A 57,671-nucleotide genomic window follows, 5' to 3' on the forward strand; every position below is an offset into this window, starting at 1 on the left:
ACCCAGTCCCACATCTGAAACACGTTATCGTGCGCGATGCCGAACTTGACGACCTCGGCCGGATTCGCCGATACGCCGACGAAATGCTTGGCGAGCGCGCTCTCCGGGCAGCCCTTCGCGACGAACCAGTCGCGCAGCGAGCGGGCGTTCGTCATCGTCTCGAGTGTCGTGAACGTCTTCGAGACGACGATGACGAGGGTTTCTTCTGCGTCGATGCGGTCCATGACGCGCGCGAGATCGGCCCCGTCGACATTCGAGACGAAGTACGTGGAAATCTCGGGATGCGACAGGTGATCGAGCGCATGAACGACCATCTTCGGCCCGAGGTCCGAGCCGCCGATACCGATGTTCACGACATGGCGGATACGCTTGCCCGTGTAACCCGTCCATGCACCGTTGCGCACGCGCTCGGCGAATGCGGCCATCTTCTCGCGCTCGGCCGCGACCTCGGCATGGTAGGGCGCGTCCGCGCGCGTGGCGCGAAGCGCCGTATGCAGGGCGGCCCGGCCCTCGGTCGGATTGACGACCTCGCCCGCGAACATCGCGTCGCGACGTTTTTCGACGCCGGCTTCGCGCGCGAGCGCGACGAGCAGGCTCAGCGTCTCCTCGGTGATACGGTTCTTCGAAAAATCGGCGGCGAGTCCGCCGCCTTCGAACGTGAAGCGCTCGGCGCGAGAGGGCTTGCCGCTATCGGCGGCGAACCAGTCTCGCAGTCGCGCGTCGCGAATTTGTTCGTAATGCGCTTTGAGCGCGGACCAGGAAGAAAGCGAGTTCGGCGTCATGGTATCGGTCAGAAATGGGCGGGTACGTGATGCCAGGCTGCGGTCAGTCAGTATAGCGGCGTTGAATGCCGTTCCGCAGCATCGTCCGCCAGCCGCCGTCAAATTGGCCCGGCGACGGGGTCGCTACCCGCGCGCCGGATAAATCAGGCGATTGAGCGACGCGCGCACCGCTGGCGCGAGCTCGCTGGCCGTGAGGCCCGCCGGTCCGGCGCCGCCCGCGACGAGCGTATCGGCCGCGAGCCCGTGCAAGTAGACGCCCGCCAGCGCAGCCTCGTAAGCCGGCAGGTGTTGCGCCAGCAACGCGCCGATGATGCCGCCGAGCGCGTCGCCCGTCCCCCCCGTGGCGAGCGCGGCGTTGCCCGTCGGATTGACGGCGGTACGGCCATCGGGCGCCGCCACGACGGTGCCGGCGCCCTTCAGCACGACGACGGCGCCGAAGCGGCTCGTCAGCGTGCGTGCCGCGGCGAGCCGATCGCGCTGGATAGCCGCCGCGTCGACACCGATGAGACGGGCGGCCTCGAGCGGATGCGGAGTCAGCACGCAGACGTCGCCGGCCGCGCCCCGCGCGGCGAGTGCGGCGGCAAGCTTTTCGTCGTCGGCGAGGAGATTGAGCGCGTCGGCGTCCAAGAGCTTCGGCACATCCAGTTCTACCGCCTTCAAAAGAATCTCGGCCGCGAGAGCGCGTCGACCCATCCCGCAGCCGAGCGCCAGCGCGTCCATTTCGTCGAGCGCGAACGCGTGCCCGGAATCGAGCGGATGCAGCATCAACTCGGGATGGGGCGAGTCGTAAGGCGGCGAGCCCGCGCCGACGAACGCAACGTGCACTTTACCGGCGCCCGCATGGAGCGCCGCGCGCGCGGCCAGAATCGGCGCGCCGCACATGCCGGTATCGCCGCCGACGACAGCGAGGCTTCCGAACGTGCCCTTATGCGCGGCGAACGCACGCGGCGGGAAGGCGGCGCAGAACAGGGCGGGCGCGTTGAGCAACGTGGCGGCTGTGCCGGCCGTACCGGCGGGCGCGGGATGCATCGCGGCGGCGGTGCCGTCGGGCGCCTCGACGCCGAGCGGCGCGACGGCGATCTCGCCCGCGAGGTCGCGGCCGTGCGTCATGTAAAGGCCCGGCTTCGCGCCGAGAAACGTGATCGTGTGCGTTGCCCGGACGGCCGGGCCATGGCCCACTAGGTTGCCCGAGTCGCTGTTGAGGCCGCTCGGCACGTCGAGTGCGAGCACGGGTTTGCCGGCGCCTGCCGCTTGCGCGATCCGTTGAGCCAACTCGGCAAAGATGCCTTCGAGGGGCCGGGCCAGCCCGATACCGAACAGGCCGTCGACGAGCCAGCCGTAGCCGTCGAACGAGGCGGGGGCGCCAGGCGAAATCGGCACGCCGGCCGCGCGGGCGCATGCAAGCGCCCAGCGGGCATCGTCGGGCTTGACCTCGACTGGCATGCAGACCTCGACGTCGACGCCGGCCTCACGCAACTCGGTCGCGCAGACGAGCGCGTCGCCGCCGTTGTTGCCGGGCCCCGCCGCGAGCCAGACCGTCCGGCCGGCCGCGAGCGAGCCGTCATGTTCGGCCAGTTCGAGCAGGCAGCGCGCCGCGGCCGCGCCGGCCCGCGCCATCAGCGTGTTGGCCGGCAAGCGCGCGCCTTCGCGCGCTTCGATCGCACGCAGCTCCGCAACGGTGTAAAGCGGCAAGGGCCGCTCGTGTGGATTGACGAAGAGGGGAGAGGCGGGGCGAGAGGCGGCTTCGGTCATAGTCGGGCCAACGGGCGTTGAGGACCGGCGCGGCATTGCGCCGGGCGACGCGATTTCGACGCCATGACACGCATCACGCATGCAAGGCGCCGGGCGCCGGGGTTGGATCCGCCCGCGCCGCCTCAGTCGACGAAACGATCGGCGCGCAGCGCCGCCAACGTATCGGGCGGCACGCCGGGCTCGGTGCCGCTCACGAGATCCGCGATCACTTTAGCAGACCCACAGGCAAGCCCCCAGCCGGCCGGCCCGTGCCCGAAATTGAGGAAGAGCCGCGGGTGCAGCGCCTGGCCCACGACGGGCAGGCCGTCCGGCGAAAGCAGCTTGATGCCATCCCATGCATGAGCCGCGGAAATTCGGGCCGCGCCGGGAATCCAGTCGTGCGTGGCCTGTGCGAGAGCTGCCGTGGCCGCCTTCGCGAGCGGCTCGGCCGGCGGCTTCGTGACTTCGCGCTCCGGCTGCACGAGGGCCGCGCCCGCCACGCGCACGCGCTGATTCGCGCGCGTCATCGTGATCCGTTTCGTCGTATCGACGACGGTGAGATGCGGGGCCCGCTCCTCGTAGGCGATCGGCGCCGTCAGCGCGAACAAGCGGGCAGGATGCAGCGGCAGGCGCAGCCCGGAGCGCTCGATGAGCGCGAGACTGCCGGCGCCCGCCGCCACGACGATCGCATCGGCCGACACGACGTCGACGTCGCGCGAGCTCGAGCGCTCGCCCTCGGCGGGAGCCAGCTCGACGGCGGCACGCGCGTTGTCGAAGCGCAGCGTTGCAACCGCGCGGCCGAACTTGAAGTGAACGCCGCTTTCGTCTTCGAGGGACTGCTTTAGCAGCTTCGTGAACAGCGGACAGTTGGCCATCCGCTCCTGCTCGAAGAGCACGCCGCCCGCGAAAGCCGGGTCCGTCGGCACCGAATGCTCGACTTCGCCGCATTCGTCGGCCGAAAGGACGTGATGCCTGACTTCGAACTCGCGCAGCAGGTCGAGCGCGCTTTGCGCCTCTTCCCAGTCGCGCGCATGGCGCACGACGTGCAGGACGCCGCTCGTTTGCTCGAAGTCGAGCCCAAGACGCGTCTCGATGGCCTCCATCGTTTCGCGGGCGACGTCGACGAGCGGCTTGAGCCGCCGGTATTGCGCGCAAAACGCGTCGTGCACGGCGAGCCCTGCGAGACGTTGCATGAAGCGTCGCGTGGCCGAGTCGAACCCCGGTTTGTAAACGATCCCGCCGCGCGGCGCGCGCGCCGTCTTCATGAAGGTCGGCCCGAACCAGACGTCGAGCGGCGTCGGCAGGACCGCGCCGCCGTGTCCGTACGTAGCGCCTTGCGCGACGGTTGCATGACGCTCGATGACGCACACGCGGTGGCCCGCCGCGTGCAACTGATATGCGGTGGCGACCCCGACGATTCCGCCGCCTATGACGATGACATCCATGAATGGTTCTTTCGATGCACTGCAACCTGCCGCACGCCGCGTTCGGTCGCGTCGTGTCCGACGGCCGGCGCCGCGCCCCGTGCAACGATCGCGTTGGCCATGCGGCGCCGGTGAAGCAAACCGCGCATCATAGCGCCAAAACGGGCGACGCGCCTCGCCTGTGCAGGCGAAAGCAGGGTGCCCGCGCGAGAGCGGGCATGCCTCTTCGACGCTTTCTCGCGGCGGCGTGCGCGCCACGAGCTGCCGCGCATGACGGCTTGGCTTATTGGGGGCCGAGTTCCGGGTATAATCTCGGTCTTCCTTCGCATCACGTCGTCTGCATGCGCAAGAGGGATCGGTTCTGAGCCCGATCGTCCGCCCGGCGCTAAGCGCGACTCAACGACGCCCACGTCTTTTCATGGCCCACTTCTCGTGTTTCCCCGGTGCTACGGCGCTATCCGAATTCCGTCAAACCCGCCTGCTCGAGACGCTTGCCCGCATCGATCCGAACATCGTCGGCGTGCTCGGCCAATATCTGCACTTCGTCAACGCGTTGACGCCGCTCACGGCCGACGACAGCGCGCGCATCGAGGCGCTCGTCCACTACGGCACGCCGTTCGCGGCCGGTGAGGGGCGCGGCGCCACGGAGACCTTTCTCGTCGTGCCGCGCTTCGGCACCGTCTCACCTTGGGCGAGCAAGGCAACGGACATCGCGCATCATTGCGGCCTCACGCACTTGCGCCGCATCGAGCGCGGAATCGAATACACGGTAATGCTGAAGCCGGGGTTCTTGGGCGTTGGCGGCAGCAAGGGCTTGACCGACGAAGCGCGCGCGGCTGTCGCGGCCGCGCTGCACGACCGCATGACCGAAAGCGTCGTGAGCGCGCGCGACGAGGCGCTGCATCTTTTCGACGAGCTGCCGGCAAAGCCGCTGTCTACCGTCGACATCCTCGCGCATGGGCGCGCCGCGCTCGAGCGCGCGAATACGGAGCTCGGCCTCGCGCTGGCCGAAGACGAGATCGACTATCTCGTCGATGCCTTCACGAAGCTCGGCCGCGACCCGAGCGACGTCGAGCTCATGATGTTCGCGCAGGCGAACAGCGAGCACTGCCGCCACAAGATCTTCAACGCTCAATGGACGATCGACGGCGAGCCGCAGGACACGTCGCTGTTCCAGATGATCAAGAACACGGAGAAGCTGAGCCCGCAGGGAACGATCGTCGCCTATTCGGACAACTCCGCGATCATGGAAGGGGGGGCGGCCGAGCGCTGGTTCCCGCGGCAGGCGTCCAACGGCGATGCTCAAGGCATCCCCAGCGCTGAACGCGCTGGGGATGCGCTTGACGAGCGCTACGGGCGCCACGTCGAGCTCACGCATACGCTCATGAAGGTGGAGACGCACAATCACCCGACGGCGATTTCGCCGTTTGCGGGCGCCGCCACGGGCGCCGGCGGCGAGATTCGCGACGAAGGCGCGACGGGCCGCGGCGCGCGCCCGAAAGCGGGCCTCACGGGCTTCACCGTGTCGAATCTCGAGCTGCCCGGCGCCGTCGAGCCGTGGGAAAACGCGCGCGACGCCGCGGTGCCGCCGGATTCGCGCAACCCGGCCGAGCAGCACACCGCCTACGGGCGGCCCGACCGGATCGCATCGCCGTTGCAAATCATGATCGACGGCCCGCTCGGCGGCGCCGCATTCAACAACGAATTCGGACGGCCGAACCTCGGCGGCTACTTCCGCGTCTACGAGCAAAACGTCGGCGGCCAGGTGCGCGGCTATCACAAGCCGATCATGATCGCGGGCGGCATCGGCAACATCTCGGCGGCGCATACGCACAAGCACGACCTGCCGGCCGGCACACTGCTGATTCAGATCGGCGGGCCCGGCATGCGGATCGGCATGGGCGGCGGCGCGGCGAGCTCGATGGCGACGGGCGCGAACACGGCCGAGCTCGATTTCGACTCGGTGCAGCGCGGCAATCCCGAGATCGAGCGGCGCGCGCAGGAAGTCATCAACGCCTGCTGGCAGCTTGGCGAAAGCAATCCGATCCTGAGCATTCACGACGTCGGCGCCGGCGGACTCTCGAACGCGTTTCCCGAGCTGGTCGATGGCGCGGGCAAAGGCGCGCGCTTCGAACTGCGCCAGGTCCCGCTCGAGGAAAGCGGCCTGTCGCCGCGCGAGATCTGGTCCAACGAAGCGCAGGAGCGCTATGTTCTCGCGATCGCGCCGGCCGATCTTCCAGCGTTCGAGGCGATCTGCGCGCGCGAGCGTTGTCCGCTCGCGGTCGTCGGCGTGGCGACCGAGGAGCGGCAGTTGCAGCTCATCGATGCGCAGGCCGAAGGGGCCGCCGGACGCCCCGTCGACATGCCGATGGAAGTCCTGCTCGGCAAGCCGCCGCGCATGCATCGCAACGTCGAGCGCGTGGTGGCCGAGCGCGCGCCCGTCGATGTCACGGGCTTGTCGCTCGCCGAGCTTGCCGTCTCGGTGCTCAAGCATCCGACCGTCGCGAGCAAGTCGTTCCTGATCACGATCGGCGATCGAAGCGTCGGCGGCACGAGCGTGCGCGATCAGATGGTCGGGCCGTGGCAGGTTCCGGTGGCCGACTGCGCGATTACGGCCGTCGATTACGCCGGCTTTCGCGGCGAGGCGATGACGATGGCCGAGCGCACCCCGCTCGCCGTCATTGACGCGCCGGCGTCGGGCCGCATGGCCGTCGGCGAAGCGATCACGAACATCGCGGCGGCGCCGATCGCCTCGCTCGACAAGCTCAAGGTCTCGGCGAACTGGATGGCCGCCTGCGGGAGCCCCGGCGAGGACGCCGCGCTCTTCGATACGGTGAAGGCGATCGGCATGGAGCTTTGTCCGGCGCTCGGGATCGGCATTCCGGTCGGCAAGGACTCGCTGTCGATGAAGACGAAATGGGACGAGAAGGGCGTCGCGAAGGAAGTGACGTCGCCCGTCTCGCTGATCATCTCGGCATTTGCGCCCGTCGACGACGTGCGCCGCCATTTGACGCCGCAGCTTCGCCGATCGGGCGAAGCCGGCGATACCGTGTTGATCGCGATCGATCTCGGCCGCGGCAAGCAGCGGCTCGGCGGCAGTATCCTCGCACAAGTGACGCAGCAGGTCGGCGATAGCGTGCCCGACGTCGACGATCCCGAGGATCTGAAACGCTTCTTCGCCGCGATCCAGGCGCTCAATGCGGCCGGCCTGATACTCGCCTATCACGACCGCTCGGACGGCGGCTTGTGGGCAACCGTCTGCGAGATGGCGTTCGCCGGACACGTGGGCGTATCGCTGAACGTCGACATGCTCACCCTCGATGCGGCCCATGAGTTCGATTATGGCGATGCGAAGGACTGGGCGAAGCAGACGAGCGGGCGGCGCGACGATCGCACGTTGCACGCGCTCTTCGCCGAAGAGCTCGGCGCAGTGATCCAGGTGCAGGCAGCCGAGCGCGACAAGGCGCTCGGCCTGCTGCGCGAGCATGGGCTCTCGGCTTGCTCGCACGTGATCGGCAAGCTCAACGAGCGCGACGTGATCGAAGTCTATCGTGACGCGAAGAAGATCTACGACGCGCCTCGCGCCGAATTGCAGCGCGCCTGGACGGAAGTGAGCTGGCGCATCGCGCGATTGCGCGACAACCCGGCTTGCGCCGATTCGGAATACGACGCTTTGCTCGATGCGGCGGACCCAGGCATTTCGCCGCAGTTGACGTTCGATCCGCAGGAAGACGTGGCGGCGCCGTACCTCAATAAAGGCGCGCGTCCGCGCGTGGCGATCCTGCGCGAGCAGGGCGTGAACTCGCATCTCGAGACGGCCTATGCCTTCGATCGCGCGGGCTTCGATGCCTATGACGTGCACATGAGCGACTTGCTGTCGGGACGTGCGACGCTGGCCGACTTCGCCGGCGCCGTGGCCTGTGGCGGGTTCTCCTATGGCGACGTGCTCGGGGCGGGCGAAGGCTGGGCGAAGACGATTCGCTTCAACCCGATGCTCGCGGACATGTTCGCGGCGTTCTTCGGCCGGCACGACACGTTCGCGCTCGGCATCTGCAACGGTTGCCAGATGATGAGCAGCCTCGCGTCGATGATTCCCGGCGCCGATGCGTGGCCGAAGTTTACGCGGAACAAGTCGGAGCAGTTCGAGGCGCGGTTCTCACTCGTGCGCATCGAGCCCTCGCCGTCGATCTTCTTCGCCGGCATGGAGGGCTCGCAAATTCCCGTTGCCGTAGCCCATGGAGAAGGGTTCGCGGACTTCTCTCAGCAAGGTGATGCTGCGCGCGCGAACGTGGCGATGCGCTTCGTCGATCACCGCGGCGAGGCTACCGAGCGCTATCCGTTCAACCCGAACGGTTCGCCTGCCGGTATCACGTCCGTGACGACGCCCGACGGCCGCTTCACGGTGCTGATGCCGCATACGGAGCGCGTGCATCGCACGGTGCAGATGAGCTGGCATCCCGAGAGCTGGGGCGAAGCGAGCCCATGGATGCGCGTGTTCCGCAACGCACGGCGCTGGCTCGCGTAAGACTGGCGAGACGGCGGATGGCAGCGACATCCGCCGTTCATGCGCGGCGGTGCTCCTCGAGCCGCCGTCGAGCGACGCGCTGACCCAAGAATAAGAAAATCCTTACACGCCATTCGATAAAGAGTCGGAAGGCGGGGTCGTTTACATAGTTGAAACATAACGAGCCCGGCAGGCGCGTCCCATTGGCGCGCCAACATGCCGCGGCCCATAACGACCCACGCAATAGTGCGACGAAAGAGACCTGCAATCCGCAGCCATGGCATCACGCGCGCAGCGAAGCTGACGCTCGAGACCGCCGCGCTGATGCTGACGCTTTGGGCAGCCGCACCGGGTGCGTATGCCGGGGAATCGCCGTCCATGTTCGCGTTGAGCGGCTTCGGCACGCTCGGCGTGGCGCACTCGAGTCTCGACACCGCCGATTTCACGGGTGCCGCATTTCAGCCGGCAGGCGCCGGATACACGCGCCGCTTCAACGTTGCCGGCGACACGAAGTTCGGGCTCCAGCTCACGGGCCGGTTCACGGACAAGCTGACGGCGCTCGTGCAAGTCGTATCGCGCTACAACTACGACAACAGCTACACGCCGACGATCGAGTGGGCGAACGTGAACTACGCGTTCACGCCGGACCTCAACGTGCGCGTGGGACGGATCGAACTGCCCACGTTCCTCAGCTCCGACTACCGCGAAGTGGGTTACGCCAATCCGTGGGTTCGCGTGCCGGGGGAACTCTATAACCTCGAGCCGATCACGAACAGCGACGGCGTCGATGCGTCTTACAAGCTGCACTTCGCGCACGTCATCGACACACTGCATCTGATTTATGGCCGCACGTCATTCCACATCACTCCGGGCGGGACGAAGTTCAAGGGGACGGACATCGGCGGAGTCGTGGACACGCTCGAGTATCGAAGCCTGACTCTGCATTTCGGCTACCTTCACGCGTACACCTCGTCGCCGTTCGCGCAAAGATCGGCCGCGGCGGCCTACAGCGTCGGCATCGGTTACGACGTCCCGCGCTGGTTCGTGCAAGGCGAGCTCGCGCGCGTGACGGCCGATGGGATGACCCCGGGCTACCTCGCCGGCTACCTGAGCGGCGGCATGCGCTTCGGCCAATTCACGCCGTACGCGACATACGCCGTCGAGCATGCACTCAACTATCAGACCATCATTCCGAACGCGAACCTCGGGCAAAAGGATCTGTCGGTCGGCCTACGTTGGGATTTCGCGAAAAATCTCGACATGAAGGTGCAGTACGAACACATCTGGACACCGTCCCAATCGGCGGGGCTCTTCATCAACGAGCAGCCGAACTTCCGCAACGGCTGCGCGGCGAATGTGTTCAGCGCCACCCTGGACTTCGTTTTCTAGGGGCGCGCATGCACGGGATCAAGCGAAAGCTGACTGCCGTTCTGATCGGCGCGATTCTCGCGCTTTGCGCAACGGTGTGCGATGCGCAGATTGTCGTCATCGTCTCGGCGAAAAGTCGGCTTACGTCGCTCACGGTGAGCGATGTCGCCGATATCTACCTCGGAAGGATGAGCCAGCTGCCCGATGGCGTTGACGTAGTGCCGATCGACTACAACGACGACAACGCGCAGCGCGCCGAATTCTACAAGCTCGTCGCGGGCAAGTCGCTCGCGCAATTGCGCGCTTACTGGCCAAAGCTGATCTTCACGGGACGAGGCGTGCCGCCTCGCACGGCAGCGGACGCTCGGGCCGTCAAGAAGATCGTTGCCGCGTCGCCGAACGCGATCGGATATATCGACAGAAGCGAATTGGATTCAAGTGTGAAAGCAGTGCTGACCCTGCACTGACCGCTACGAATGGCGCAGGAGATGAAAACCTGGAAGACCGCTCGAGGTGCAAGCGAGGCCCGCATTGCGGGGCTTGCGCGCGACATGGCGCGGCGCGCGACGCGCCATGTGCCCCCGCGCTTTCTCGAAGCCTACGTTTTCTTTCCCTGCGTCACGCTGCTTTTTCTGTTGGTCTTCTGGTGCTCGGTTGCTTACACGATCCGCATCGAGTATGAGACAGCGGTGAGCGCCGCGGCGGAGTCGAGCCGCCAGCTGGCGGACACTTATGAAGCGCAGGCGGTGCGCAATCTCGCGGAAATCGACCGTACGTTGAAGATGGTGGCGTACGCCTATGCAATGAAAGGGGACCACGCGCTCGAAGAGATGGAGGACAGGCAAATGCTGCCTCCGGCAATCGTGTTTCATGTGGCGATTGCAACGAGCCGCGGCGAGGTCATCGCGAGCTCACGGAAGCTGCCGGAGCCGCGCGTCGCCAACGAGCCTTTCTTCAAGGCCATGTCCGGCAGCGAAGGCGATTCGCTTTACATCGGTCAAGTCGAGCGCAATGCTGGATCGGGCGCCCCCGAGATCGTCTTCAGCCGGCGACTTGCGGACGCGAGCGGCCGCTTCGCGGGCATCGTCATGTTGACCGTCGACCCGTCGTACTTCGCGAGCGCTTACGACACTGCTCAAATGGGCCGGCATGGCTTTCTAGGCCTACTCGGCACGGACGGCATCATGCGCGTGCAGAGGGCGGGCGACGACGTTTCGTGGGGCGCGGCGGTCGCGGTGCCGCATGCCCGCGGCGTATCGGGCAAGCTCGGCGTCATGCCCTGGGATGCCGGCGTCGCACGTTTCACCAACGTGCGCGCGTTGCACGGCTTTCCGCTCGTCGCCATCGTCGGGCTTTCCCGGGAAGAGGCGCTGTCGCGTTTCCGCCGCGATCGTCAGCTCTACGTGTGGTCGAGCGCGGCCGGCAGCATGCTGTTGCTGGTTCTGACGGCGATCCTGAGTGCGAAGAGCTGGGCGCTCGCGCGCAACCGCGCGCGGACCGAGGAACGGATTCGCCATATGGCGACGCACGATGCGCTGACCGGATTACCGAACCGCTCGCTGCTGCGCGACCGCCTGGACCAGGAACTCGAGCATGCGCAACGGCACGGCTACGCCGTCACCGTCGTCTTCATCGACCTCGACAACTTCAAGCTGATCAACGACAGCCTCGGGCACCGTGCCGGCGACGAGTTGCTGAAGGCGGTATCGAGCCGCATGCGGTCGTGTCTGCGCCAGGCGGATACCGTGGTTCGCCTCGGCGGCGACGAGTTCGTGCTCGTGCTCGGCAACGAATCGTCGGATGGTCCGGGTGCCTATCTCGCGATCGAGCGCGTGCGCGAAGCGATTTCCGAGCCGGTCGAATTGGTCGGGCAGACGTACCAGGTCACCTGCAGCATGGGAATGGCGAGCTATCCGATCGACGGCAATGACGCCGAAACGTTGCTGAGCCACGCGGACGCCGCGATGTATCGCGCGAAGGAACTGGGCCGCAACAATAGCCAATGGTATCGCCCGGAGATGAACGCCAGGCTGCGCGATCGTCTGCGTCGGCAAAAGCAGCTGAGCGAAGCGCTGGCCCGTGACCAGTTCCGCGTCGTGTATCAGCCTCAGGTCGACGCACGCACGCGCAAGATCTTCGGTGTCGAAGCATTGCTGCGCTGGGATCATCCCGCCGACGGCCCCGTATCGCCGATGACGTTCATCCCGTTGGCGGAGGAGACCGGGCTGATCGTGCCGATAGGCGAGTGGGTATTGCGTTCGGCGTGCCGGCAGGGCGTGCGGTGGCGGCGCGCCGGCTTGCCTCCCGTCAGCATCTCGGTCAACGTATCGGCCAGACAGTTTCTGCACGACGGGTGGGCACAGACGGTGGCTAGCGCACTCGACGACAGCGGATTCGATGCGCGTTACCTCGAACTCGAGCTGACCGAGAGCCTCATCATGCAGGATCTGGAGCGCTGTGTCGAAACGATGAAGCGGCTGCAGGAAATGGGCGTTCGATTCTCGATCGACGATTTCGGCACCGGATATTCGAGTCTCAGCGCGCTCAAGCATTTGCCGATCGCGCGGCTGAAAATCGACAAATCGTTCGTCCGGGAGCTGCCGCAACGAGAGGATGACAGGGCGATCGTCATGGCCGTGATTTCGATGAGCCGGCGCCTGAACTTGAACGTGATCGCGGAAGGGGTCGAGACGCAGGCGCAGGTCGACTTCCTTTGCGAGAACGGCTGCGACGAGATTCAGGGCTACTACTTCAGTCGGCCCGTGACGCCCGCCGAAATTGGGGCGATGCTGGCGGCGCAGCGCGGCGTCGCGAGCGCACGGGAAGACGCTTGACGGCAGCGGCCGCGTGGCGCGGCCTTCGCGATCGGCAAAAACGACGATGCCGCCCGAAGGCGGCAAAGCTTTACTCGGCCAACGTCAGCCTGGCGCCTACTGAATCTTTGCTTGCGCGCGCAGATTCTGCTCGAACGCCTGCAGCTTTTCCTGCTGCATCTGTTGAACGATCTGCTGCTTGACCTGATCGAGCGGAGGAGGCGTGATGGGCCGCGAGTCGTCGAGACGAATGATGTGCCAGCCGAACTGCGTGTGCACCGGCTCTTGCGTCATCTGCCCCTTCTGCAGCTTCTCGGCCGCCTGGGCGAACTCGGGCACGTAGGCACTCGGGTTCGACCAGTCGAGGTCGCCGCCATTCTTGGCCGAGCCCGGGTCCTTCGAGAACTGCTTGGCGAGATCCTCGAACTTCGCGCCACCCTTGATCTTCGCGATGATGTCCTTCGCCTGCTGCTCGTTGTCGACGAGGATATGGTGCAAATGCAGCTCGTTGCCGCCCACTTGCTTCACGAGCTCGTCGTAGCGCGCCTTGACTTCGGCGTCGCTCGGCGTGTTCTTCTTCACGAAATCCTCGATGAGCGCGCGCAGCACGACGGTTTGCTGAGCCACGGCCACCTGCGCCTTCACGTCGGCGCGCGTCGGAATGCCTTCGCGAGCCGCTTCCTGCATGAGGATTTCACGATTGATGAGCTCGTCTCGCACGGCTTGCTGCAGTTGGGGGCTGTCTTGCTGGCCTTGCTTCACGAGCTGACCGATGAGCGCGTCGGCGCGCGATTTCGGAATAGGCGTGCCGTTGACGACGGCAACGTTCTGCGCGAAGGCCGGAGCAGCCGCGAACGCGGCAAGCAATACCCAAAGTCGGGTTTTGTTGTGGATCATCGGACGTTTCCTAGCGTTCCAAATGGGAAAGATTCGATAAGAGACAGCCCCCGGTGCTTTTGTTTCCTTCCTGATACGGGGGCGCTTAGGACATTTCATCTATGATTTCGATGAAGGCGCATCGGGCATCTCGGCAAACTCTTCGGGCGTGTACGCCATGATCGCGAGCGCATGGATGCCGCGCTGCATCACGTCGGCCAGCGCATCATACACCAGGCGGTGCCGCGCGATGCGCGCCTTGCCGCCGAACGCAGCCGCCACCACCGTGACGGTGTAATGCCCGCCCGCCGCCGCGCCCGCATGGCCCGCGTGCTGCGCGCTGTCGTCTCGGACAGCGAGCCGCATCGGTTCAAGCGCCGCGCCGATGCGCGCCTCGATGAATGCGATGCGCTCGGCGGGCGTTGCCGTCATGAATTGCTCGGCGGACACTGCAGTCATCTCACTCCTCCTTCATGTACTTCGCGAGCCAAAGGCTCTGGGCGACGATGAAGAGCACCATCGCGCCCGTCGTACCGAAGAGCTTGAAGTTGACCCACTGCGACTCGGTGAAGTTGCCGACGACGTAAAGGTTCACGATGCCGAGCGCAACGAAAAAGAGCGCCCAGGCGACATTGAGCTTATCCCAGACCGCGTGCGGCAGCGTGAGCTGCTTGCCCATCATCGTTTCGATCAGATTCTTGCGAAAGCCGTAGCGCGTGACGAAAAGCCCGGCGGCAAAGAGCCAGTACAGCGCGGTCGGTTTCCATTGGATGAATTTCTGATCGTGCAGGACGAGTGTCGCTCCGCCGAAGACGACGATGACGCCAAGGCTGACCCAGAGCATCGTGTCGACTTTGCGGTGCCGAAAGGCCACCCACGCGACTTGCACGAGCGTCGCGGCGATCGCGACGGCCGTGGCCGTGAAGATGCCCCAGAGCTTGAACGCCACAAAAAAGAGGATGATCGGGAAGAGATCGAAGAGAAATTTCATCAGAAAGTACGAAAAGCTTCGCTGTTCGGGCCGGAGCGGATTCGACGCAGATCGTCGGCAAAAAGCCGCGGAGCGGCGCACGATTTCGTGCGCCCGCCCGCGGGCTTGGGCCGCGCTATTACAGCGAAGCGTACGATCCGCGCTACTTGGGCTCGAATTGTAGCGCAGCCGAGTTGATGCAGTAGCGAAGGCCCGTGGGAGCGGGGCCGTCCTCGAATACATGGCCGAGGTGCGCGCCGCATTGCTTGCAGCGGACTTCGATCCGAAGCATCCCATGCGAGCGGTCGGTCCGCTCTTCGATCACCTCGCCGTTGATCGGCTTGAAGTAGCTGGGCCAGCCGCAACCGGCGTCGAATTTCGTCGACGACTCGAAGAGCGGCGTGCCGCAGCAGACGCAGTCGTAGACGCCGCGCTCCCAGTGATCCCAGTAGCGGCCCGTGAACGGGCGCTCGGTCGCGGCGTGTCGCGTGACTTCGTATTCGACGTCGCTGAGTTCGCTGCGCCAGTCGTCGTCGGACTTACGGACGACATAGCCGTCACGGGGCGCTTCGCTCGTTTCGGGGAGGTCGCGGGGATCGGTGTGTTCAGTCATGGTCGATATGTCTCCGTTTTGGCATGTTCGCCGCACGGTGCATATACGCACGCGAGCGGCGCATGGATGCGGTCCTTGGACCCTACGATGAGCAGCTGACCGAAAGCGTGCCAGCCCAGTCGGGCGGCAGCGCCGCATAGGCCTCGAATTCGGGCTGCTCGTCGAACGGGCGGCGCAGCACGGTCAAGAGGCGCTCCACCTCCGAGAAGTCCTTTTCCTTCGCGCGTCGGATCGCCGTTTCGGCCAGGTGATTGCGCAAGACGTATTTCGGGTTCACGCGGTTCATCGCCTCGCGCCTCGCCGCGTCGTCGCGCGGATCGGCCGCGAGCCGCGCGCGGTAATCGGCCGCCCATCGATCGAATGCGTCGCGGTCGATGAACAGGTCGCGTACCGGCCCGTCGCTGCTCGCGTCGTGCTTGGACATCGTCGCAAGACGACGGAACGTCGCCGTGAAGTCCGCACGATTCTTGTGCATGAGCTCGAGCAGGCGGTCGGCGAGCACGTTGTCGCCGGGCTGCGCTTCGGACAAGCCCAGCTTGTCGCGCAATCGGCGCTCCAGCGCGGGCCCGAAGCGCGCCTTGAACGTTTCGAGGGCCTGTTGCGCATCGGCAACCGACCGTTCGGCCCGCACTGATTCGTCATGGTGCGCGCCGATCAGCGGCAGCAGGCTTTGCGCGAGACAGAAGCTGTTCCAGTACGCGATCTGCGGCTGCATGCGGTACGCGTAGCGCCCCTGCGTGTCCGAGTGATTGCAAATGTGGTTCGCATCGAACGCATCGACGAAGCCGAACGGACCATAGTCGATCGTCAAGCCGAGGATCGACATGTTGTCCGTGTTCATGACGCCGTGACAAAAGCCGACCGCCTGCCATTGCGCGACCAGCTCAGCGGTGCGAATGACTACCGCATCGAGCAAGGCGAGGTAGGGATCGTTCGCGTCACGACACTCCGGGTAAAAGCGCTCGATCACGTGGTCGGCGAGCTTACGCAATTCGTCGATGCGATCCGCGGCGTAAAAATGCTCGAAGTGTCCGAATCGGACAAAGCTCGGCGAAACGCGCGTGACGACGGCGGCCGTTTCGATCTCCTCACGCCGCACCGGCTGGTCCGATCCGATCACGCAAAGTGCTCGCGTCGTCGGGATACCCAGGTGGTGCATCGCTTCCGAGCAGAGGAACTCGCGGATCGACGAACGCAGCACGGCGCGGCCGTCGCCCATGCGCGAGTAGGGCGTGCGCCCGCTGCCCTTCAATTGCAGCTCATTGCGCACGCCGCCGTGTTCGAGCTCGCCGAGCGTGAGCGCGCGGCCGTCGCCGAGCTGGCCGGCCCAAACGCCGAATTGGTGACCGGAATAGACAGACGCGTAGGGTAGGGCCTGCGCGGGCCATTCGCGCGTCGGATTGCCGCAGAAGAACGCGGCGAAATCGGGCTGCTCGGCCACCATCGACGCATCAAGGCCGAGCGTCGTCGCGGCATCGGCCGAGACACCCACGACATAGGGTTCGGGCAGCGGCGCGGCGGGCAAACGCGTGTAAAAAGCGGTGCCCAGGCCGGCGAACGAGCCAGGGCGTGCCGCCGCCAACGACTCGGCCAATCTCGCCAACACCCCGGTGGGCTCGGCAACGGTTGCGGAAACAGACATGAGTGAGACCTCTCGACTTCCTCGTATTGTAAGCGGCCGCTTCGCGACGCGTATCCGAGCCGGACAGCCCGTGCCACATCGAATCCCACGAAAGACAGCCGCGGCCGGAGCGGATCTCGTCGCGGTAAACGCTCAATAAACGCTCGCTTGGCAAGATGCGCGATGGTAGGCGTACGCGCCGCTCGCGCGTGCCGCCACTCGGCCAACGCGACCGAGTCGACTTCCAGGACCGTCGTCGATGAAAGAAAAGACCGGAAACCGGCACGAATATCCACGCAAAACGGGGCGGGGAAAAAATGATGCGCACGCACCTGTACATGTACAGGCTGATGCGCATGGCCGAGGGGCGTTCACGCTACGGCCGATCGTTGCCGCCGCGTTCGCCGCGGCGAGCGCGCTCGGCTGCTTGCACGCGGCGGCCGCGCCCGCGGGCGGCCAGATCACTGCCGGTGCCGGCACCATCAATGCCGCGCCCAACGCAGCGGGCGGAACGAGCACGGTCATTCAGCAAGGCAGCAACCGTCTCGCCATCAATTGGACGAGCTTCGATATCGGCAGTCAGGACTCCGTAACATTCGCACAGCCGGGGAGCAGTGCGATCGCGCTCAATCGCGTGACGGGCCAAAGCACCACGCAGATCCTCGGCACGCTCAACGCAAACGGACAGGTCTTCATCCTGAACCCGAACGGCGTGCTCTTTGGCAAATCGGCGCAAGTCAACGTCGGCGGGCTGCTTGCAACGACGCTGAACTTGTCCGACAGCGATTTCCTCGCGGGAAAATTCCGTTTTACCGATAGCGGCGGCACCGGGAGCATCGTCAACGAAGGACAGATCACGGCGAACGGCGGCTATATCGCGTTCATCGCGCCTCATGTATCGAACCGGGGTTCGCTCATCGCCGATAAAGGCACTGTCGAACTCGCGGCCGGTTCGGCAGCCACCGTGACGCTCGCCGGCGATCAACTCGTCTCGCTGACGATCGACCAAGGCACGCTCGACGCCCTCGCCGAAAACGGCGACTTGATCCGCGCGGACGGCGGCGTCGTCATCCTCACGAGCAAGGGGAAAGACGCCGTCTTGTCGGGCGTCGTCAACAACTCCGGCGAAATCGTTGCGCGCACGGCGGTCAACGTGGGCGGCACGATCAAGCTGATCGCAGACGGCGGAACGGCGCTCGTGGGCGGAACGCTCGACGCATCCGCGCCGAACGGCGGCAACGGCGGCACGATCGAAACATCGGGCGAGGCTTTCCAGCTGCAACCGGGCGCGACGATCACCACGCATGCCACGAACGGCCAGAGCGGCACGTGGCTCATCGATCCGTCGGATATCGTCGTCGCCGCCTCGGGCGGCGATATGACCGGGGCTCAGCTCTCGACGCAACTCGGGAACACGAACGTTGAACTGAAAACGAGCTCGGGCACCGGCGGCGTTGGCGACATCACGATAAACGACGGCGTGGTGTGGAATTCAGGCAACACGCTCACGTTGACGGCCGACCACGATATCAAAGTCAATGCGTCGCTGGACGGCGGCACGACAGGCTCGATCGTGGCCAGCGCGACGCACGACATCGCTTGGGTGGCGCCACTCGTCGCACGATCGCTCATCGCTGACGCCGGGGGAACGCTCGCCACGAACGAGCCCATTTCGCTAACCGGCACGGGATCGCTGACGGCAAGCGGCGCTATCACGCTCGGCGCGTCGATCACTGCGCTCCAATCGCTGAGCGTAACGTCGGGCAGCAGCATCGCGATCGACGGGCCGATTATTCTCGACGCCGGCAGCGGCACGCTCACGCTCTCGGCGACCGGCACCATTTCCCCCTCGTCGATGGCTTTTGTTACCACTCACACGTTCGACCTCCAGAACGGGGCGTGGGTACAAGTGGACGGTCCGTTCCTCCCGGGATTCAGCGCGTCGAACTTCATCGTCGGCAATGGCGCATCGTTCCTGCGAGCACTGAGCGGCAGCGGGACGACCGCCGACCCCTATATGATCGGCGACGTTTACGGCCTGCAAGGGATCGGCACTTCTGTGTCGTTGCTGGCCGATTCGTACAAGCTCGCGAACTCGATCGATGCGAGCGGCACCTCGAATTGGAACGGCGGCCTCGGCTTCGCGCCGATCGGCAACGGTGTCGAAAACGCATTCCTGGGCACGTTCGACGGCAACGGCAAGACGATCAGCGGCTTGACGATCAACAATCCCAACAACGAGGACATCGGCCTCTTCGGCTTCGTTCGGGACGGCTCGATATCGAATGTCTCGCTAACCCACTTCAACGTCACCGGCTCGCGTTTCGTCGGCGCGCTCGTCGGCATCAATCAAGGCGGAACGATCTCGAACGTCTCCGTCGACAACGGCACGGTAACGGCCACATCGAACACGCTGCTCGCCGATCTCAGCGGCAATACGAACGTGGGCGGGCTGATTGGAGAGAACCTCAGCGACGGCTCTTCGTTTCCCGCCGCGATCACGAACGCGACCGTGGGCTCGGGCGTGACGATCGCGGCATCCGGCCTGGGCGGCACGATCGAAGGGCAGGCGGGAGGGCTCGTCGGCTGGAATAGCGGCGGGGTGATTTCGAATTCGAGCTCGGCCGCGTCGGTCACGGGAGACAACATCATCGGCGGCCTCGTCGGCCTGAACGACGGATCGATCACGACGAGCAGCGGGAGCGGCGCGGTGACGGCCAACCAAAATGCCGCGGGCGGGCTGGTAGGCAAAAATACAGGAACCATCACCGGATCGTCCGCCACAGGAACGGTCAACAGCAGTCAGTACGCAGGTGGCCTCACTGCCCTCAACAGCACCGGCGGTCAAATCGTCTCATCATGGGCAACCGGCGCCGTATCGGACTTTCGGACCGCCGGCGGTCTCGTGGCCCAGAACGACGGATCGATCGTGCAATCGTTCTCGAGCTCGGCGGTCACCGCTTTCGCCGGCGACGTCGGCGGCCTCGTGGGCCTGAATAGCGGCACGATCGCCGACAGCTACGCGCTCGGCCTCAGCGCCGCGAGCAGCGGGGCCGCCGGCGGCCTCGTGGGCGACAATGAAGCGTCGATCGCGACGAGTTACGCGACGGGCTTCGTATCCGGACTCGAAGCGTCGGGCGGTCTGGTGGCGGTTGCACGTTCCGGGTCTTCGGTCACCAACAGCTATTGGAACATCGATACGACGGGGCTCAGCACGAGCGTCGGCGGCACGGGGCTCACGAACACCCAGATGTTGTCGAGCCAAACGTCGAGCTTTTCGGGGTTCGATTTCAGCAACGTCTGGCGCTTCATTCCCGGCACGTCCTATCCCTATCTCGTCTCGATCTTCTCGAGCACGCCTACGGTACTGTCCGGCACCTACACGAAAACATCGGGCGCCGTGCAGTCCGCCAAGACGCTCGACTTCGCCGCGCACGACCAATTGATCGCGAGCCTGACGACCGGGGCGAACGGTTTCTACTATTTGATGCTGCCTTCGACTGCATTCAACGGCAAGACGGCGATCGTCGCGTTTTCGCCGACGAACGTGCCGAGCCCCGGCACAGCGCTCGGCGCGGCCGAGACCTCAGGCGCCAGCGTCTCGATGAATCTGCAGGACGACGTCGTCGCGTTGGCGGGATCGAGCGTGACGCTCGGCGATATCGCATCGGCGCTCGGCAACCCGTTCTCGGGCGGCGCGGTTTCGCCGGTCGCTTCGCTCGTACCGGCCGTTTTGACGAATCTGCAATCGAATGCATTGGCGACCGCATACGGCATATCGCTCGTGTCCGCGCCCGGTGCGGAGCTCGATCTGACCGGTGACACGTCGATCTCGGCCGCCGTAATGACGCTCGGTTCAGTGAGCGGCAGCGGCGCCTCGCTCACGTTGCAGACCTCGGGCGGCGACATTGCGCAAGGCGGCGCGTTCACGCTCGGTGCATTGCGCATTCCGATCGCAAACAATGTGTGGCTCGACGGAGCGAACCAAATCGGCACGGTGGCGGCGATGGTCAGCGGCTCGTTCAGCCTGAATAACGCAAGTCAGCTCACTGTGGGGCAAGTGGGATCAACGAGGGGCATCACCGCCGGAAGCACTGTCACGCTGACGAACCCGGGCCATACAACGACGCTAGCCCAACCGATCGGCTCCTCGGCGAGCGGAGACGCGGTCATTCTCGTGAGCGCCGGCTTTGCGAACGTTTTTGGTCCGAGTGTCGTCACGACGAACGGCCGGTGGCTCATCTATACGACGAGTCCCGATGCCGATTCGTTCGGGGGGCTGCAAAGCGGCAACAGCGCGTTGTGGGCCCAAAGCTACAGTCCGGGCTCGATGGTCTCGACGAGTGGCAATCGATATCTCTTCTCGACCGACCAGGTCATCCTCGTCAACGCGAATCCAAACCAGAAGATGGTCGGCCAGACCGCGCAGGAAAGCGCGACGTTGTCGCTGAAATACGCCGGTTCGAGCTACGGCAATGCATTCACCGATGCAAGCGTGCCGTCGGGCGTAACAGTCAGCGTCTACAGCGACGGCGACGCGGTGACTGCGACACGAGCAGGCGGCGACGACGGCGTGGGCCTCTATCGGATCCGCTATACGGCTTCGAACGTGCCGGCCGGCTATGCGGTGGCCGACGGAACGGTCGCGGACCTGACCGTCGTCGACGCGCAGGCGAGCGCGCCGCCGTCTTTGGCTGCGCCTTCGTCGACGCTGGCCGTGATCAACCAGGTTCAGGCCGTGATGAACAACGACGCCGACAACGGCTCGGATGGAAACGGCAACGGGCGCCGAAAGGAGATTGGAGCCGTGCTGGCGGCGTTCGACGCAGCGCACGGCACACCTGTCTCGAGCAACGGACGGTCGTCGACGTTGCCGGCGTGGCCGGTCGCGAATGCGTGTGTGCCATGAGCGCGGGGCTCGGAAAAGACGATGCGGCCGGCATATCGAACATGCACTGCCACCCGCATCGCGGCGATAACGGCGCCGCATTCCCGATTCCTTCGACAAGCGCAATGAACCTGCGTCGCCGCTCTCCATTGACCCTTCTCGCCGGCATGAGCGCGGCGCTCGCTTGCACGATGCCGGATGCTTGGGCGCAAGTGGCGTCGCCGATACCCGATGCGGGCAGCACACTGCGCAATCAGCTGCAGACATTGCCGCCCGTCTCGCCGCCCGCGTCGAATGCCGAGATTCACATCGAGCGACCTGCCGCGCCGGCGCCTTCCGCATCGGCGTTGCGGTTCGCCGTCAAAGGCTTCCAGATCGACGGCAATACGAAGTTCAGCCGTGCCGAATTGATGCCGCTCCTGAAGCCCGCGCTAGGCGACGCCCGAACGTTGGGCGACCTCGACGAAGCCGCGGCACGCGTCACGAATTTCTACCGCGCGCATGGCTATCTCGTCGCGCGCGCATACGTCCCCGCGCAGGACATCCGCGACGGTATCGTCGACATCGCGATCGTGGAAGGCCGCTATGGCAAGGTGGAAGTCCGAAATGCCTCGCACGTGCGCGACGCCGTGCTTCAGCGCTATGTGAGCGCAAAGCATCTCGGCGACGTCATCGACGAGCGCCGCCTCGATCGCGCGGCGCTGCTGATGCAGGACGTGACCGGCGCAACGGCCGTCACCGGAAACCTGCAGGCGGGCGAGACGCCCGGCACCTCGGACCTCACGATCGACGTGCCTCCGACTCGCGCACTGACCGCGAGCTTGCAAGCCGACAATTACGGCATCAGGCCAACGGGACGCTACCGTGTCGGCGGCGCGCTGCAGTGGTTGAGCCCGCTGGGTTTCGGCGATCGCCTCGATGCGCGCGCGCTGACTTCGATCACGGGCCAAACGTTCGGCCAACTCGGCTATAGCGCGCCAATCGGGAGCGACGGCCTGCGCACCAGCCTGTCCGTGACGGAATCGACCTACCGGCTCGGCGCCGACTTCTCTTCGCTCGATGCCTATGGCCACGCTACCGTGCTGTCGTGGACGGCGAGCTACCCCCTGATCCGCTCGCGCACGTTGAACCTCAACGCCGAAGGCGGGTTTGATCGCAAGAACCTGACCGATCACGCGAACGGAACCGCCGAAGACAAGTTCGACAACGTATTCGGCGCGGGCATCGACGGCAACGTGCTCGCGGGCAAGACGCTCGTCACCTATGCGGTGCGCGCCGAATCGGGCAACGTTCACCTCGAGTCGGCCGATGCGCTGGCGATCGATCAGACTTCGGCTCAGACCGACGGCCGCTATCGCAAGTACACCTATTCGATTGCGCTTTACGAGGCCGTCACGCCACGGCTTCAGTTCTATCTGTCGCTGAACGGCCAGCAAGCCTCGAAAAACCTGATCTCGTCCGAGAAGCTATCGCTCGGCGGCCCTTTTGGCGTACGTGCCTATCCTACGGGAGAGGCGCCGGGCGACGACGGTTATCTCGCGACGGCCGAGTTGCGCTATGCCGTCGCACAATCGCTGCTTCCGGGGCAGCTCGGCGTCTTCGGCTTTGTCGACACGGGTTTCGTGCGAAACAACGCCTATCCGTTTTCGACGGAGTCCAACCATCAAAGACTGTCGGGAGCCGGCATCGGCGTCACGCTCTCCAAAGCGCCTGACTACGAAATCCGCCTCGTCTACGCGCACAAGCTCGGCAATGCCACGGCCGTCGCCGATACCGATCATGCCGGGCGCGTATGGCTGCAATTGACGAAAGCGTTTTGAGGGGAGATCGATGATTCCAATCACGCGCTTGCCCCGCTCGTTCGCAGTCCTTATCGTTGTCTCCGCCCTTGCCCTGATGTCCGTTCATGTGCGCGCGGCGGCGCCGGCCGGCACGGTGGCCTACACCGCCGGTGTCGTATCGATCGAGCCGGCGTCGGGCGCGAAGCGCTTCGCCGTCGCCGGCTCATCGGTCGAGTCGGGCGACACCATCGAGACATCGAAGGAGGGTGAAGCCGTGCTGCTGATGGCCGATCACCAGCGGGTCTATCTCAAGGCCGATACGCGATACCGGATCGACGACTACCGCTTCGCCGAGAACGATGCAAAAAGTAACGCCAGCGTCTCATCGTTGCTGAAGGGCGGTCTGCGCGTGATCTCGGGCTTGATCGGCAAACAGGGCGTTCCGGACGCATACCGGCTCAAAACGCAAACCGCGACGATCGGCATTCGCGGCACCGAGTGGTCGGTGCTCGAATGCGGGCTCGTGAGCCGGCTGCCGAGCGGCGAGGGCGCCGGCCCCATGAGCGTTCCGGCAAGCGAGCCGCAAGCGCTCGCGCTCGAGTGCCCGCGCGGCGAGGCGGGGGAGCACATCCGCGTCTATCACGGAACGATCGACGTCCGCACGGAAGTCGATCACCACGAACTATCCGAAGGCTTCGGCACGATCATCCGATCGCCGCGCTCGACGTTCGGCCTCATGCCGGGCGCCAACGTCGAGCCCGTCGTGCCATCGCCCGCTGCCTGCAAGTGAGATCACCATCATGACGGACAAGACGCTTTCGCTGAATACGACGACGCGCACGGACGCTGCGACGCCGCTCGCCCCGAACATCGTCGCGGGCCTTCTTTCGGGCCTCGTGACGCTCTGCTACTCGATCGGCTACGGGTCGATGATCTTCAGCGGCAACCTCTCGCCCTTCGTCAACGTCGGCATGCCGATCACGCTCGTGAGCTGCGGCATCATCGCGCTCGTCGTCGCGCTGAAGAGCTCGCTGCCGTTTTCGATCGGCGGCCCGGACAGCAATGCAGTCGCATTGCTCGTCGGCCTCGCCGCAGGCGTCGCGGCGGATGCGACCGCGACCGGCCTTTCGCAAAACGGCGTGCTCGTTACCGTGCTCGCGGCGCTCGCCGTCAGTACGCTCGTGACGGGGGCGGCGCTCTATCTCGTCGGCGTATCGCGACGCAGCTCGGTGATCCAGTTTCTGCCGTACCCCGTGGTCGGCGGCTTTCTCGGCGGCACCGGCTATCTGCTGTTGTCGGGCGCGATGCGCATGCTGACCGGACACAGCCTCGGCTTGCCGGCCGTCGCGGCATTGGCTGAGTTGCCGTGGCTCGCGTGGGTGCCGGCGGTCGTTGTCTGCGCCACGCTGCTCGCCGCGCAAGGACGCGTGAAGCCGTATGCGCTTGCGCCGCTCGGTCTCGGCGCGGGCATCGTCGTCTTCTTCGCCGGCATGTCGGCGATCGGTCAGGCGCCCGAGCAATTGCGCGAGGCAGGACTGCTCTTTGCGCGCGAGCCGCTTTCGGCGCTGCAATTGCCGCTGATGTTGCCGCGCCAGCAGATCGACTGGGCGGCGATCGTCGCGCATCTTCCGGAGTGCGTCGCCGTGGCCGCGGTCTCCGCGCTGACGATCCTGCTCAATTCGAGCGGTGCGAGCCTGGCGACGGGACACGATGCCGACTTCAATCAGGAGATGCGGGCAGCCGGTGTCGCGAATCTGCTCGCCGGCTTGACGGGCGGCATCGTCGGCTATCAGTCGATGAGCCGCACGATGCTCAACTCGCGCGCGGGTGCTACCGCTCGGTTGAGCGGCGTCGTCGCGGGCCTTGGCTGCTTTGCCGTCATCGCGCTTTTCCCAGGTCTGATCGCCTGGTTTCCGAAGCCCGTGCTCGTCGGGCTGCAACTCTATCTCGCGTGGGGCTTGCTGCGCGAATGGCTGATCGCTTCGTATCGGAAGCTGGGTTTGGCCGATTACCTGCTGGTCTTGCTGATCGTCGCCGTCATCATCGTCGAAGGCGTGGTGGCCGGCATCGTGCTCGGCATCGCCGCGGCCTGCGCGCTGTTCGTTTTCAACTACGCGCGGATCAGCGCCATTTCGCGCGAGTTCGACGGACGCACCTATCACTCGAACGTAGAGCGCTCGATCGGCGACACAGAGCGGCTCCTCGCTCATGCCGATGCCGTGGTCGGAACTTGCCTGCAAGGATTCCTTTTCTTCGGCACGGCGAACCTGATGTTGCGCCGCGTGAGCGAGCGGCTCGCCGCGAGAAGCGGAGCGTCGCCGCGCTTCATCGTGCTCGATTTCAGGAAGGTGAGCGGCCTCGACGTATCGACGTCTGCAACGTTCCTGAGATTGAAGCAACGCGCAAGGGCATGCGGCGATACCCTTGTCTTCACCGGATTGCCCCCGCGCGCGCACGACATGCTGGCCCGCGCAGGCGTGCTAACCGAAAACATCCATGTATTCGGCGACCTCGACGGCGGCCTCGAGTGGGTCGAAGACCTGTTGCTCATGCGGGCGGGCACTGCGCGCGAGCATTCGACCTTCCGCAGCCTCGCCGCGATCATGCCGCACTTGAGCGGCAAGGCGCTCGCCAGGCTCTCGGCCTATATGGAGCCGTGCCAGCTCAAGCAGGGGCAGTTGCTGTTCGCGCAAGGCGACGCAGCCGATGCGGTCTACATCATCGAGCGAGGGCGCGTCACCGTTTCGCTGCCGCTCGAAGACGGTAACTCGATGAGGCTGCGCTCGTACGGGTCGGGCACGATCGTCGGCGAGATGGCGCTCTATACGCAGCAGCCGCGCAGCGCCGACGTGCGAGCCGACGAGCCGACCGCCGCATGGCGCCTGACGTACGCGGCGCTGAATCAGCTCGAAATCGAAGACGCCGATACGGCGCGACAGTTTCATCGTTTCGTCGTCATGGTGCTGGCGTCCCGGTTGACGGTGGCGAACGAAGCCGCGCGTGCGGCTTATTGACAGTCCCTTTGGAGGGCACGCGTAATCAAATGAAACGCCCTTTGCCGCGCTGGATCGCCGGACTCTCCATTCTCGCCGTGCTGCTCGGCCACGTCGCGGGGTTCTACCGGCTGCTCGCCGTCGACGTGCTCGACAACCTCATCTACGACGCACGGTTGCGAATGACGATGCCCGGCACGCGCGACGATCGCATCGTGATCATCGACATCGACGAGCGCAGTCTTTCCGCAATCGGCCGCTGGCCGTGGGGCAGGGACCGGATGGCCGAGCTCGTCGACAAGCTTTTCGCCGCGCGGGCGAAAGTCGTGGCTTTCGACATCGTCATGGCCGAGCCCGATCGCAGCTCGGGACTTGCCACGCTCGAGCAACTGGCCGCCGGCGATATGCGCGGCGACGCGCGATATTTGGCAGTCCTCAATGGTTTGCGGGCTCAGCTCGATTTCGACAACCGCTTCGCCGCCGCGCTGCGAGAGCGGCCCGTGGCGCTCGGGTACTACATGAGCGGCCGCGATGAAGCGCACGGCGCACTGCCGCCTCCCGTTCTGTCCGCCGCCGTATTCGCCGGTCATCGAACTGGGCTGAGGCAGGCGTACGGCTATGGGGGCAACTTGGCCGTATTCCAACAGGCGGCGCTTGGCGCGGGATTCTTCAATCCGGTCGTCGACTTCGACGGCAATGTGCGACGCGTGCCGTTGCTGATCCGGCATAAAGATAAGGTGTACGAATCGTTGTCGCTGGCGGTCGTACGCCTTGCGCTCGGCAATCCCGCGATCGCACCGGACTTCGGCGAACGGGGCGAGCGCGGCGACGATCCGCTCGAGTCGCTTCAGCTGGCGTTACCGCACGGCACCGTGAAGGTTCCCGTCGACGAGAGTGGCGCCGCGCTCGTGCCTTACCGTGGCCGCGATCATAGCTTCCCGTACGTGTCTGCGGTCGACGTGCTGGCGGGACGCGTGCCCGCCGCGCGGCTCGCGAATCGAATCGTGCTGATCGGCACCACTGCGCCGGGCCTGCTCGATATGCGCTCGACTCCGGTCGGCAGCGTCTATCCCGGTGTCGAAATTCACGCGAATCTGGTGAGCGGCATCCTGGATGGCACCCTCAAGCACGTGCCCGCCTATGCGGACGCTATCCAACTATTGGCGATGCTCGTCATTGGCCTATCGATGACCTTCGCCGTGCCTTGGCGTGCGCCTTTGCGCGCGACCGCCATCACCGTCGCGTTGCTCGGAGCCGCGATCGCAGGCGACTTTGCGCTATGGACCTACGGCAACGCTGTACTGCCGCTCGCCGCGAGCGTATTGCTGATCGCGGCCCTCTTCGTGCTGAATATGTCGCTCGGGTTCTTCGTCGAGTCGCGCCACCGGCGACAGTTCGCCAATCTGTTCGGTCAGTATGTGCCGCCCGAGCTCGTCGAGCAGATGAGTCGTGAGCCGCATCGATACAGTATGGACGGCCGCCGTGCCGAGCTCACGGTGTTGTTCAGCGACGTGCGCGGCTTTACGGCGATCGCGGAAACGCTCGAACCCGAAGCGCTCGCGCGCTGGATGAACGAGTACCTCGGCGCGATGACAACCGTAATCCGTACACATCGCGGCACGCTCGACAAATACATCGGCGACGCGATCATGGCATTCTGGGGGGCGCCGCTCCCGGAGCCGCTGCATGCGCGGCAGGCCGTGCTGGCCGCGTTGCGAATGCGCGAAGCGTTGAGGCCGCTCAACACGGCGCTCATGGAGCGCGGCGAGCCGACGATTGATATCGGTGTGGGTATCAACACGGGACCGATGACGGTCGGCGACATGGGCTCGCACGTGCGCCGCGCCTATACGGTAATGGGCGATGCGGTCAACCTCGGCGCGCGGCTCGAGGGAATCTCGAAGCATTACGGCGTCGATATCGTCGTCGGAGAAGCCACGCGCGCGCAGACGACCCCGAACATCGTCTATCGGGAACTCGACCATGTGCGAGTAAAAGGCAAGCGCGAGGCCGTGGCGATCTACGAGCCCGTCGATGAAGCTTACAAGCTCTCTCACTCGGAGGTCGCGGAGCTCGCGCGCTGGCACGAGGCGCTGCAACTGTATCGCCGCGGCGAGTGGGACGCAGCCGAAGCTTCGTTGCGCGCGCTGCGGGATGCCGTCCCGCAGCGGCGCCTTTACACGCTCTATCTCGAGCGGATCGCCGCCATGCGTGCGTCGCGAGACGATGCCGACGCATGGGACGGCGTCCACGAGTTCGACGCCAAGTGAGCCGACCGGGAACCCGCGCATGATGAAACTGACCGTTCTGGGCTGCAGCGGCGGCATAGGCGGGGAAGGGCACCGTACGACGGCGTTGCTCGTCGATGAGGACATCCTGATCGACGCGGGGACGGGCGTCGCCGATCTCGACATGGAAGCGCTTGCCCGCATCGATCATGTCTTCCTGACGCACGCGCACATCGACCACATCGCCTGCCTGCCGCTGATGCTCGACACGGTCGGGCCGCGGCGCGCGAAGCCGCTCGTCGTGCATTGCACGGCGGCAACGGAGGTCATTCTGCGTGCGCACCTGTTCAACGGCGTGCTTTGGCCGGATTTCACGCGGATCCCTTCCCCCGCGAAACCGTTTCTGCGTTTTGCGCTGCTCGAAGAGGGGGAGTCCTGCGCAGTGGGCGAGCGAATCTTCGCCCCGCTGCCAGCGGCTCACGGCGTGCCCGCGGTGGGGTACGAGGTGGCCACGCCTCGAGGCAGCCTGGCGTTCGGCGGCGACTCGTCCGTCTGCCCGGCGTTCTGGGATGCGGTCGCGCGGATTGCCGACTTGCGTTACCTGATCGTGGAGACGGCGTTTCCTGACGCGCAACGCAAGCTTGCCGTCGAATCGAAGCATCTATGCCCGGCCTTGCTCGCCGCGCAGTTGCCGGAACAGCGGGGCTCCTATCGATTGTTGATTTCGCACGTAAAACCTGGCTACGAAAAGGAAACGATGGACGAACTTCGGCGTGCTGCGGGCCGCCATGCGCCGTCGATGCTGACGCGGGGCGACGTCTATTGGCTCTAGCCGGATAAAAAATGTAAAGCAAGCGGCACGGGCGACGGCCGAAAAATATGACTTTTGTCTCGACACGAGCGACACATTCAGAAAGAATTGCGCGTGCCGTTAATGCCGTTAACCGTTAGTTAACGCAGCAAATCAGAAGCTGCGTCCCGCGAGCCAGGGCCGTCCATGTCCGCTTCGATGATCGAAATCTGCCTCCTGGGCGGTTGCCGCCTTTATGTCGACGGCCGCGAGGTCGACCTCCGTTACGACAAGGTGCGCCTGTTGCTGGCCTGGCTTGCGATGGAACCCGGGGTGCCCCAGCGGCGCGAGCGGCTCGCGAGCAGGCTTTGGCCCGATGCCGATGGAGACGCCGCGCGCCGCAGCCTTCGGCACGCCATCCATGTGCTGCGCGCGGCGCTGGGGCCCGCTCACGATCGGCTCGACGGCGATCGACAGACGCTGCTGCTCGCGGCCGATGGATGGCGCTGCGATGCGCTCGCGCTGGCCGCCGCGCAGACGCGGTTCGCGCGCGAGCTCAACGCGGCCGAGGACATCGTCGCGCTCGAGCAAGCGGCTTCTTTGTACGGAGGGGAATTCCTCGCGGGCGTCGATGCCGCCGAGGACTCCGAGCTCGAAGCGTGGCTGCGCGATCAGCGCGACGCCGCCGCGAGCCGGGCCGCACAGCTTTGGCGCAGGCTTGCCGCGCTGCGGCAGGCAAGCGGCATGATGCGCGAGGCGATCAGCGCGACGCAGCGACTGATCGAGCTGGCCCCGCTCGACGAGCCCGCAAACCGGACTTACATGGAGGCGCTCGCCGAAATCGACGGCATCGATGCCGCCCTCGCGCATTACGCCTCGTTTTGTCGGCGCCTGATGGAAGAATCGGATGCCGAGCCCGACGCCAAGACGCAGAGCCTCGCCGCGCGATTGCGGGCAAAAGCGGCGCCCGAGGCCGTTCTCGCCGAGCGACGGCCGATCGCGCTGCTGTGCGCGCAGTTGGTCGATTACGACCCGGACGGCGCATCGACGTGCCGCGACGGTCCCACGTTCTCGAGCTTGCTCGAGCTCGTCCGGCAGCGCATTGGCGACGGCACCGCGCGGCTCGTCGTGCCGCACGAGGGGCTCGCGCTCGTTCATTTCGGCGTCCCGCTCGCGCTCGAAGAGTCGGCGCTCGCCGCCGCGCGACTGGCCGTCGAGCTGTCGGGCCACGCGGGACTCAGCGCATGCCTCGTTCAGGCCATCCATTGCGCGGTGCCGACCATGAGCGTTTCCGCAACCGGCCAGGAACCGCCGGGCGGTTTCGTCAACGCGGCTCTGCGTCTTTGCGCGCTCGGCCATGGCGGCGAAATTCTCGCGAGCGCCGAGGCGGCGAGCTGGCTGCGCCGCGATCTCGACCGTCGCGGCGGCGAAAGCTTCCGCTTGATCCCGCACCCGCAACATGCCGGTCTCGTCGTCGTCCGACCGCGCGCGCGTCGCGCTCGGCCGCGCGGCGACGATCTCGAGCTTCCGCTCGTCGGTCGTCGCGCCGAGTTGGCGCAGTTGCTGCGCTACCTTCGCGCCGCGCGGCGGACCGCGACGAGTGTCGCCGTCGTCGGTGAGGTCGGGCTCGGCAAGACGCGCCTTGCCTACGAAGTCGTGCGCCACGCGCGGCGACGCAGCTTGGCGGTCTGGCTTCGCTGCAGCCGCGAAACGGTCTACGAACCGCTCGCGCCGCTGCGCAGCTGGATCGGTGCGCTGATCGGCGCGGCGCCCGGCGTGCGCGACGCACGGGCCTTGCAGCGGCTCGCCCGGCTCGAACGGCGCTGGCGCACGGAGGGGCTGCTGGCCGAGCTCTTCGCGCCGGCGATGGAGGGCGAAGGCGAGGGCATCGCGGCGACGCCGGCTTCGCTGCGCGGCACGTTCGCGCGCCTCATGGCAATGGCTGCCGCGGCTGCCGGCGCGCGCGGTCTCACGCTCGTCATCGACGACGTTCAATGGGCCGATGAGACGACGCGCGAGCTGCTCGACCAGTGGCTCGCGAACACGAGCGTCGCCGCTTTCACGCTGCTGCTCGCGCGCGAGCCGGGCAATGTGCCGGTCGGCGTTCCGGTTCTCCAACCGCCCCGGCTCGACGATGCCGCCTCGCGCGATCTGCTCGGGCTTGCCTCGCCGCATCGGCCGATGACGCGTGCCGAAGCCGAGGCCGGCTTGCGGCTCGCCGAGGGGCTGCCGCTCTTTCTCGTCGAGCTCAAGCGCCACTGTGGCGCGATCGGCGTCCCCCAAGGGGATTTCCCTCGGGGCAGCGACGTCCAACGGCCCGCGCCCGGGCGTGGCTCCCAGGTTGCCGAGGCAGCGCGGCAGGGCGTCGAGTTGCCGCGCAATCTGCACGACCTGCTCGCGGCGCGTCTCGATCGATTGTCGCCGAAGCTCAGACGCCTCGCCGGCTCCGCCGCCGTACTCGGCAACGAAGGCGATATCGTTCAGTTGTCGCGGGTCGTCGACGAGCCGCCCGCTCAACTGCTGCCGCAATTCGCGCGCTTCGTCGAAGCGGGCCTTCTCTATCCGCTCGAGCACGGCACGTATCAGTTTCGCCACCAGGCGTTGCATCGCGCCGCGCTCGAGCGTTTGCCGCTCGACGAGCTCCGGACCCTGCACGGCCGCGCCGCCGAGCGGCTCGCCGACTGTCTGCCGGCCGCGCGCGTCGCCTGGCATTGGGAGTCGGCCGGGGAACCCGCGAAAGCGATGCTCGCTCACGTGGCCGCGGGCCGGCAAGCCTTTCTCCAGGGCGCCCAGCGCGACGCCATCAGCCATTTCGACAGCGCGCTGATGCACGGCGCACTGCAGCGGAACGAGGGCGCCACCATGCTCTCGGCCTGGATGGGCAAGGGCCTGGCGCTCGTCGAACTCGAAGGTTACGGCTCGCACGCCGCGTCCGACTGTTTCCGCGAAGCGCAGGAGCTCGCCGAGGCGAGCGGCGATCTCGAGATGCGGCTGCAGGTCGAGTGGGGGCTCTGGTTGCCCTCGTCTTCGCGCGTCGGCCATCGCGGTGCGTTGAATCGCCACAGTCGCGTGCTGATCGAGCTCGCGACGCGCCACGGCGATGCGGCATGGCTCGCGGCCGGTCATCAGGCCATGGGCAACAACCTTTATTTCATCGGCCGCTTTGCGGAGGCCGAGCCGCATCTGCGGCTTGCCGCGGAGTTCGGCGAAAGTCCTGGCATGCGCCGGCGTATTCTCGAACGGGTCGGCCAAGCCTCGGATATCTACGCGCTCGGTTTCCTGCTCTGGATCGCCTGCAAACAGGGCGATCCGGCAACGATCGACGCCGCGCTGACGCGCGCATTGGCGGCCGCCGACCAATTGCGGAATCCCGCGGCATCGGCCTATTTGTACGGTTTCACGGCCATCGCCATGCAGATCTGCGACCGCCCCGGCGAGGCGCTGACGTGGACGGCGCGCGTGCGCGCCGTCGCGGAGGCGCGCGGTTACGATCTCTGGATCGCCGTCGCGGTGATGATCGAGAACTGGGCCCGAGTCCGCCTCGGCATGACCGTCGAGCTTTATGGGCTCGAGGCCACGCTCGATGCCGTCGATGTCGCGATGCCGAGCGTCGCCGTGATCTTCTTGATCCCCTACATCGATGCGCTGCGCCACCTCGAACGCTACGCCGACGCGCTCGCCGCGTTCGATCGTGCGATGTCGATCGTGCGCCGCTACCGCGACCGTCAGGGGCTCGATACGCTGTGGCGGTTGCGCGCGGCGTGCCTCGACGGACTCGGGACAGAGAAGGCAAGAGCCGATGCCGAAAAATGTCGAGCTCGCGCGCAACGCATACGAGCCTGCCAGCTCGGGCTGGCACGCAAGGAGGCCGTCGCCGCCTAGTGGCCGGCGCGTCGGGCTGTCGCGTGGCGCTTGCCTGGGCGCCCTCTGGCCTGAGTTTCGTTTTTGAACGCTTCGTCGAACCGGGTCGGCACGGCTTGCCGAGCGCACGACGCTGCGGTTAATGTCCTGAAAGCGAGACTCGCGCAAAACGGGGCATCCCGGAGGAGACAGCCGCCATGACGAAGCCAGTGCTGGGCCGGATGATGGATGTGCCGCTCAACGTGTCGATGCTGCTCAGGCATGCCGCGCGCTATGCGGCCGACACCGAGATCGTTTCGCGCCGCGTCGAAGGCGATATTCATCGCTACACCTATCGCGATTGCGAAAAGCGCGCGAAACAGCTTGCTCAGGCGTTGACGAAGCTCGGTGTCGGACAGGGCGAGCGCGTCGGCACGTTGGCATGGAACGGCTACCGGCACCTCGAGGCGTACTACGGGACTACGGGCATCGGAATCGTCTGTCATACGATCAATCCGCGGCTTTTTCTCGAGCAGATCGTCTACATCGTCAATCATGCCGACGATCGCTATGTCTTTTTCGACACGAGTTTCACGGCGCTCGTCGAGAAGCTCGCGCCGCTGTGCCCGAGCGTGAAGGGATGGATCGCGCTTGGGGATGCGCAGTCGCGACCGCCGACGATCGCGGCGCCGGTCCTCTACTATGAAACGCTGCTCGAGGCCGAGAACGGCGATCTCGACTGGCCGCAGCTCGACGAGCAGATCGCATCGAACCTCTGCTATACGTCGGGCACGACGGGACATCCGAGGGGCGCGCTCTACTCACAGCGCTCGACTGTCCTCCATGCCTACGGGGCCGCGTTGCCGGATTCGATGGGGATTTCCGCGCGTGACGCCGTGCTGCCCGTCGTCCCGATGTTCCACGTCAACGCGTGGGGCATCCCGCATGCGGCGCCGCTCGCCGGCGCCAAGCTCGTATTGCCGGGCAAGGACCTCGACGGTCGGTCGCTCTACGAGCTGATGGAAGCCGAGGGCGTCACGCTCTCGGCCGGCGTGCCGACCGTCTGGATGGGACTGCTCGCCTATGTGCGCGAGGCAGGCGTTCGCTTCACGTCGCTCGAGCGAACCGTCATCGGCGGCTCATCATGCCCGCCTGCGATGCTGCGCGCGTTCGAGGACGACTACGGCGTCCGTGTGATCCATGCCTGGGGCATGACGGAGATGTCGCCGCTCGGCTCGCTCGCGCGCCTCAACTGGGAGCAGGAGCGGCGCGAGCCCGAAGCGCGTCGCCATCTGCTCGAAAAACAGGGCAGACCGATTTGCGGCGTCGATATGAAGATCGTCGGCGCCGACGGCAACGAAATGCCCCGCGACGGCGTCGCCTTTGGCGAGCTTCACGTGCGTGGGCCATGGGTCATCGGCAAATATTTCGGCAGCGAAGAATCGGCGCTCGTTCACGGCTGGTTCCCGACGGGCGACGTCGCAACGATCGATAGCGACGGCTTCCTGCAAATCACCGATCGCAGCAAGGACGTCATCAAGTCCGGCGGTGAGTGGATCAGCTCGAGCGACGTCGAGAACGTCGCCGTCGCCCATCCCGACGTCGCCGAGGCCGCCTGTATCGCGTGTCCCCATCCGAAATGGGGCGAGCGGCCGCTGCTCGTCGTCGTCAGGCGCCCGACGGGCCAGGGCCTGACACGCGAGGCGCTGCTCGCTTTTTACGAAGGCAAGGTGGCGAAATGGTGGATGCCCGACGATGTCGTTTTCGTCGATGAGCTGCCGCACACGGCCACGGGCAAATTGATGAAAATAAAGCTGCGCGAGATGTTTCGCGATCACGTCTTGCCGACGGCCGGCGGCGACCGCCGCAGCTGAGCGCGCGCGATGCCGTTTCAACCTGTTCGAGGCTCACCATGAAAGGATCGACCGACGTACTCGTCATCGTCGACGTACAGAACGACTTTATGCCGGGCGGTGCGCTCGCCGTCGCGCGCGGGGACGAGGTGGTGCCGGTCGTCAACGCGCTCGCCGGCCGTTTCGAACACGTCGTGCTTACGCAGGACTGGCACCCGCTCGATCACGTGTCGTTCGCGGCGAACCATCCGGGGCGCCAGCCGTTCGAAACGGTACGGCTGCCCTACGGCGAGCAGGTGCTCTGGCCCACGCACTGCGTGCAGGGCACGCCGGGCGCGGAGCTGCATGCGGATTTGAACTCGACCCACGCGCGGCTCGTCATCCGCAAAGGCTACCGCCGCGACATCGACAGCTACTCGGGATTCGTCGAAGCGGATCGAAAGACGCCGACCGGCTTGGCCGGCTATCTGCGCGAGTCGGGCGCCAAGCGAGTATGGTGCTGCGGTCTCGCGACCGACTATTGCGTCGCGTGGACCGCACTCGACGCGCGCGCAGCCGGCTTCGACGCCGTCGTCATCGAGGATGCCTGCCGGGCCATCGACCTCGACGGTTCACTCGCGCGGGCCTGGCGCGATATGGAGGCTGCAGGGGTGGAGCGGACACGCGCCGACGAAGTGCGCTGAGGCCTGACGCGAGCTTGAAGGGCATACGCTGCCGCATCTTCTGAGTTCTCGTCCGAGACTTCGTCCGAGAAATTCGGCGGCAGCGAACTTTGCTCGACGGAACGTGTAGCGTCGACAGGTTGACTACGAATCATCCTGTTGCCGTTACCCACCGATGCCGAACATTCACCGCCGCACGCTCGTCGCCGTATCGGGCGCAGCGATTCTGACCGCAGCCGCGGTTCTCTATCACTTCTATTTCGCGAAGGACGACCCGCCCAACTATCTGACGGCGCAAGTCGAGCGCGCGGACATCGAGGACGCCGTGCTTGCCACGGGCATGTTGCGGGCTCTCAAGGAGGTCGACGTCGGCGCGCAGGTCTCGGGCCAACTGAAGACACTCGAGGTCGCACTCGGCGACAAGGTGACGAAAGGGCAGACGCTCGCCCAAATCGATCCAACGTTGCCGCAATACGCGCTGCAGCAGGCGCGAGTCAATGAAGACGATCTGCGAGCCGAGCGGCAAGCCGCGTTGGCACGGTTGCGCGAAGCGGAACTGGCAGATGAGCGCGAGCAACAGTTGTTGCTCGCCGAAGCGACCTCGCGCGAAGCAGCGGCCACGGCCGCCGCGGCCCTTGCCGTCAGGCGCGCCGAGCTCGTCTCGCTCGACGCGAAGCTCAAGAAAGCACGCATCGAAGTCGAAAAGGCAATGGCGAGCGTAGCCTATACCCGCATCGTCGCGCCGATGGATGGTGAAGTCGTCGCGCTGGTGACCCACGAGGGGCAGACCGTCATCGCCGAACAGCAGGCGCCGGTGATCCTCAAGCTCGCGGACCTCGACACGATGACGGTCAAGGCGCAGATTTCGGAAGCAGATGTCGTGCGCGTCGCGCCCGGCCAGCCAGCCTATTTCACGATTCTCGGCGATCCCGACACGCGATACGAAGGCAAGCTGCGCGCCGTCGAGCCGGCCCCCCACGACTTCGCGGACGTGCAAAGCGGCGGGTTGGGCGGCAAGGACAAGAGCTCGCGGCCGAACACGGCCGTCTTCTACAACGCGCTGTTCGAAGTGCCGAATCCCGACCATCGGCTGCGCATCGCGATGACGGCACAGGTGAGCGTCGTCCTCGGCAAGGCGTCGCGTGCACTCGCCATTCCGGCCTCCGCGCTCGGCGCCAAGGCGAGCGATGGCAGTCACAGCGTGCGCGTCCTGGCAAACGACGGCCGCGTCGAGACGCGCAACGTGCGCATTGGCATCAACAACAGCGTGAAAGCCGAAGTATTCGCTGGCTTGAGCGAAGGGGAGCGCGTCATCGTCGGTACGTCCGGGAAATCGAGCGATGCGCCCCTGGACGCGGGAGCCTGACGATGCGCGAGCCGCTCATCGAGCTTACCGGCGTCACGCGGCGCTTTCGTGCCGGCGATGAAGAAACCACGGTGCTGCGCGATGTCGATCTTACGATCGAATCGGGCGAATTCGTCGCGATCGTCGGTGCCTCCGGCTCCGGCAAGTCGACGCTGATGAACATCCTCGGCTGCCTCGACCGACCGAGCGCGGGCTCCTACAAGGTCGGCGGCGTGGACACGGGCACGCTCTCGCACGACGACCTGGCCCGGCTGCGCCGCGAACGTTTCGGATTCATCTTCCAGCGCTACCACCTGCTGCCGCGCGCCAACGCAATCGCCAATGTGGAAATGCCGGCGATCTACGTCGGCATGGCTCGCGAGGCTCGGCGCGAGCGCGCCCGGGCATTGCTCGCGCGGCTCGGGCTTGCGGAGCGCGGCTCGCACCGCCCGGCCGAACTTTCGGGCGGCCAGCAGCAGCGCGTCGGCATTGCACGCGCCCTGATGAATGGCGGCGACGTGATTCTTGCCGACGAACCGACGGGCGCCCTCGATAGCGCGAGCGGCGACGAGGTCATCGCGATCTTGCGCGAGCTGAACGCGCTCGGTCACACGGTGATCGTCGTCACGCACGACCCCCATGTGGCGAGCCACGCGAGCCGCATCGTCGAAATTAGCGATGGCGCCGTCGTAGGGGATCGCGCGAACGTCCCGTCGGCCGCAGCACCGCCGGAGCCGCGGGCGTACCACGGCGGGACGGCGCCCCATGGGGACGCGGCGGCCGCGGCGGCGCGCGCCGTGCCGATGAGCGAACGGCTGGGACGAGGGCGGACCGGCGTGCTGGCCCGTTTCGCCGAGGCGGCCGCAATGGCTTGCTCGGCGCTCCTCGCTCATCGTTTGCGCACGCTGCTGACGATGCTCGGGATCGTGATCGGCATCACCTCCGTCGTCTCGATCGTCGCGGCGGGCGAGGGCGCGAAACGCTACATGCTCGAAGAGATCAGCCGGATGGGTGCGAACACGATCAGCGTCTATCCCGGGAGAGATTGGGGCGACAGCCTCGCCGAATCGATCCAGACGCTCGTTCCGGCCGACGCGAACGCGTTGCGCGAAGAGCCGTACGTCGATAGCGTCACCCCGCTCACGAGCCGCTCGATGCTGTTGCGATATGGCAACGTCGACGTCAAGGCGCGCGTCTCGGGCGTCAGCGAAAGCAACTTCCGCGTAAGCGGCGACGAATTCGCGGCCGGCATCGCGTTCGGTGCCGAGGAGGTCCGTCGCTACGCACAGGTCGTCGTCATCGATAGTAAGACCCGTCGGAAGCTCTTCGGCGAGCACGTCGATCCGCTCGGGAAGGTCGTGCTGATCGATAACGTGCCGTGCGTCGTCATCGGCGTCCGGGCGGACATGCGCGGGTCGTTCTTTATCGACAACACCACGCTCAACGTCTGGGTGCCTTATACGACGGCGAGCGCGCGGCTCTTCGGGCAACGCCACGTCGAGGGGATCGTCGTGAGAGTTCGCGCGGGGCAACCGAGCGAAGCGGCCGAACAGAGCATCACCGAGCTGCTGACGCGGCGGCATGGTCGCAAGGACTTTTTCACCTACAACCTGGACAGCGTGATCAAGACGATGAACAAGACCGGCCAAGCACTGACGCTGCTGCTGTCGCTGATTGCGGTCGTATCGCTGGTGGTGGGCGGCATCGGCGTCATGAACATCATGCTCGTATCGGTGACCGAGCGCACGCGCGAAATCGGCATTCGCATGGCGGTGGGTGCGCGGCGTGGCGACGTGATGTGCCAGTTTCTCGTCGAGGCCATTCTCGTGTGCCTGATGGGAGGCGCGATCGGCATTGCCTTGTCGTTCGGCGCGAGCTTCGTGCTCGAAGCGTTCGTCGACAACTGGCGAATGGTGTTTTCGGCGAACACGCTCGTCGCGGCCGTCGTTTCTTCGACGCTCGTCGGCGTGGTGTTCGGCTTCGCGCCTGCACGCAATGCGGCGCGGCTCGATCCGGTGGTCGCGCTGGCGCGCGATTGATGAGAACAACGAATGCCTCGAGCACTCAACATGAAATCCAAGCGACACCACATCCGTGTCCATCTTAGACCCCTCATTGGCGGGGTTTGCGCTAGTGCGCTGCTCTCCGGCTGCATCTCGCCGAGCGGCGATCGACTCCCCCCGGCCGTCGCGGTACCGAGCCAATGGCTCGCCACCACTGACCGAGCCGCGGCACCGATGGCTCGTCGCTGGTGGGAAGCGTTCGAGGACGCGACACTGACAGAGCTGATCGACGAGGCGCTCGCGACGAACAACGATCTCGCCATTGCCGCGATTCGCGTTCAGCGGGCGCGGCTGCGAGCGGGGCTCGCCGCAACGAATGGGCTGCCGAGCGCGGAAGCGAACGCCGGCATCAATGTCTCGCGAGCGTTCGATTCGGCCGGGACGCGCCGTTTCACCTATGCGAATGCGTCGCTTTCGTACGAAGCGGATTTGTGGGGCAAGCTCGCCGCGCAACGTAGCGAGGCCGCATGGAAGGCGCGAGCGAGCGAAGCTGATCGCGAAGCGGCCGCGCTCGCGCTAATCGGTACGACGGCGAAGCTCTATTGGCAGATCGGCAATTTGAACGAGCTGCTCGCACGGGGCGAAGCAAGCGTCGCCGATGCGGAGCGATTGGTCGAGCTTGCCAAGGCGCGCCATCGAGCCGGCGCGGCATCGGCACTCGACGTCGCTGAAGCGGAGCAGCAGGCGGCGCAGCAGCGCGCCGAACAACAGAGCTTGCGGATGGAACGAGAAGCGAAGCGCAACGCACTCGCCGTTCTCTTCGATCGCGCGCCCGAGCAGCGCGCGGCCGAACCGATCGGCCTCTCGGCTGCCACGCTGCCGGCCGTCGGCGCAGGCTTGCCGCCGGAGGTGCTGGCGCGCCGTCCCGACCTGCGCGCGGCCGAATTCCGTCTGCGGGCTTCCCTCGCCAACATCGACATTGCGCGCGCCAGCTTTTATCCGAGCTTTGCGCTGACAGGCGAGTTCGGCACGAGCAGCGAGGCACTCGTGCGCACGCTTCAGAGCCCTGTCGCAGCGCTCGGGATTGGTCTTACGTTGCCATTCATGCAATGGAAGACGAAGCAGTTGGAGCTTCGCGTCGCGCGCAGCGAATACGACGAAGCGGCCTCCGATTTCCGGCAAAAGCTTCACCGAGCCCTCGCCGATGTCGAAAATGCGCTGTCGGCGCGGACTCAACTCGATGCCCAAGCCGTGGAGCGCGAGCGCGCGGTCGTGGAAGCGCGGCGGGCGGCGATGCTCGCGGAGACTCGCTTCCGCGCCGGCAAGACAAGTCTCGAGCCGTGGATCGAGGCGCAGCGCGCGCTGCGCCATTCGATGACGGCGAACACGGCGAACCGCCTGGCGAGGCTCGAGAACCGCATGGATCTCTATCTGGCGCTTGGCGGCGGGGAAGGTTGGTTGACGAACTGACGGCTCCGATATCGGCCGCCACCCGAGTTGCTGCGTCAGAAGCGTCGTATCGCTTTCACCGCAATTCCGGCGCTTGCCATCTATATCTGAACGGATATAATCAATGTTTGAGAAACGCAAGCTCCTTTATTGGGAGGGCTCCTCCAAGAAGGATTTCAAAGAGTTTCCTATCGATGTGCAGAAAGACATGGGCGTGGCGCTCTTCGTGGTCCAGTTGGGTGGCACACCTGACTCGGCGAAGCCGTGGAAGGGTCTCGGCTCCGGGGTGTATGAACTGGTGGAAGACCATCGAGGCGACACCTTCCGCGCGGTCTATACGGTCCGGATTGGTGATGCGGTACATGTGCTGCATGCGTTTCAGAAGAAGTCCAAGACCGGTATTGCCACACCGCAGCCGGACGTTGAGCTGATAGAGAAGCGGTTGAAGGTAGTGCTTGCCCGCTACGAGGCGAGCGGGAGAACGCGATGAGTCGCAAAGTCATCCCTCGAGGCACTGGCAACGTGCTGCTGGACCTCGGTTTCCACGATGCTGAAGAATTGTCGGCAAAGGCGGCGCTGGCGCTCAAGCTCAACAATCTGATTGATCAGCGTGGTCTCAGCCAGACGGAAGCCGCCGCGATCACCGGCATGACTCAGCCCAAGGTGTCCCAGATTCGCCGGTACAAGCTCCAGAACATTTCGCTGGAGCGGTTAATGCACGCGCTTGTGTCGCTGGATCAGCATGTGGAGATCGTAGTCCAGCCCGCGCGGCGGACTCATACACCCGGCATCACTGTCGCAGCATGACACGTCGACTTCACGCTGAAAGGCACGGCATAGACCCGGAGTGAATGGTCTCGGGTTTGGATACGCGCAAAACTACCCAAACGCTTATCCTTCTTTGCCCGCGCGCACGCTCGGTCACGAGGTCCGCGGCCTTCCTGTAAACTGAGCGTCGGACTATACCGCGACCCTTTACATAGCCGCACCTTGCCAGCGAGCTTATCGAGGACGGCCAATGTCCCGGCGGCGCCCCGCGGCACCCTTTTTCCAAAACACTTCAATTGAGGTCGACGAACCGTGATTAGACACATCGTGATGTGGAAGCTGAAAGAAACGGCCGAAGGCGCGACGCGCGCCGAAAACGCGCGCAAGCTCAAGGAAAAACTCGAGGGATGCCGAGACATCGTCCCAGGCATATTGCAGCTGGACGTCGGCATCGCCGCCCCGGGGCTCGAATCGACTTACGATGTCGTCCTCGTGTCCGATTTCGCCGACAAGGCGGCGCTCGACGCCTATCAGGTCCACCCAACGCACGAAGCACTGAAGGCATTCGTCGGCAAAGTGCGCGAAACCCGCGAGTGCGTCGACTACGAAGTCTGACGAGCGGCCCGGCGCGTACTGAAATGTCCGAAAACCATTCCGCGAGTGGCGACCCGCATCCGCAGGCAATCGAGAGCCCGTTCGTCGACCACCTCGGCGTGCGCCTCGTCTCAGCCGCGGACGGCGTGAGTGAAGTCGTTCTCGCACTCGACGAACCGCATCTGAACACGTGGCGGATCGCGCACGGCGGCGTCACGATGACGCTCGCCGACGTCGCACTGGCCACGGCGGCGCGCAGCCTCACCGATGATGGTGTCGGCGTCGTCACTGTCGAAATGAAAATCAACTTCATGCAGCCCGGGCGCGGCGAACTGCGTGCATACGGACGCGTGCTCCATCGCTCGACGACTATGGCCTATTGCGAAGGCGAAGTCCGTGACAGCGAGGGCCATTTCGTTGCAAAAGCGCTCGGCACCTTCAAATACATGCGCCGGCTCGCGGTTGGGCGCGACGTCGTCGAGCAGCGACGCCGCCGAACGCCCGCGGGCAAGCCGGGACCGAGCGACGCCTAAGCAGGCCGGCCGGTCTCGACAAAGGGGAGAGCGGATGGACCATTTCGACGGCAGGATTGCCGTCATCACCGGCGCCGCGAGCGGTCTCGGCCGCGCGTTTGCCGAAAAAGCCGCCACGCTCGGCATGAAACTCGTGCTGGCCGACGTGGATGCGCAAGCACTCGCCGGCGTCGTCGATGCCCTGACGGCGACGGGCGCCGAAGCGATCGGCGTGCCGACCGACGTGTCCGACGGCAGCTCGGTCGAGACGCTCGCCGAGCGCACGCTTGCGGTCTACGGCAAAGCGCACCTGCTGTTCAACAACGCGGGGGTAGGCGCGAGCGGCTTCGTCTGGGAAATGAGCGCGAACGATTGGGCCTGGGTGATGGGCGTCAACGTGCTGGGCGTGGCCCACGGGGTGCGCGTTTTCACGCCGATCATGTTGCGCCAGGACGAGCCCGCGCATATCGTCAACACCGCCTCCGTCGCCGGTTTTCTCGCGCCGCCGATGATGGGCGTTTACAATGCGTCGAAGCATGCCGTCGTCGGACTGACCGAGACGCTTTACCAAGATCTGCGCCAGGTCGCGGCACCCATCGGGTGCTCGCTGCTCTGCCCGACGTTCGCGCCCACGGGCATCGCCGATGCGGAGCGCGCCCGGCCCGCTCGCTGGCGCAATGAAGGGGCACGATCGGCCTCGCAAATCCTCGCGACCCGGGAACTGCGCAAGGCGGTGCGCGCGGGACGGCTAAGCGCCGCGGAAATTGCGGAGGCGGCATTCGATGCCGTGCGCGAGCAACGGTTTTACGTGTTTCCGCAACCGGACATCCTGTCTAGCATTCGGACGCGCCACGACGACATCGAGCAGTTGCGCGCGCCTAGCGACCCGATGGAGCATCCGCGCACCGACTGAAGATCTTGAGGCTCGTATGCAATGAGCGAATTCACGGTGGAGACAGGCGACTGGCCGAGGCTCGGCGCTGACGCGACGCTCGTTCGCGACGCCGTTTTCTTCCGTGAGCAGCGCATCGCGGCGCTGCACGAGTGGGACGATGCCGACCTCGATGCGCTGCACGTCGTCGCGTATCGCGCTTCCGATCGCGGGCGCCGGCCCGTCGGCACGGGCCGGCTCTTGCCCGGCGGAGCGATCGGCCGGCTCGCGGTGCTCGAGGAAGCGCGCCGCCGCGGAATCGGCTCATGCATGCTGCGCACGTTGATCGCGCACGCGGCCGACCGGGGCGACGCGGCGGTGTGGCTCTATTCGCAATCCCGCGTCGTGCCGTTCTACGAGCTGCATGGCTTTACCAAGATGGGCGACCCGTTCGAAGAGGCCGGCGTCGAGCACGTCGAGATGCGGCGCCTTCTGACCATCCCGCCCGAAGCGCACAGTGGCGCCTCGAATACTCGCTAGCCTCCCGAGTCGACAAGCTCTATATCGAAGCTGAAGTGCCGCTCGACGCCACCGGGCCGCACGACATGATGAGAGCCGTCATCGTCGCTGCGTTCGACAATCTCCACCTCGAGGCGCGCGCCGTTCGCCGATACACGCAGGGCAGTCGTGCCGCGCGTACCGTAGTCGGGCGTTTCGATGAAGGCGGCCGAAAGCGCGCGCTCGCGCTGGAGCGGAATGCCCGTTGCGGGCAGTTCGTCGTCCCTCGCCATCCGCCTATCGCGCATCAACTCGATCAGCTCGGCCAGCTTCGCCTCTCGGTCGAGGGCGACGAGTTCGGCCAACTCGGCACGCTTGCGCACGAGCTTAGGCCAAGGCGTATCGAGCACCGCATTCGAGATGCCATGCGTCCCGGCCCGCACGAGAACGGGGGAAGCCTCGCCGCGGTTGCAGTACCAACCTAACTCGCGCCTGCGGAAGTCGCCGACGATCAGGTTGAACCCGTTGTAAATCGCGCCTCGCTCGGCCACTTCTCGCAAATAATCGAGCGGCGCGAGCGCCGCCCCCGTCAGAAAACCGGCGACGAGCGCGCCGCGCGTCGGCGCTCCGGGCCGAACGTCGCGCGGCGCCCGGTAATTCGTCAGCGCCGCGAAACGACCATCGCGCGACAGCCCGAGCCACGTACCGCCGCCTTCGAGATCGCGCCCCGCGAGCAGGTGCGGCGCGTCCCGCCACCAATCGAGCGGAGCGGTCGTGCGACGAAAAAACTCGTCGCGGTTGGCGGCCAGCGTGAAAAGCGGGCCGCGCTCGGCATCGGGCCGCCAGTCGAAGACGATGAGACACATATGGGTAGGGCGGCTCAGACCTCGGTCGGCAAAGCGTACGGCAACGGCTCGAACGCGAGCACCGGGCCATCGGCCGCGCCGAGATGGACAGAGCCTTCGTCGAGCGCGGCCAGCTTGATTTCGACGAGCGCGTCGAAACCGCCTTGCGGGGCTGCGGCAGCGTTGACGATCATGCCGCAAGGCTGAGCCGGATCGGCCGAGTGAAACACCTCGCGGCCCGGAACCACGCCCGCGGCATCGCCGAAATGCGCGAGGGCGGTACGCCGCTTGATCGTGCCGCGATAATGGCTGCGCGCGACGACTTCCTGCCCCGGGTAACATCCCTTGCGAAAATTTACCGCGCCGATCACGTCGTAGTTAACCATCTGCGGCACGAACTGCTCGACCACGGCTTGCGTGATGCGCGCTTCGCCGGCGCGGATGTCGAGCCAATCCCAGACGGCAGGACTGGCTCGCGTGAGCCTTTCCTCGAGCGCGGGCAGGCGCGCCTCGACCTCGTCCTTCGGTCCGATCCAGAGGTAGCGCGGGCGCGAGAGTGCATCGGGCACGCGGATCAGGGCGCCGGCCGGTCCGCCGACTTGCACGTGCACGCCGTCGGGCAGTGCGTCGAAAACGGCCGAAAGCGCCGCGCGCACGTCACCCGCGAAGCCGACGACGGCTACGTTGCCGGTTACGTCGACGAGTTTCGCCTTTGCGCGCAGAACGAACATCGACAGACGCTTTTGCACGCTTGCGCAAACGTCTTTCGCCAGCATCAGCCGAATCGCCTCGCCCGCGCGCCAGGCGAGCATCGTCGCGAGCAGCCGTCCCTTGGCCGAGCAGTAGCCGGCAAGCCGGGCGCTCGCCGCGTCGAGATGCTGGACATCGTTCGTGAGCTGCCCATGGAGGAATGTCGCGGCGTCGTCGCCCGTCGTCTCGATCACGCCGAATTGATCGAGCCGCATGAAGGCGCCGCGCGCGAGAACCGATTCGAATTCGGCCGATTGGGGCCGCGGCGCGGCGGGAAGCGTGGCGGGGTTCGGATTTGCGGGTACGGTGGGGACGTTCATGGAATGGGACTTCAGTCAATCCTGACTTTGGCGGATGCGATCAAGTTATTATATGAGGTCTACCTGAGCCACGTTCCGCATGTCCCTTCTGAAGAAATGCCTCGCTCTCGGGGCAGTCGCAGTCATTGCGCTTGCCGCGCTCGTTGGAGGCGGCTACTACTGGGCGATGAAGCCTGTCGCGCTCGTGGCGCCCGTCGTCGACGTGACGATCAAGCCGCACAGCAGCGTACGCAGTGTCGCGCAGCAATTGATTCGCGGCGGCGTGCCGTTCGCGCCCGAGCCTTTCATATTGATGACGCGCGCGCTCGGCCTGCAAAGCCGGCTGAAGTCGGGCAACTACGAGTTCAAGAGCGGCGTCACGCCCTACGAGGTCCTGCAAAAGCTCGCGCTCGGCGATACGAACGAGGACGTCGTCACGATCATCGAAGGCTGGACGTTTAAGCGCATGCGGGCCGAACTCGACGCCGATCCGTCGCTCAAGCACGATACGGCCGGTATGAGCGACGCGCAGCTCCTGGCCGCGATCGGCGCCTCAGAGACGGCCGTCACGAACGCGGAGGGACTGTTCTTCCCGGACACCTATCTTTTCGATAAAGGCGCGAGCGACCTCGACGTCTATCGCCGCGCCTATCGCCTGATGCAGCAGCAGCTTTTGCGGGCTTGGGCCGAGCGCGAGCCCGGCTTGCCCTATCAGTCGCCTTATGAGGCGCTGACGATGGCCTCGCTCGTCGAGAAAGAGACAGGCAAGTCGTCCGATCGTCCGCTCGTCGCCGCCGTCTTCGCGAACCGGCTGCGGCTCGGCATGCCGTTGCAGACGGACCCTGCCGTCATCTACGGCTTGGGCGACGGATACGCGGGCCACCTGCGCAAGCACGATCTGCAGAGCGACACGCCTTACAACACCTACACGCGCCGCGGCTTGCCGCCGACGCCGATCGCGCTGCCCGGCGCGGCGGCGCTCGAAGCGGCGATGCGCCCCGCGCAGACGAGCGCGCTTTACTTCGTCTCGCGAGGCGACGGGAGCAGTGTATTTTCCGATACGCTCGGCGACCACAACAAGGCCGTCGACAAGTACATTCGAGGTCAACAATAAATGGCGCGAGGCAAATTCATTACGTTCGAAGGGATCGACGGCGCGGGTAAGACGACCCATCTCGCCTGGTTTCGCGACCGGCTCGAGGAAAAGCTCGATGCGAGCGGGCGGGCCGTCATCGTCACTCGCGAGCCTGGCGGCACGCCGCTCGGCGAGTCCTTGCGCGAGCTCCTGTTGCATCGCCGGATGGATCTGGAGACCGAAGCGCTCCTGATGTTCGCCTCGCGGCGCGAGCACCTCGCGCAGGTGATCGAGCCGGCGCTGACGCGCGGCGACTGGGTGCTGAGCGACCGCTTCAGCGATGCGACCTTCGCCTACCAGGGCGGCGGGCGCGGCTTGCCGCGCGACAAGCTCGAGACACTCGAGCGCTGGGTGCAGGGCGGGTTTCAGCCGGATCTGACGGTGCTCTTCGACGTGCCGCCGCAGACGGCCAGCAAGCGGCGCAGTGCCGTACGCTCGCCGGACAAGTTCGAGAGCGAGACGGAGGCGTTTTTCGAGCGCACGCGCGCCGAGTACCTGCGGCGCGCGGACGAGGCGCCGTACCGGTTCGCGATCATCGATGCGACGCAAAGCATCGAGCGCATCCGCAAGACACTCGACGAGCTCATCGCCACGATGTGAGCGTGCCCCTTCCGAACCCCGAAGCAACGAGGCCCAACGGGAAGACCCGATCATGATTTACCCCTGGCAGCTCGACGACTGGAACCGCCTGCAAAGGCTGCGCGCGCAATGGCCGCACGCGTTGCTGCTGCACGGGCAGGCAGGGATCGGCAAACTGCATTTCGCGCAGCACCTCGCGCAGGGTCTCCTTTGCGAGGCGCCGCGAGAAAACGGCGAGCCATGTCGCGCTTGTCTCGCCTGCAACTGGTTCGTCCAAGGCAACCATCCCGACTACCGCGCGCTTGCACCGGAGGCGCTCGCAGCGGAGCTCGGCGCAGGCGGCGCCGCACCGTCCGACGAGAAAAGCGACGCGGACGATGGCAAGAAGACGCGCGCACCGAGCAAGGAAATCAAGATCGAGCAAGTGCGCGGGCTGCTCGATTTTTGCGGCGTCGGCGCGCACCGGGGGGGCGCGCGCGTCGTGCTCGTCTATCCGGCCGAGGCGCTGAACGCGGCGGCCGCCAACGCACTCTTGAAAACACTCGAAGAACCGCCGCCCGGCGTCGTGTTCCTGCTCGTATCGGCACGCATCGATCGCCTGTTGCCGACGATCGTCAGCCGCTGCCGTCAATGGCCGATGCCTACACCGTCGGCCGACCTGGCAACCGAATGGCTCGCGAGCCAAGGCGTTGACGAGGGCGCCGCATTGCTCGCCGAAGCGGGCGGTGCGCCGCTCGCGGCGCTCGCACTCGCGGCCGATGAGAACCGCGCGCTGCGCGATTTCGCGCTGAAGCAGCTCGCGGCGGGCCCCGAATGCGACGCGTTTGCCTGCGGCGAGGCGCTGCAGAAACTACCGGTACCCGTTGTGCTCGGCTGGCTGCAGCGCTGGCTGTACGATCTGCTCGCCGAGCGCACGGCTCGCCGTCCGCGCTACTTCCCGGCGGCCGAGCGCGAGCTCGCGCGCTGCGCCGCGCGCGTCGACGCCAACGCATTCGCGCGCTACTTGCGGACCGTCACGCGCGAGCGGGCGGTCGAAAATCATCCGCTCAACGCGCGCCTCGTATTCGAGGCGCTCTTCATCGGCTACCGGGAGTTGTTCATCTGACGCGGCCTTTGCACCCCTTGACCAACACGAGCCCTTTCACGATGTTTGTCGATTCCCACTGCCATATCAATTTCGAGGGCCTCGGCGACCGCCTGCCGCAGGTGCTCGAGAACATGAAGACGCATCAAGTGACGCATGCGCTTTGCGTGAGCGTCGATCTGGAGACGCTGCCCTCGGTGCTCGCGATCGCGGCCGAATACGAAAACGTCTTCGCTTCCGTCGGCGTGCACCCCGACCATGAAGACGCGCGCGAGCCGACCGTCGCCGAGCTCGTCGAGCTGGCCGGACATCCGAAAGTCGTCGCCATCGGCGAGACGGGCCTCGACTATTACCGTCTCGAAGGACGTTCGATCGCCGATATGGAATGGCAGCGGGAGCGTTTCCGCACGCACATTCGCGCCGCGCGCGCGACGCAAAAGCCGCTCATCGTTCATACGCGCGCATCGGCCGACGATACCTTGCGCATCATGGCCGAAGAGCATGCGCACGAGCCCGGCGGCGTCATGCATTGCTTCACCGAGCCATGGCCCATCGCCGAGCGCGCGCTTGCGCAGAACTTCCACATCTCGCTCTCGGGCATCGTCACGTTCAAGAACGCGCTCGACGTGCAAGACGTTGCGCGCCGCGTTCCGCTCGAGCGGCTGCTCATCGAAACCGATTCGCCGTATCTCGCTCCGGTGCCTCACCGGGGCAAGTCCAATGAACCTGCGTACGTCAGCCATGTCGGACGCTTCATCGCGCAGCTTCGCGCGATGCCCGAGGCGGAACTCGGCGCGGCGACGACGGGCAATTTCTTCCGGCTCTTCGCGGCGGCGGCGCCGCGCGCGGACTGATCCTCGACACTCGACGCCTGCTGTCAGGCAATAGAAAGGAAAAGATGGTGCAGATGAACACGCTCACGATGATTTCGGCCATATCGCGCTTCGGTGTAACGGCCCCGCTGCGGCAGAATCGGCGGTCCGGGAGGGCGTTGAGCCTGCGCCGCCTCTTGGTGGCTTGGGCGGCCCCGATCCTGGCTCTGACGATGGCGGGCCAGGCTCATGCGACCGATAAGGACGCGATCATCAAGGCCGTGAAGTTCGACGATGTCTCGGCAGTGACGAAGCTGCTCAAGCGCGGCATGGATCCGAACACGATCGACGACGAAGGCATGCCGCTCCTGGTGCTCGCGGCGCGCGAGAAATCGGACAACGTCGCGAAGCTGCTCATCGACAACCCGAACACCGATATCGAGAAACTCGACGCCCACGACGAGAACGCGATGATGCTGGCCGCGCTGAACGGCGACGCCGATCTCGTGAAGCTGCTCATCGCCAAAGGTGCGGAAGTCAACAAGAAAGGCTGGGCGCCGCTGCACTATGCCGCCGCGAACGGTCACGACGACATCGCGAAGCTGCTGATCGACAATTCGGCCTATATCGACGCCGCATCGCCGAACGGCACGACGCCGCTGATGATGGCGGCGCGCGGCAATCACGTGACGACGATGAAGGTGCTGCTCGACGGTGGGGCCGATGCCAAGCTGAAGAACCAGATCGGCATGACGGCGCTCGATTTTGCCAAGCGCTATCAAGCCAAGGATGCCACCGCGGCGCTTCAGGACATGTTCGCGCGAGAGCAAGCGGCATCGAGCGGGGTGCCTGCCGCGGGGCAAAACAGTGCAAAATGAGCGTCCTGGCGCGGCGAGGGCCGTGCCATCACGGTGTCCCCGGCGGACACGAGGCGCGAGGCTCAGGCCTTGCGCCGGGCTGGGGTGGCCGCACGTTCATCGCTCGGAGAAAAGGAAAACCATGTTGCGGGCTTTGATATGCCTCAGTGCGCTCGCCGCGCCAATTTCGGCGCTCGCGTTCACGGGAGCGCAACTCACCAAGCTGTGCGCTCAAACAGACATCGCTTCGCGCAATGCCTGCAAGGGCTATGTGCAGGGCGCGGCCGACGGCGTCTACAACACGATCGACGCGATTGGCGGCACCACGGGCCCCCGGGTCGGCCAGTACTTCTGCCTGCCGCCGAAGACAACGCCGCAATCGCTCGTCGATGCCGTCCGCAAGTACGTGGCGGAAGACCCGCGGGCCGGCGATTACAACGCGAGCACGGTCGTCTCGCTCGGTCTCGGTAAGGCCTATCCCTGCAAAGGACGCGACTGACGCGGGACGCACCCTCAAATGCTTGCCGATTGTTTCTCGACTGTAACAGCGGGGAATAAGTGAAAACGGTGCATTGGCTTGCGGGAGCCGTACGGAATAATGGAGGTCAGCGCGCCGCGGACGGCGGGCGGGGCTCACGAACGCCGTGGCCCGCTCGTCTTGCGCGTCGGTTGCGCCATCAAACGTTTGCCGGATCGGCGAACCAACCCTCGTTCGCATGGAGTGCAGGCAATGAAAATAGCGCAGATCGCACCGCTCACCGAATCCGTGCCGCCGCGGCTCTATGGCGGCACCGAGCGCGTCGTCTCGTACATCACCGAGGCGCTCGTCGAACTCGGCCATGACGTCACGCTCTTCGCAAGCGGCGATTCGAAGACGACCGCCAAGCTGGAAGCCGTCTGGCCGCGCGCGCTGCGTCTCGATCCCGCGATCCGCGACCGCGTGGCGCCCCACATGCTGCTGATGGAACTCGTGCGCCGCCGTGCCGAAGAGTTCGACGTGCTGCACTTCCACATGGATTACTACTCGTTTTCGCTGTTCAAGCGGCAGGAAACGCCGTTCGTCACGACGCTGCACGGGCGGCTCGACTTGCCGGAACAGCAGCCGGTCTTCGATACGTTCAACACAGCGCCCGTCATTTCGATCTCGAACGCGCAGCGCCAGCCGTTGCCGCAGGCGAAATGGCTCACGACCGTCTATCACGGCCTGCCTGAGAGGCTTTATCAGCCGCAGCCGACCGAGCAAAGGTACCTCGCGTTTCTCGGCCGCATCTCGCCTGAAAAGCGCGTTGATATCGCGATTCGCATCGCCGCCCACTGCGGGTTGCCGATCCGCATCGCGGCCAAGATCGACGCCGCCGATCGGGAGTATTTCGACCGCGAAATCAAGCCGCTCTTCGACTTGCCCCACGTCGAGTACATCGGCGAAATCGCCGACGATCAGAAGGCCGAATTCCTGTCGGGCGCACACGCGCTTCTTTTTCCCGTCGATTGGCCGGAGCCGTTCGGGCTCGTCATGATCGAGGCGATGGCCTGCGGCACGCCCGTCATCGCGTTCAATCGCGGCTCGGTGCCCGAGGTCATCGACGAGGGGGTGTCGGGCTTCATCGTGGAGGATGAAATCAGCGCGGTGGCGGCCGTCAACCGGCTCCACATGCTGCCGCGCGAAGCCGTGCGCAGGCGCTTCGAAGAGCGCTTCACCTCGCATCACATGGCGAGACAGTATCTCGCCGCCTATCAGACGGTGATTCGCGCGCAGAAGCGCTCGCGCTTCAAGGTGATCGATTCGGCCTCGACCTGAGGCGCGAGCGCCGGCGGGGAAGGGAAGCAGGAAAGGCGCGCGGCGCCTGCGCGCCGCGCGATGAAGACACGCATCAGATGTTGATGCGCGTGATTTTCATGCCTTGCAGCGAGAGGTCGGCCATGAGCCCTGCATTCGTCAGGACGATGACCTGGACCGGCTTAGTCGCCGACGTCGTATCGACGGCCCCGTTGGCCCCCATCTTCAGCAGCGCAACCGACGCATCGCCGCCCGCGGACCAGCCTTGACGCGATTCGAACGATTTCAGCGCATCGTCGGTCATGAAGAGGAAGACGACGGCTTTCGATTGCGCGCCGGCCTGCAGGCCGAACGAACCGGAAACGAGATTGTAGTAGGCGTAAGTGGTCCCGCCCGTACGTAGCGCGCCCTCGCCATATTCGCCGCCGACGACGAACCCGGCCTGTAGGACGCGCGGGAACACGAGGACGCCGCGCGCGCGAGACACCAGCTCCCGGGAGCCGGGCACTTGCGCGTACATGCGCGAGAGCGTGGCATCGACGCCGGCATTGATGTCCTGGCGCTTGGACGCATTGGTGCCGGGGCTTTCGCCCACCGGATTGCCCTTATTGGTGGTTGCCGTACAGCCCGCGAGCACCAAGCTGCCGGCCACGACGGCACCCGCCGCCTTCAGTACGAAACTTCCTTTTTGCATGGCTCTCTCCGTGGGTATCCGTCGGTCAAACCTGCAACGGCAGGCCTGGACGATAATCGGAACGCAGTCATGCGTTCCCGCTCGCGCGAGAAGGCGTGACGAACAGGGCGAAGCACAGCGCATGCCTGGACCTGTCCCGAATTCGGCTTAGTGTGGCGCCGAGCTCTTCGGGATCGGCGGCCGCCGCAGCGCGCGTCGAATCCCCGCGATGACGACCCCCAGCGCGAAGAGAAACGCCGCCGGCACGACCCAGTAGCCGACGAACGCGTGCCAGAGATAGCTCACGAGCGTATCTCGCCTCAGCGCGTATTCGTCGATCGCCGCTTGATGGCGCGGCGCGTTGGCCGCGAGGACGTCCGGCGGACAACCGGCCGCGCGCGCCTCGTCGGGTGTTCCATGACAGCGTGCAGGAGCGCCCGCCGCCCGCTGCCCGTCGGTGAATTCCCACGTCGTCAGCGCGCGATCGCGATCGACGATGTTGTAGCTCATTTCCTCGCGGATCTCGTGGACCGCGACGATCGCCACCGGCACGGCCCAAACGAGGATCGTCACGATCCAGCGCTTGACCCACCGGTTGTGTCTCCATGCCATTCCTGCCTCCGCTATGCATTGCGCATCGACGACGAGAGGGCGGCCTTTGGCGTTTCTGTTTTCGATTGGGAAAGCGGCCGTCTTGGCAGCCATCATAGAAGAAATGCGACGAATCGTCGCGGCCATGGGGAGACAATGCGGACCAACCGGTAAATTCTTCAATGTTTCCGGCATTTGACGCACCGGCTCCGCCGTTCGCGCGCAGGCACTTGCGGCTGACGCAAAGACGGCAAGCCGCGCCGATTGTGCTTTGGGCAGGGAATGGGTCTTGCATCTGCCCCAACCGGCCCGCCTACCACGCGGCGCGCGCGGGCCGGGGCGAAGCCGATGGCGCTCGACCGCTTCTTTCGACCGCTTCTTTGCGCCGAACCATTCGCATTCGTGCTGTGGCACGGGGGTTCAAGCTATGTTGGAGCCGTTCACCGAGCAGTACAAGGGATACGCGATCGGCGTTCAAGCTTTGCGGCGGGCCAAGGAGCCGGACGAGCCGGCCGACGCGCCGCGTCGCTTCGACATCGTCGTGACGATCGCGCGCAAGTCGCGCGGCGAGCGCGCGAAGGCGGAAATGTTCGGTGTTCCCGAGCACGCTCCGCTCGACGACCAACTGGAGGCGCACAAAATCGGTCTGCAATACGCCCGCGACATCATCGACGGGAAAGTCGACGGATCTTCGGTCGATAAACTCTAGCGGCCGCCCCAATCTCCTTGAGTCGAGTCCGCGGCAGGGCTCGGCGACCCGTTCACGTCTTCTTCCGGCGTCGGTCAGGGAAACCCCCGACCGATGCCAAATCAACTCTCCTTGCGTACGCTGCTAAAACGGTACAGCATAGGCGGGCCGGATCGCGCCTGTCGATGCGCGCCGGGCTCGGCGCCTTGCTCAGTCACCGCAGCCGCAAACGTTTGACGCAGGCGGCCGAATCAAAAACCGCGGCTCTCGCGAGCCCGAATAAAAGGAAAAGGAGAACCTCATGAATGATCGCACCCGTCGCCGCTTCGTTGCCGCTGCCGCGACGCTCTTCGCCATCGCGCTCACGCCGCTCGCCGCGACCGAGGCCATCGCGCAAACAGCGAAGAAACCCAAGGTCGCACTCGTCATGAAATCGCTTGCCAACGAATTCTTCCTGACGATGGAGACCGGCGCGAAGGACTATCAGAAGCACAATCCCAGCAAGTTCGATCTGATCACGAACGGCATCAAGAACGAAACCGACACGGCGGCGCAAATCAACATCGTCGAACAGATGATCAATTCGCACGTCGATGCGATCGTGCTCGCACCGGCGGATTCGAAGGCGCTTGTGCCCGTCGTCAAAAAGGCGGTCGACGCCGGCATCATCGTCGTCAATATCGACAACCGGCTCGATCCCGACGTGCTGAAATCCAAGGATCTGAACGTACCGTTCGTCGGCCCGGACAACGCGAAGGGCGCGGAGGAGGTGGGCGACTATCTCGCGAAGAAGCTCAAGGCCGGCGACGAAGTCGGCATCATCGAGGGCGTGTCGACGACGACGAACGCGCAGCAGCGCACGGCCGGCTTCAAGGCCGCGATGCAGAAGGTCGGCGCGAAGATCGATTCGGTCCAGTCTGGCGAGTGGGAAATCGATAAAGGCAACGCGATCGCCTCTGCGATGCTGAATCAATATCCGAACTTGAAGGCGCTCCTCTGCGGCAACGACAATATGGCGATCGGCGCCGTCTCGGCCGTGCGCGCGGCCGGCAAGCAGGGCAAGGTGTACGTGGTCGGCTACGACAACATCGGCGCGATCAAGCCGATGCTCAAAGACGGCCGAGTGCTCGCGACAGCGGATCAGTACGCGGCCAAGCAAGCCGTATTCGGGATCGACGTCGCGCTGAAGGCGATCGAGGAGCACAAGAAGCAGTCCGAGCTGTCGCAGGTCGTCGAAACACCCGTCGACCTGGTGACGAAGGCGGGCACACAGACAGCCGCGAAGTAGTCACTCGGAGTGGCTTGCCGCCGGCGCGGCGCGGCCCCGCCCGGCACGCGGCAGGGCGGGGCCGCGGTCGCTGCCCGATCCAACTCCGCCAGCGGAACGTAAGGAAGCCTTCCGGCGGATTCGCGAGCCGCGCCGAATTCGTCAGCCAATTGACTCAAGAAATGCCCGCCACTGCCGTTAGCGTTGTATAGGGCTGGAGGAGCGCGAACCGGACGCGCTGACTTTGGCCGGCCCAACCCGGGACCGAGCAAGTCATGCGGCAGCGCGACACGCGATGTCGCCGGCGACCACGGCGGCCTCGAGAACACGGATGATGGATTCGATCGACCACGACGAAACGAACGCAGTGCTCGAAGTGATCGGCATCGGCAAAACCTACGCCGAGCCCGTTCTCGCCGACGTGACGCTCGCGCTTCATGCGGGCGAGGTGCTGGCCCTGACCGGGGAAAACGGCGCCGGCAAAAGCACGCTGTCCAAGATCATAGGCGGGCTCGTGACGCCGACCACGGGCACGATGCGCCTGGGCGGCCGGCCCTATGCGCCGGCGAGCCGCCAGGAAGCCGAAGCGCTCGGCGTGCGCATGGTGATGCAGGAGTTGAACCTGTTGCCGACGCTGTCGGTGGCGGAGAACCTCTTTTTCGATTGCCTGCCGCGGCGCGGACCGCGTGCGCTGGGCTGGGTCGATCGCCGTCGGCTCGCCGACGACGCGCGCGCCGCGATGGCGCGCGTAGGACTCGACTCGATCGACCCCGGCACGCCGGTCGGCTCGCTCGGCATCGGCCATCAGCAGATGGTGGAGATCGCGCGCAACCTGATCGGGGAGACGCGCCTGCTCATTTTCGACGAGCCGACCGCGATGCTGACCGCGCGCGAGGTCGACCTGCTGTTCGAGCAAATCAAGCGATTGAAGGCAAGCGGCGTCGCGGTGGTCTACATTTCACACAGGCTCGAGGAGCTCGCGCGGATTGCCGAGCGGGTAGCCGTACTGCGCGACGGTCGGCTCGTCCACGCGGGAGCGATGGCTGACGTCACGACCGACCGGCTGGTGACGAAGATGGTGGGACGCGAGATCGGCGAGCGCATCGAGTTGGGCGTTCGCAAGCTCGGCGCGCCGTTGCTCAGGGTCGAAGCGCTCGGGCGCGGCGACGTCGTCCGCGATGTGTCGTTCGAAGTCCGCGAGGGTGAGATCTTTGGCGTGAGCGGGCTGATCGGAGCCGGTCGCACGGAATTGATGCGGCTCATCTACGGCGCGGACACGGCCGATCGCGGCACGGTGTCCGTCGGGCGGCCTCCCATGCCCGTGCGCATCGGCTCGCCCGCCGATGCGGTGAGGCACGGCATCGTGCTCATTACAGAGGACCGAAAGGGCGAGGGCCTGCTGCTGCCTCACTCAATCGCCGCGAACGTGTCGCTCGGCAATACGGCGAGCGTGGCGAGTTGGGGACTCATCGACGGGCGCCGAGAGGCGGCACTCGCCCGGCGGCAAATGCAAGTGTTGCACGTGCGTGCCGCGGGGCCCGCGCAGCCGGTCGCCGAGCTCTCGGGCGGGAACCAGCAAAAGGTGGTGATCGGCCGGTGGCTCGCGCGCGACGCGAATGTCCTGCTCTTCGACGAGCCGACGCGCGGCATCGACGTGGGCGCCAAGTTCGACATCTACGGGCTGATGGGAGCGCTTTCGCGCGAAGGACGCGCGCTCGTCGTCGTCTCGAGCGACCTGCGCGAGCTGATGCTGATTTGCGACCGCATCGCCGTCATGTCGGCCGGACGTCTCACCGGCATCTTCGAGCGTGACGGCTGGACACAGGATGCGCTGCTCGCGGCGGCTTTCGCCGGACATCTGGGCAATGGGGGCGCACCGCAAGCGCCCGCCAACGCGTTGAACGCACGGAGACCGTCATGACCGAACAATCGGCGCGCCCCGACGGCGCGCAGGCCGAACCGTCCCGCGTGCGGCAAGAAACCGCCGCCGGGCTCCTGACTGAAGCGGCGAGCGCGCGGCCGACCGGCACGCGGCTCGGCATTTCGAATTACCTTGGGCTCGCCGGTGCGCTCTTTGCGATGATTGCGCTCTTCTCGCTTTTGAGCTCGCATTTCCTGACATACGAAACGTTCAGTACGATCGCCAACCAGATCCCTGACCTGGTCGTCATGTCGGTCGGCATGACCTTCGTGCTGATCATCGCGGGAATCGACTTGTCCGTCGGCTCGGTGCTCGCCCTCGCGGCCTCGGTCGTAAGCGTGGCTTCGCTCAAATGGGGATGGGCGGCGCTGCCCGCGGCGGTCGTCGGCATGGCGGCGGCGGCGCTGACCGGGGCGATCACGGGTGCCGTGACAGTCGGCTGGCGCATTCCCTCGTTCATCGTCTCGCTCGGCGTGCTCGAGGCGGCGCGCGGGCTCGCCTATCAGATGACGAATTCGCGCACCGCCTATATCGGCGATGCGTTCGATTTCCTGTCGAATCCTATCGCGGTGGGCATCTCTCCGGCATTTCTGCTCGCGGTGGCCGTCATGATCGT

Annotated in this window: 44 protein-coding genes and 1 pseudogene (1 of these 45 running past the window's edge); 33 read left to right on the forward strand and 12 right to left on the reverse strand. The window is 65.6% G+C overall.

Annotated elements, in window-relative coordinates:
- The 3 genes and pseudogenes from C9I57_RS30935 to C9I57_RS30945 form a co-directional block, all read right to left on the reverse strand.
- Window positions 1-782: pseudogene (locus C9I57_RS30935) on the reverse strand (glucose-6-phosphate isomerase); the annotation flags it as partial.
- Window positions 783-905: 123 nt separating this feature from the next.
- The gene (locus C9I57_RS30940) at window positions 906-2,534 is read right to left on the reverse strand and encodes an NAD(P)H-hydrate dehydratase (protein ID WP_107154320.1); all 1,629 of its coding nucleotides are present in this window, start codon (window positions 2,532-2,534) and stop codon (window positions 906-908) included.
- 122 nt (window positions 2,535-2,656) lie between these two features.
- Window positions 2,657-3,958, reverse strand: a complete 1,302-nt coding sequence (locus C9I57_RS30945; protein ID WP_107154321.1) for an FAD-dependent oxidoreductase — start codon at window positions 3,956-3,958, stop codon at window positions 2,657-2,659.
- A 397-nt stretch (window positions 3,959-4,355) separates the two neighbouring features.
- On the opposite strand from C9I57_RS30945, the gene purL reads away from it, so the two are divergent.
- The 4 genes from purL (at window position 4,356) to C9I57_RS30970 (ending at window position 12,643) form a co-directional block, all read left to right on the forward strand.
- Window positions 4,356-8,462, forward strand: coding sequence for a phosphoribosylformylglycinamidine synthase (purL, locus tag C9I57_RS30955; protein WP_107154323.1), 4,107 nt, complete (start codon window positions 4,356-4,358; stop codon window positions 8,460-8,462).
- Between the two features lie 225 nt (window positions 8,463-8,687).
- Window positions 8,688-9,830, forward strand: a complete 1,143-nt coding sequence (locus tag C9I57_RS30960) for a hypothetical protein (RefSeq protein ID WP_107154324.1) — start codon at window positions 8,688-8,690, stop codon at window positions 9,828-9,830.
- 8 nt (window positions 9,831-9,838) lie between these two features.
- Complete coding sequence (locus C9I57_RS30965; RefSeq protein ID WP_107154325.1) at window positions 9,839-10,276, forward strand: phosphate ABC transporter substrate-binding protein; 438 nt, start codon at window positions 9,839-9,841, stop codon at window positions 10,274-10,276.
- Between the two features lie 21 nt (window positions 10,277-10,297).
- Window positions 10,298-12,643 (forward strand): bifunctional diguanylate cyclase/phosphodiesterase, encoded by a 2,346-nt coding sequence (locus C9I57_RS30970; protein ID WP_258187919.1) that lies wholly within the window; start codon window positions 10,298-10,300, stop codon window positions 12,641-12,643.
- A gap of 96 nt (window positions 12,644-12,739) precedes the next feature.
- Here the strand turns inward: C9I57_RS30970 and C9I57_RS30975 are convergent, their stop codons facing one another.
- From C9I57_RS30975 to C9I57_RS30995, 5 genes are all read right to left on the reverse strand, one after another.
- Entirely contained in the window at window positions 12,740-13,519 is a 780-nt protein-coding gene (locus tag C9I57_RS30975) for a peptidylprolyl isomerase (protein ID WP_107154327.1), read from the reverse strand.
- A gap of 99 nt (window positions 13,520-13,618) precedes the next feature.
- Window positions 13,619-13,957 carry a BolA family protein gene (locus tag C9I57_RS30980; RefSeq protein ID WP_107154328.1) on the reverse strand — a complete coding sequence of 113 codons (339 nt, stop codon included), beginning with the start codon at window positions 13,955-13,957 and terminating at the stop codon, window positions 13,619-13,621.
- Window position 13,958: 1 nt separating this feature from the next.
- Window positions 13,959-14,489 (reverse strand): septation protein A, encoded by a 531-nt coding sequence (locus C9I57_RS30985; RefSeq protein ID WP_107154329.1) that lies wholly within the window; start codon window positions 14,487-14,489, stop codon window positions 13,959-13,961.
- A gap of 142 nt (window positions 14,490-14,631) precedes the next feature.
- The gene (msrB, locus tag C9I57_RS30990; protein ID WP_107154330.1) at window positions 14,632-15,081 is read right to left on the reverse strand and encodes a peptide-methionine (R)-S-oxide reductase MsrB; all 450 of its coding nucleotides are present in this window, start codon (window positions 15,079-15,081) and stop codon (window positions 14,632-14,634) included.
- Between the two features lie 82 nt (window positions 15,082-15,163).
- The gene (locus tag C9I57_RS30995) at window positions 15,164-16,723 is read right to left on the reverse strand and encodes a protein adenylyltransferase SelO (RefSeq protein WP_107154331.1); all 1,560 of its coding nucleotides are present in this window, start codon (window positions 16,721-16,723) and stop codon (window positions 15,164-15,166) included.
- Between the two features lie 238 nt (window positions 16,724-16,961).
- Between C9I57_RS30995 and C9I57_RS31000 the strand changes: the two genes are divergently transcribed.
- The 18 genes from C9I57_RS31000 to C9I57_RS31085 all read left to right on the forward strand — a co-directional run bounded on the left by C9I57_RS31000 (window position 16,962) and on the right by C9I57_RS31085 (window position 43,819).
- A complete protein-coding gene (locus C9I57_RS31000) occupies window positions 16,962-21,611 on the forward strand; it encodes a beta strand repeat-containing protein (RefSeq protein WP_107154332.1) in 4,650 nt (1,549 codons plus the stop codon).
- The gene (locus tag C9I57_RS31005) at window positions 21,608-23,410 is read left to right on the forward strand and encodes a ShlB/FhaC/HecB family hemolysin secretion/activation protein (protein ID WP_107154333.1); all 1,803 of its coding nucleotides are present in this window, start codon (window positions 21,608-21,610) and stop codon (window positions 23,408-23,410) included. Before C9I57_RS31000 ends, C9I57_RS31005 begins: the two co-directional genes overlap by 4 nt.
- 10 nt (window positions 23,411-23,420) lie before the next feature.
- A complete protein-coding gene (locus C9I57_RS31010; protein ID WP_107154334.1) occupies window positions 23,421-24,161 on the forward strand; it encodes a FecR family protein in 741 nt (246 codons plus the stop codon).
- 10 nt (window positions 24,162-24,171) lie between these two features.
- Window positions 24,172-26,385: a SulP family inorganic anion transporter gene (locus C9I57_RS31015; protein ID WP_107154335.1), complete on the forward strand. Its 2,214-nt coding sequence runs from the start codon at window positions 24,172-24,174 to the stop codon at window positions 26,383-26,385.
- Window positions 26,386-26,414: 29 nt separating this feature from the next.
- Window positions 26,415-28,634 (forward strand): CHASE2 domain-containing protein, encoded by a 2,220-nt coding sequence (locus C9I57_RS31020; RefSeq protein ID WP_107154364.1) that lies wholly within the window; start codon window positions 26,415-26,417, stop codon window positions 28,632-28,634.
- 22 nt (window positions 28,635-28,656) lie between these two features.
- Window positions 28,657-29,424 carry an MBL fold metallo-hydrolase gene (locus C9I57_RS31025; RefSeq protein ID WP_440130265.1) on the forward strand — a complete coding sequence of 256 codons (768 nt, stop codon included), beginning with the start codon at window positions 28,657-28,659 and terminating at the stop codon, window positions 29,422-29,424.
- Window positions 29,425-29,589: 165 nt separating this feature from the next.
- Entirely contained in the window at window positions 29,590-33,264 is a 3,675-nt protein-coding gene (locus C9I57_RS31030; protein ID WP_107154337.1) for an AAA family ATPase, read from the forward strand.
- Window positions 33,265-33,440: 176 nt separating this feature from the next.
- On the forward strand, window positions 33,441-35,096 hold the full coding sequence (locus tag C9I57_RS31035) for a 3-(methylthio)propionyl-CoA ligase (RefSeq protein ID WP_107154338.1): 1,656 nt from the start codon (window positions 33,441-33,443) through the stop codon (window positions 35,094-35,096).
- Between the two features lie 38 nt (window positions 35,097-35,134).
- Entirely contained in the window at window positions 35,135-35,758 is a 624-nt protein-coding gene (gene pncA, locus C9I57_RS31040; RefSeq protein ID WP_107154339.1) for a bifunctional nicotinamidase/pyrazinamidase, read from the forward strand.
- Between the two features lie 154 nt (window positions 35,759-35,912).
- Window positions 35,913-37,103: a macrolide transporter subunit MacA gene (gene macA, locus C9I57_RS31045; protein ID WP_107154340.1), complete on the forward strand. Its 1,191-nt coding sequence runs from the start codon at window positions 35,913-35,915 to the stop codon at window positions 37,101-37,103.
- Between the two features lie 2 nt (window positions 37,104-37,105).
- Window positions 37,106-39,121: a MacB family efflux pump subunit gene (locus C9I57_RS31050; protein WP_107154341.1), complete on the forward strand. Its 2,016-nt coding sequence runs from the start codon at window positions 37,106-37,108 to the stop codon at window positions 39,119-39,121.
- A gap of 30 nt (window positions 39,122-39,151) precedes the next feature.
- Entirely contained in the window at window positions 39,152-40,555 is a 1,404-nt protein-coding gene (locus C9I57_RS31055) for an efflux transporter outer membrane subunit (protein ID WP_258187920.1), read from the forward strand.
- Between the two features lie 103 nt (window positions 40,556-40,658).
- The gene (locus tag C9I57_RS31060) at window positions 40,659-41,024 is read left to right on the forward strand and encodes a type II toxin-antitoxin system RelE/ParE family toxin (RefSeq protein ID WP_107154343.1); all 366 of its coding nucleotides are present in this window, start codon (window positions 40,659-40,661) and stop codon (window positions 41,022-41,024) included.
- Window positions 41,021-41,341 (forward strand): helix-turn-helix domain-containing protein, encoded by a 321-nt coding sequence (locus C9I57_RS31065; RefSeq protein ID WP_107154344.1) that lies wholly within the window; start codon window positions 41,021-41,023, stop codon window positions 41,339-41,341. Before C9I57_RS31060 ends, C9I57_RS31065 begins: the two co-directional genes overlap by 4 nt.
- A gap of 273 nt (window positions 41,342-41,614) precedes the next feature.
- The gene (locus C9I57_RS31070; protein ID WP_107154345.1) at window positions 41,615-41,917 is read left to right on the forward strand and encodes a Dabb family protein; all 303 of its coding nucleotides are present in this window, start codon (window positions 41,615-41,617) and stop codon (window positions 41,915-41,917) included.
- Window positions 41,918-41,940: 23 nt separating this feature from the next.
- Window positions 41,941-42,429 (forward strand): PaaI family thioesterase, encoded by a 489-nt coding sequence (locus C9I57_RS31075; protein ID WP_107154346.1) that lies wholly within the window; start codon window positions 41,941-41,943, stop codon window positions 42,427-42,429.
- Window positions 42,430-42,463: 34 nt separating this feature from the next.
- Window positions 42,464-43,321 (forward strand): SDR family oxidoreductase, encoded by an 858-nt coding sequence (locus C9I57_RS31080; RefSeq protein ID WP_107154347.1) that lies wholly within the window; start codon window positions 42,464-42,466, stop codon window positions 43,319-43,321.
- A 21-nt stretch (window positions 43,322-43,342) separates the two neighbouring features.
- Window positions 43,343-43,819: a GNAT family N-acetyltransferase gene (locus tag C9I57_RS31085; protein ID WP_107154348.1), complete on the forward strand. Its 477-nt coding sequence runs from the start codon at window positions 43,343-43,345 to the stop codon at window positions 43,817-43,819.
- On the opposite strand, the gene C9I57_RS31090 is transcribed toward C9I57_RS31085, so the two are convergent.
- Entirely contained in the window at window positions 43,816-44,643 is an 828-nt protein-coding gene (locus tag C9I57_RS31090; protein WP_107154349.1) for an NRDE family protein, read from the reverse strand. The genes C9I57_RS31085 and C9I57_RS31090 overlap by 4 nt on opposite strands.
- Window positions 44,644-44,657: 14 nt before the next feature.
- Window positions 44,658-45,692 carry a CAF17-like 4Fe-4S cluster assembly/insertion protein YgfZ gene (gene ygfZ, locus C9I57_RS31095; RefSeq protein ID WP_107154350.1) on the reverse strand — a complete coding sequence of 345 codons (1,035 nt, stop codon included), beginning with the start codon at window positions 45,690-45,692 and terminating at the stop codon, window positions 44,658-44,660.
- Window positions 45,693-45,771: 79 nt separating this feature from the next.
- Here ygfZ and mltG point away from each other — a divergent pair, with 79 nt between their 5' ends.
- From mltG to C9I57_RS31130, 7 genes are all read left to right on the forward strand, one after another.
- Window positions 45,772-46,785, forward strand: a complete 1,014-nt coding sequence (gene mltG / locus C9I57_RS31100) for an endolytic transglycosylase MltG (RefSeq protein ID WP_107154351.1) — start codon at window positions 45,772-45,774, stop codon at window positions 46,783-46,785.
- A complete protein-coding gene (gene tmk, locus C9I57_RS31105; protein WP_107154352.1) occupies window positions 46,786-47,406 on the forward strand; it encodes a dTMP kinase in 621 nt (206 codons plus the stop codon).
- Between the two features lie 52 nt (window positions 47,407-47,458).
- Window positions 47,459-48,490: a DNA polymerase III subunit delta' gene (locus C9I57_RS31110; RefSeq protein ID WP_107154353.1), complete on the forward strand. Its 1,032-nt coding sequence runs from the start codon at window positions 47,459-47,461 to the stop codon at window positions 48,488-48,490.
- A 41-nt stretch (window positions 48,491-48,531) separates the two neighbouring features.
- Window positions 48,532-49,323 (forward strand): TatD family hydrolase, encoded by a 792-nt coding sequence (locus C9I57_RS31115; RefSeq protein ID WP_107154354.1) that lies wholly within the window; start codon window positions 48,532-48,534, stop codon window positions 49,321-49,323.
- Between the two features lie 44 nt (window positions 49,324-49,367).
- Window positions 49,368-50,159, forward strand: a complete 792-nt coding sequence (locus tag C9I57_RS31120) for an ankyrin repeat domain-containing protein (RefSeq protein WP_107154355.1) — start codon at window positions 49,368-49,370, stop codon at window positions 50,157-50,159.
- Between the two features lie 121 nt (window positions 50,160-50,280).
- Window positions 50,281-50,637, forward strand: a complete 357-nt coding sequence (locus tag C9I57_RS31125; RefSeq protein WP_107154356.1) for a Rap1a/Tai family immunity protein — start codon at window positions 50,281-50,283, stop codon at window positions 50,635-50,637.
- A gap of 231 nt (window positions 50,638-50,868) precedes the next feature.
- Window positions 50,869-51,936 (forward strand): glycosyltransferase family 4 protein, encoded by a 1,068-nt coding sequence (locus C9I57_RS31130; protein ID WP_107154357.1) that lies wholly within the window; start codon window positions 50,869-50,871, stop codon window positions 51,934-51,936.
- A gap of 73 nt (window positions 51,937-52,009) precedes the next feature.
- Here the strand turns inward: C9I57_RS31130 and C9I57_RS31135 are convergent, their stop codons facing one another.
- Window positions 52,010-52,609 carry a BPSL1445 family SYLF domain-containing lipoprotein gene (locus C9I57_RS31135; protein WP_107154358.1) on the reverse strand — a complete coding sequence of 200 codons (600 nt, stop codon included), beginning with the start codon at window positions 52,607-52,609 and terminating at the stop codon, window positions 52,010-52,012.
- Between the two features lie 147 nt (window positions 52,610-52,756).
- Complete coding sequence (locus tag C9I57_RS31140; RefSeq protein ID WP_107154365.1) at window positions 52,757-53,200, reverse strand: hypothetical protein; 444 nt, start codon at window positions 53,198-53,200, stop codon at window positions 52,757-52,759.
- Window positions 53,201-53,606: 406 nt separating this feature from the next.
- On the opposite strand from C9I57_RS31140, the gene C9I57_RS31145 reads away from it, so the two are divergent.
- The 4 genes from C9I57_RS31145 to C9I57_RS31160 form a co-directional block, all read left to right on the forward strand.
- A complete protein-coding gene (locus C9I57_RS31145; protein WP_107154359.1) occupies window positions 53,607-53,888 on the forward strand; it encodes a hypothetical protein in 282 nt (93 codons plus the stop codon).
- Between the two features lie 280 nt (window positions 53,889-54,168).
- On the forward strand, window positions 54,169-55,155 hold the full coding sequence (locus C9I57_RS31150; protein ID WP_107154360.1) for a sugar ABC transporter substrate-binding protein: 987 nt from the start codon (window positions 54,169-54,171) through the stop codon (window positions 55,153-55,155).
- 313 nt (window positions 55,156-55,468) lie between these two features.
- Complete coding sequence (locus C9I57_RS31155; RefSeq protein ID WP_258187921.1) at window positions 55,469-57,055, forward strand: sugar ABC transporter ATP-binding protein; 1,587 nt, start codon at window positions 55,469-55,471, stop codon at window positions 57,053-57,055.
- On the forward strand, window positions 57,052-57,671 hold the 5' portion of the coding sequence (locus tag C9I57_RS31160) for an ABC transporter permease (protein WP_107154362.1). 427 nt of this gene lie beyond the right edge of the window; the window shows 620 of its 1,047 coding nt (coding positions 1-620); it begins with the start codon at window positions 57,052-57,054; its stop codon lies off the right edge, out of view. The genes C9I57_RS31155 and C9I57_RS31160 overlap by 4 nt, the downstream gene beginning before the upstream one ends.

The sequence above is a fragment of the Trinickia symbiotica genome (genome assembly GCF_003028655.1).
Lineage (GTDB): Bacteria > Pseudomonadota > Gammaproteobacteria > Burkholderiales > Burkholderiaceae > Trinickia > Trinickia symbiotica_A.

Bases quoted from the DNA above. Each gene is read 5' to 3' on its own strand.
- C9I57_RS30940 (WP_107154320.1), bottom strand. From the start codon at position 2,534: ATGACCGAAGCCGCCTCTCGCCCCGCCTCTCCCCTCTTCGTCAATCCA.
- C9I57_RS30945 (WP_107154321.1), bottom strand. From the start codon at position 3,958: ATGGATGTCATCGTCATAGGCGGCGGAATCGTCGGGGTCGCCACCGCA.
- purL (WP_107154323.1), top strand. From the start codon at position 4,356: ATGGCCCACTTCTCGTGTTTCCCCGGTGCTACGGCGCTATCCGAATTC.
- C9I57_RS30965 (WP_107154325.1), top strand. From the start codon at position 9,839: ATGCACGGGATCAAGCGAAAGCTGACTGCCGTTCTGATCGGCGCGATT.
- C9I57_RS30970 (WP_258187919.1), top strand. From the start codon at position 10,298: ATGAAAACCTGGAAGACCGCTCGAGGTGCAAGCGAGGCCCGCATTGCG.
- C9I57_RS30975 (WP_107154327.1), bottom strand. From the start codon at position 13,519: ATGATCCACAACAAAACCCGACTTTGGGTATTGCTTGCCGCGTTCGCG.
- C9I57_RS30980 (WP_107154328.1), bottom strand. From the start codon at position 13,957: ATGACTGCAGTGTCCGCCGAGCAATTCATGACGGCAACGCCCGCCGAG.
- C9I57_RS30985 (WP_107154329.1), bottom strand. From the start codon at position 14,489: ATGAAATTTCTCTTCGATCTCTTCCCGATCATCCTCTTTTTTGTGGCG.
- msrB (WP_107154330.1), bottom strand. From the start codon at position 15,081: ATGACTGAACACACCGATCCCCGCGACCTCCCCGAAACGAGCGAAGCG.
- C9I57_RS30995 (WP_107154331.1), bottom strand. From the start codon at position 16,723: ATGTCTGTTTCCGCAACCGTTGCCGAGCCCACCGGGGTGTTGGCGAGA.
- C9I57_RS31000 (WP_107154332.1), top strand. From the start codon at position 16,962: ATGAAAGAAAAGACCGGAAACCGGCACGAATATCCACGCAAAACGGGG.
- C9I57_RS31005 (WP_107154333.1), top strand. From the start codon at position 21,608: ATGAGCGCGGGGCTCGGAAAAGACGATGCGGCCGGCATATCGAACATG.
- C9I57_RS31010 (WP_107154334.1), top strand. From the start codon at position 23,421: ATGATTCCAATCACGCGCTTGCCCCGCTCGTTCGCAGTCCTTATCGTT.
- C9I57_RS31015 (WP_107154335.1), top strand. From the start codon at position 24,172: ATGACGGACAAGACGCTTTCGCTGAATACGACGACGCGCACGGACGCT.
- C9I57_RS31020 (WP_107154364.1), top strand. From the start codon at position 26,415: ATGAAACGCCCTTTGCCGCGCTGGATCGCCGGACTCTCCATTCTCGCC.
- C9I57_RS31025 (WP_440130265.1), top strand. From the start codon at position 28,657: ATGAAACTGACCGTTCTGGGCTGCAGCGGCGGCATAGGCGGGGAAGGG.
- C9I57_RS31030 (WP_107154337.1), top strand. From the start codon at position 29,590: ATGTCCGCTTCGATGATCGAAATCTGCCTCCTGGGCGGTTGCCGCCTT.
- C9I57_RS31035 (WP_107154338.1), top strand. From the start codon at position 33,441: ATGACGAAGCCAGTGCTGGGCCGGATGATGGATGTGCCGCTCAACGTG.
- pncA (WP_107154339.1), top strand. From the start codon at position 35,135: ATGAAAGGATCGACCGACGTACTCGTCATCGTCGACGTACAGAACGAC.
- macA (WP_107154340.1), top strand. From the start codon at position 35,913: ATGCCGAACATTCACCGCCGCACGCTCGTCGCCGTATCGGGCGCAGCG.
- C9I57_RS31050 (WP_107154341.1), top strand. From the start codon at position 37,106: ATGCGCGAGCCGCTCATCGAGCTTACCGGCGTCACGCGGCGCTTTCGT.
- C9I57_RS31055 (WP_258187920.1), top strand. From the start codon at position 39,152: ATGAAATCCAAGCGACACCACATCCGTGTCCATCTTAGACCCCTCATT.
- C9I57_RS31060 (WP_107154343.1), top strand. From the start codon at position 40,659: ATGTTTGAGAAACGCAAGCTCCTTTATTGGGAGGGCTCCTCCAAGAAG.
- C9I57_RS31065 (WP_107154344.1), top strand. From the start codon at position 41,021: ATGAGTCGCAAAGTCATCCCTCGAGGCACTGGCAACGTGCTGCTGGAC.
- C9I57_RS31075 (WP_107154346.1), top strand. From the start codon at position 41,941: ATGTCCGAAAACCATTCCGCGAGTGGCGACCCGCATCCGCAGGCAATC.
- C9I57_RS31080 (WP_107154347.1), top strand. From the start codon at position 42,464: ATGGACCATTTCGACGGCAGGATTGCCGTCATCACCGGCGCCGCGAGC.
- C9I57_RS31085 (WP_107154348.1), top strand. From the start codon at position 43,343: ATGAGCGAATTCACGGTGGAGACAGGCGACTGGCCGAGGCTCGGCGCT.
- C9I57_RS31090 (WP_107154349.1), bottom strand. From the start codon at position 44,643: ATGTGTCTCATCGTCTTCGACTGGCGGCCCGATGCCGAGCGCGGCCCG.
- ygfZ (WP_107154350.1), bottom strand. From the start codon at position 45,692: ATGAACGTCCCCACCGTACCCGCAAATCCGAACCCCGCCACGCTTCCC.
- mltG (WP_107154351.1), top strand. From the start codon at position 45,772: ATGTCCCTTCTGAAGAAATGCCTCGCTCTCGGGGCAGTCGCAGTCATT.
- tmk (WP_107154352.1), top strand. From the start codon at position 46,786: ATGGCGCGAGGCAAATTCATTACGTTCGAAGGGATCGACGGCGCGGGT.
- C9I57_RS31110 (WP_107154353.1), top strand. From the start codon at position 47,459: ATGATTTACCCCTGGCAGCTCGACGACTGGAACCGCCTGCAAAGGCTG.
- C9I57_RS31115 (WP_107154354.1), top strand. From the start codon at position 48,532: ATGTTTGTCGATTCCCACTGCCATATCAATTTCGAGGGCCTCGGCGAC.
- C9I57_RS31120 (WP_107154355.1), top strand. From the start codon at position 49,368: ATGGTGCAGATGAACACGCTCACGATGATTTCGGCCATATCGCGCTTC.
- C9I57_RS31125 (WP_107154356.1), top strand. From the start codon at position 50,281: ATGTTGCGGGCTTTGATATGCCTCAGTGCGCTCGCCGCGCCAATTTCG.
- C9I57_RS31130 (WP_107154357.1), top strand. From the start codon at position 50,869: ATGAAAATAGCGCAGATCGCACCGCTCACCGAATCCGTGCCGCCGCGG.
- C9I57_RS31135 (WP_107154358.1), bottom strand. From the start codon at position 52,609: ATGCAAAAAGGAAGTTTCGTACTGAAGGCGGCGGGTGCCGTCGTGGCC.
- C9I57_RS31140 (WP_107154365.1), bottom strand. From the start codon at position 53,200: ATGGCATGGAGACACAACCGGTGGGTCAAGCGCTGGATCGTGACGATC.
- C9I57_RS31145 (WP_107154359.1), top strand. From the start codon at position 53,607: ATGTTGGAGCCGTTCACCGAGCAGTACAAGGGATACGCGATCGGCGTT.
- C9I57_RS31150 (WP_107154360.1), top strand. From the start codon at position 54,169: ATGAATGATCGCACCCGTCGCCGCTTCGTTGCCGCTGCCGCGACGCTC.
- C9I57_RS31155 (WP_258187921.1), top strand. From the start codon at position 55,469: ATGGATTCGATCGACCACGACGAAACGAACGCAGTGCTCGAAGTGATC.